This window comes from Microbacterium sp. NPDC091676, assembly GCF_044756645.1.
Taxonomy (GTDB): Bacteria; Actinomycetota; Actinomycetes; order Actinomycetales; family Microbacteriaceae; genus Microbacterium; species Microbacterium paraoxydans_D.
Window position 1 is genome coordinate 2645211 of record NZ_JBIVTI010000001.1, and the last position, 48689, is coordinate 2693899.

Sequence of the window (48689 nt, forward strand, 5' to 3'; positions counted from 1 at the left end):
AGTCCCGGGCGGCCGGCGTCGGGACCGTGCCGCACCCGCGGCTCTCGATCAACCAGGCCACCGTGAAGCACGCGGATCTCGCGACGGCCCTGCGCGTCACGGCGGCGGCGGGGGTCGAGGCCATCGGCCTGTGGCGGGAGCCCGTGCAGGCGGTGGGACTCGATGTCGCCGCCCGCATGCTGACCGACTCCGGCCTGCGCTTCACGACGCACTGCCGCGGGGGCTTCTTCACGCTTCCGGCCGGTCCGGAGCGCGAAGCCGCGCTCGACGACAACCGCCGGGCGATCGAGGAGGCGGCTACCCTCGCGGCGGCCGGTGCGGAGGGCTCGACCGCGGTGCTCGTCCTCGTCGCGGGCGGTCTGCCGGAGGGTTCCCGCGACCTCGTCGGCGCACGGGAGCGCGTCCGCGACGCCATCGGCACCCTGGCGGAGGACGCCCGGGCCGCCGGGGTGACCCTCGCGATCGAGCCGCTGCATCCGATGTACGCCTCGGACCGTGCCGTGGTCTCGACCCTCGGTCAAGCGCTCGACATCGCCGCGGACTTCGACCCTGCCGTGGTCGGTGCCGCCGTCGACACGTTCCACATCTGGTGGGACCCGGAGGTGCTCGACCAGATCGCCAGGGCCGGACGCGAGGGCCGCATCGCCACGTATCAGGTGTGCGACTGGAAGACCCCTCTCGCCGCGGACCCCCTCCTCTCCCGGCACTATCCCGGGGACGGGGTGATCGACTTCGGCACCCTGACCCGGGCCGTGCAGGACACCGGTTATGACCGTGACATCGAGGTGGAGATCTTCCATGCCGATGTCTGGGCCGACGACCCGGCCCGCGTGGTCCGCCGCACGGCCGAGGCCTTCGCGACGGCGGTCGCCCCCCACCTGTGAGTCCCGGCTCCCCGGTCCTCCGTGGTCCCGGCTCGGTTCCGGATGCTCGACGACGGGGGACGGAACGGGCCGGAAGGGGTCGGGGGAATCGGGAGGACTGAGAGGATGACGGGATGACGGGGATCCGTGCGGGGCTGTGCTCGGTGACGTTCCGGGCGCTGCCGCCGGAGAGGATCGTCGCGCTCGCGGCCGCCGCGGGTCTCGACGGGATCGAGTGGGGCGGCGACGTGCATGTGCCGCCGGGAGACGTCGGCCGCGCGGCGGAGGTCGCGCGGATGACGACGGATGCCGGGCTCGCCGTCGCGTCCTACGGGTCGTACTTCCGCGCCGGTCCGGAGGAGTCGCTGACCGCGGTCCTCGACAGCGCCGCGGCGCTCGGTGCCGACCGGGTACGGGTGTGGGCGGGTGGTCAGGGCTCCGCGGAGGCGTCGGACCAGGAGCGTGCCCGCGTCGCGACCCGGCTCCGCGCGGCGGCGGTCGAGGCGGCCGCCCGGGGCATCGGGCTCGCCCTGGAGTTCCACGGCGGCACGCTCGCCGATACCGCCCCGGCGACGCTCGAGCTGCTGCAGGAGGTCGACCACCCGATGCTGTCGACGTACTGGCAGCCCACGGTCGGCGCCACCGTCCCCGTGGCGCTCGAGGAGTTCCGTCGGCTCGGCCCGCAGGTCTCCGCCGCTCATGTCTTCTCCTGGTGGCCGCGCACCGAGCGTCACACCCTCCGCGCGAGGTCCGCGCTCTGGACCCGGTTCTTCGCCGAAGCCGCCGCCTCCGCGAACCCGCCGCGCGATGCGCTGCTGGAGTTCGTGCCCGGCGACGCCCCTGAGCTGCTCGCCGGCGAAGTCGCCGCCCTCCTCGGGTTTCTGGGGCGGCAGCCGTGAGCGGCCCTCGAAGCGGTTCCGGCGCCGTCGGTAGGCTCGGAGCATGACCCCGTCCGCCACTCCGGCAGAGCCGCCGGCCGCGCGCCGCCCCCGTCACGCGCGGGGACCGGCGCCCACGTTGCACGACGTCGCCCTCGAGGCCGGTGTATCGCTGGCGACCGCGTCCCGCGTGCTCAACGGTTCCGAACGCAAGGTCGCCGCTCCCTTCCGGGAACGGGTGGAGGCCGCCGCCGAGGCCCTCGGCTACACGGCCAACGTCTCCGCGCAGGCGACCGCCCGCGGACGCTCGCCGGTGATCGCGCTCCTCGTCGCCGACATCGCCGACCCCTACTTCGGCCTCATCGCCTCGGGCGTCGCCCGCGGAGCCGACGAGCAGGGCCTCGTCGTGACCGTGGCCATCACCGAGCGCGATCCGGCACGGGAGGCGCGGATCGTCCGCGCGCTGCGCGGACAGCGACCGCAGGGCCTCATCCTCGCCGCCTCGCGGACGCAGGAGGAGGGGCAGGCCGAGACCGCTCGCGAGCTCGCCGAGTTCACCCGCCTCGGGGGCCGTGTGGTCGCCTTCGGTGCGGACGGCGGCGGGGATCGCCGGGTGGAGATCGACAACCGGGCCGGGGCCGCCGCGCTCGGCCGTCGCATGGCGGCACTCGGCTATCGCTCCGCCGTGCTCGTCGGGGCGGCAGAGGGCGTGCGGACCTCGGACGACCGGCTGGCGGGCTTCCGCGCCGGCTTCGCCGAGGGCGGCGGGGAGGTCGCGCAGACCGTCCGCGGAGACTTCCGCCGCGAATCCGGGGCGGCGGCGATGGCCGAAGCCCTCGCCACCGGCGTTCCCGAGGGCACCGTCGTGTTCGGCATCAGCGACGTCGTGGCGATCGGCGCGATGGCGGCCATCCGCGCGGCCGGCCGGGAGGTCGGCGCGGACATCGCGGTCTGCGGCTTCGACGACGTGCCCTCGAGCCGCGATGTGACACCGGCCCTCACCACGGTCTGCGTGCCGCTGAGCGATGCCGGGTACCAGGCCTTCCGCGCGATCGTCGACGAGGACTGGCAGCAGCCGACGCTCCCCCTCGAGGTGGTCGTTCGCGCGAGCACCCCGGGGCTCCGGGCATGACCCGCGTCGTCATCGCTCCGGACAGCTTCAAGGGCACGATCACGGCGGCCGAGGCCGCCGCGGCACTCGCCGACGGCTGGCGGGAGGTCGAGCCGGCCGCGGACATCGTCCTCCGTCCGATGGCCGACGGCGGGGAGGGGACCGTCGCGGCGTTCGCGACGGCCGTACCGGATGCACAGCGCCTGCCGGTCACGGTGGACGGTCCGGCGGGCGCTCCCGTCGAGACGTCCTGGCTGCTCCTGCCGAGCACGACCGACGCCCCCGGTGGCACGGGCGTCGTCGACATCGCCTCGACGTCGGGCATCGAGCTCCTCGACGGTCTGCGCCCCTGGGAGGCCGACACGACCGGCTTCGGGCAGGCGATCGCCGCGGCCCTCGATCACGGGGTCTCCCGCCTGATCGTCGGCATCGGCTCCAGCGCTTCCACCGACGGCGGCACCGGCCTGCTCACTGCCCTCGGGGCACGCTTCCTCGACGCGGACGGCGAACCGGTGGCGCGAGGCGCGCGTGGTCTGGCGGACATCGTCACGGCAGAGCTCGGGGCGCTGCGCACGGCACCCGACGTCCGCGTGCTGACCGATGTCACGAATCCGCTCGTCGGCCCCCGCGGTGCGGCGGCGGTGTTCGGTCCGCAGAAGGGCCTCACGGCGCCGGAGGACATCGCCCGTGTCGACGACGCACTCGCGCACCTCGCCGCCCTCCTTCCCGTCGATCCGGCGCTTCCCGGCACGGGTGCCGCCGGAGGGACGGGGGCCGCGCTCGTGCGCTGGGGCGGGGCCCTCGCTCCGGGGGCGGCCGAGGTGGCGGCCCTCATCGATCTGGCCGGGGCCGTCCGGGGCGCCGAGGTCGTGATCACCGGCGAGGGCTCCTACGACGGACAGTCGGGCGACGGGAAGGTGCCGTCGTTCCTCGCCGCGCTCGCCGCCGAGGCAGGGGCGCGTCCTCTGCTCGCCGCGGGTCGGATCGCGGACGACGCGGACACGAGCCTCTTCGCGGAGGCGGTGTCGTTGACCGCGTTGGCGGGGTCGACGACCGCCGCCCTGACCGACCCCGCACGCTGGCTGCGGGTCGCGGGCGCGGCTCTCGCCCGGACGCGGTGACCGGCCAGGACGCCCCGCCCGCGGGGACGACGTCGGCGCGGACACGGCCATGCGTTGACACGGCAGAAGCGTCGGCATAGACTCGCAACACCGAACGGGAATGCGCTTTCCCGAATCCTTCACGAAGATGTCGAGGACCCCATGTCGTCTGCCCCCTCCGCGACCATGACCCTGGCGATCGCCGCCGATCGCCCCGAGCCTCCGGGCATCGTCCGCTGGTGGAGCCGCCACTGGCACCCGCTCGTCTTCGTGCTCGCGGTGCTCGCGCTCTGGTGGGTCTCCACGAGCCTCGGCTGGGTGCCGGCGTTCATCATCCCGTCGCCGGCCGACACCTGGGCAGCGTTCACCGACAACGCCGCCTACCTCGCGCAGAACACCTGGGTCACCACCTACGAGACCGTGATCGGATTCGTCATCGCGGTCGTCGTCGGCGTCCTCGTCGCCGTGCTCATGGTCTACTCGCGGGGTCTGGAGCAGACGCTCTATCCCGTCATCCTCTTCGCGCAGGTCATCCCGAAGATCGCCATCGCCCCGCTGTTCGTCGTGTGGCTCGGATTCGGGGCGGAGCCGAAGATCCTCGTGGCCGTGCTCATGGCGTTCTTCCCCGTCGTCATCTCGGGCCTCGCAGGTCTGCGCACCGTCGACCCGGAGATCCTCCAGCTCGCGTCGACCATGGGGGCGAGCCGCTTCAAGACCTTCCTCAAGGTGCGGCTGCCCGCGGCACTGCCCGAGCTCCTCTCCGGCCTCAAGGTCGCCGCGACGCTCGCGGTCACCGGTGCCGTCGTCGGCGAGTTCGTCGGCGCGAACGAGGGCCTCGGCTACGTGATCCTCCAGGCCAACGGCAACCTCGACACGGCCATGCTCTTCGCCGCGCTCATCATCATGTCGCTGCTCGGCGTCATCCTCTTCGGCATCATCCAGATCGCCGAGCGCTTCCTCATCCCGTGGCACGCCTCCAAGCGCGACGTCGCCGCGGCCACCGTCCGACTCTGACCCCCCTCGCCCCCACGAAAGAAGGCACTGATGAAGAAGTCAGGCACCATCCTCAGCTCGATCGCCCTCGCGTCCGCCGCGGTGCTCGCCCTCTCCGGCTGCGGAGGATCGACGGCCCCGGCGAGCTCCGGCGACGGTGACGGCGGCGAGCTCACGCCGGTCACCCTCATGCTCAACTGGTACCCGTACGGCGAGCACGCGGCCTTCTACTACGGCGTCGACCAGGGCATCTTCGAGGAGCACGGCATCGACCTCACGATCAAGGCCGGCCAGGGCTCGACGAAGACCGCGCAGGCCGTCGGGCAGGGGCAGGTCGACTTCGGCTGGGCGGACACCCCGGCCGTCCTCGCGAACATCGACAAGGGCGTCGGCATCAAGAGCGTCGGCGTCTTCCTGCAGACCACGCCGTCGGCCGTGCAGGTCTTCGCCGACTCCGGCATCTCCAGCCCCGAAGACCTCAAGGGCAAGACCATCGCGGTCTCCGCGGGTGACGCCCCGACCACCACCTTCCCGATGTACCTCGAGGCCGTGGGCCTGGAGGAGGGCGATGTGACGCAGCAGAACCTGGACGCCGCGGGGAAGATCGCCGCCATGCTCTCCGGCAAGGTCGACGGCCTCATCGGCTTCGCGCACGACCAGGGTCCGACGATCGCCGACAAGAGCGGCAAGGACGTCGAGTACCTGCGTTACTCCGACGCCGGCCTGAACTTCTTCAGCAACGGCCTCATCGCCCCGACCGACACCATCGAGAACGACCCGGAGCTCGTCGAGGCGCTGGTCGCCGCGACCTCCGAGGCCTTCGAGGCCGCGCAGGAGGACCCCGAGGCGGCGGTGGCTGCGATGGAGGGCAAGGACCCGCAGATGCCGTCGCAGGAAGTCCTGCTGCACCAGTGGGAGGAGACCATCGAGCTGCTCCACACCGACGCCACCGAGGGCCAGGCTCCCGGCGCGAACGCCACCGAGGACTGGGAGTCCACGTTGGAGGTGCTGTCCGAGGCCGGGCTCATCTCGGGCGACGGCGATGTGGAGACCTACTTCGACGACGCCTTCACCCCCGGGAAGTGAGACCGATCGTCATGGACACTCACGTTCAGCAGGAACGCGGACCCGCGGCCACGAGCACCGCTCCGGCGCTCGAGGTCTCGGATCTCGCGATCACCTTCGCCTCCAAGCGGCGCCAGGTCACGGCTCTCGAGGGCGTCGACCTGCGCGTCGAGGAGGGGGAGTTCCTCTCCATCGCCGGACCTTCGGGATGCGGCAAGTCGACGCTCCTGAAGGCCGTCGCCGGACTCACCGCTCCGAGCCGCGGCAGCATCCGCCTGCGCGGCGACGAGGTCCGCGGTCCGCGGCAGGATATCGGCTACGTGTTCCAGCGGGCGGCGCTCCTGGAATGGCGCAGCGTCCGCGGCAACATCCTCCTGCAGGCCGAGATGCGCGGGATGGACATGCGCAAGGCCCAGGCCCGTGCCGATGAGCTCATCGAGATGACCGGGCTCACCGGCTTCGAGAAGTCGCTGCCGCACGAGCTATCCGGAGGCATGCAGCAGCGGGTGTCGCTGTGCCGCGCGCTGCTGCACGAGCCGCGGGTGCTGCTCATGGACGAGCCGTTCGGTGCCCTCGACGCCCTCACGCGCGAGCGCATGAACGTCGAGCTCAACCGGATCTGGAGCGCCACCGGCACGACCGTGCTGCTCGTGACCCACTCGGTCGCGGAGGCGGTCTACCTCGCCAGTCGCGTCATCGTGATGGGGCCGCGCCCCGGACGGATCCTGGAGGAGCACCGCGTCGACCTCCCGGCTCGCCGCGGCTACGCCGATGTTCTGGAGACGGAGGAGTTCCACCGCGTCTCCAGCCGCGTCCGCGAGCTCCTCGGCTCCTCCACCGACGCCGACTGACCACGCCCCCACCCCCCGCCCGCGCGCGGGATCAAAACCGCCCCTCCCCAGCGTCCCTCGGGCCCGTTTTCGATCCCGCGCCAGGGGCGGTCGGCGGGACGGAATCGAAAAGGTCCCTCCGGGTTCACCGGTGAGCCCGTTTTCGATCCCGCGCGAGGACTGGCGGACGGATCGGGGCGGACGGTCCGATCCGGCCACGACGGGAGTGGCGTCATCGCCCGAACGTGCGCGGAACGAGACAGCCCGGCGCGTGGGATGAGGAATGCTCCCGCGAAACCCTGACGAGGGTCGTTCTTGATCCCGCACCCGTTGGTGCACCGGAGAACTGTCGGATTGTGATCAGGCCCCGCATCGAGGGCCCCCGGGCGGGATCGAAAACTCCCCCCGGCGGCGGCCGAGGGGAGCGGTTTCGATCCCGCAGCACGCCCGGGAGACGGCGCCGCGGGAGGGAGGGTCAGTCGCCGAGGGCGGCGGACACCACGGCGCGGGCCTCGGCCTGCACCTCGGCGAGATGCTCCGGGCCCCGCAGGCTCTCGGCGTAGAGCTTGTAGACGTCTTCGGTTCCGGACGGCCGCGCGGCGAACCAGGCGTGCGGAGTCTGCACCTTGAGGCCACCGATCGCCGCACCGTTGCCGGGGGCGTGCGACAGCTTCGCGATGATGTCCTCGCCGGCGAGGGTGGTCGCGGTCACCGACTCCGGGGCGAGCTTGCCGAGCGTCGCCTTCTGCTCGGGGGTCGCCGGGGCATCGACGCGCTGGTAGGCGGACGAGCCGAAGGCGTCCTCCAGTTCCGCGTAACGCTGCGACGGGGTCTTGCCGGTCACCGCGAGGATCTCGGCCGCGAGCAGGCAGAGGAGGATGCCGTCCTTGTCGGTGGACCACACGGAGCCGTCGTGTCGGAGGAACGAGGCCCCCGCCGACTCCTCGCCACCGAACGCCACGGAGCCGTCGAGCAGCCCGGGCACGAACCACTTGAAGCCGACCGGAACCTCGAGCAGACGCCGCCCGAGCGACTCGGCCACGCGGTCGATGATCATCGACGACACCAGCGTCTTGCCGACCGCGGCCTCACGCGGCCAGTGCTCCCGGTGCGAGAAGAGGTAGTCGATGGCGACGGCGAGGAAGTGGTTCGGGTTCATGAGCCCGGCGTCGGGGGTGACGATGCCGTGCCGGTCCGCGTCGGCGTCGTTCCCGGTGAGGATGTCGTAGTCGCCCTTCTTCGCCACGAGCGATGCCATGGCCGACGGGGACGACGGATCCATCCGGATCTTCTCGTCCCAGTCCAGGGTCATGAAGCGCCAGGTGGGGTCGACCTCGGGGTTGACGACCGTGAGATCGAGGTCGTGCATCTCGGCGATCAGCGACCAGTACTCCACCGAGGCGCCACCCAGCGGGTCCGCGCCGATACGCACGCCGGCGCGGCGGATCGCCTCGATGTCGATGATCGACGGGAGGTCGCGCACATAGGCGTCGCGGAAGTCGTACCCGGTGATCGCGTCCCAGTCCACGTCGGCGAAGCGCTCGCGCCGCACGGCGGTCAGGCCGTCGGCGATGAGCTGGTTGGCGCGGTCGGCGATCCAGCCGGTCGCATCGGTGTCGGCGGGACCGCCGTGGGGCGGGTTGTACTTGAAGCCGCCGTCGCGGGGCGGGTTGTGCGAGGGGGTCACGACGATGCCGTCCGCGCGGCCCGGGTCGTCGGCGGCGCGGTCGCGGTTGTACGTGAGGATCGCGTGGCTCAGCGCGGGGGTCGGCACCCAGGAGTCCCGGGCGTCGACGCGCACGTCCACCCCGTTCGCGAGCAGGACCTCGATGGCGCTGCGCTCCGCCGGGAGGGACAGCGCGTGGGTGTCGCGTCCCAGGAACAGCGGACCGGTGATGCCCTGTGCCGCGCGGTAGTCGACGATGGCCTGCGTCGTGGCGAGGATGTGGTTCTCGTTGAAGCTCTTCGTGAGCGACGAGCCGCGGTGTCCGCTGGTGCCGAACACGACCCGCTCGCTCGCGACATCCGGATTCGGCACGCGGTCGTAGTAGGCGGCGATCAGCTCGTCGACGTCGATCAGGTCACTTTCCTCCGCGGGGAGGCCGGCACGGCTGCTCATGCTCTCAGTCTGCCCCGTGCAGCCGATACGCGCATCCGCCTTGACACGCGGGAACCCCATGAGTCACCGAGGGATAGGCTGAACGCCGTGACCGCACGCCGCACCTACAGCTATCTCGGACCAGCCGGAACCTTCACGGAGGCGGCGCTCGACCAGGTGGCCGAGGCCAGGGGGCAGGACTGGCGACCGGTGCACAACGTGGGCGAGGCGCTCGCAGACGTGCTCGAAGGACGCAGCGACGCCGCCATGATCGCGATCGAGAACTCGATCGAGGGCGGGGTCTCCACCACCCAGGACGCGCTGGCGACGCTGCCGGGGCTCCGGATCATCGGCGAGTACCTCGTGCGCGTGAACTTCGTCCTCGTCGCCCCGCGCGGCACCACCCTGGACGAGGTCGAGGTCATCGCCGCGCACCCCGTCGCCTACGCGCAGTGCCACGGCTGGCTCGGCGAACACCTCCCGACGCACGCGCATGTGCCGGCGGCGAGCAATGTCGCGTCGGCCATCGGCGTCCTCGACGGCAGCTCGCCCGCCCAGGCCGCGATCGCCGCCCCCGGCATCGTGCAGCACTACGACGTGGAAGTGCTCGCCGAGGGCATCGGCGACAACGCGGCGGCCGTGACCCGGTTCGTCCTCGTCACCCGCACCACGCGTTCGCCTGCGCCGACCGGTGCCGACAAGACCTCGCTGATCGTCGAACTCCCGCACGACCACCCCGGTTCGCTCCTCGAGATGCTGGAGCAGTTCTCGACGCGCGGCATCAACCTCTCGCTCATCGAGTCCCGGCCCATCGGCGACGAACTCGGCCGGTACCGGTTCGTGATCGACGCGGACGGTCACATCGAGCACGAGCGGATGGCCGACGCCCTGCTCGGGATCCGCCGCTTCAGCCCCCGCGTGGTGTTCCTCGGGTCCTATCCCCGCGCCGACCGGCAGATCGTGCAGTATCCCGACCGCTACTCCGACGAGGTCTTCATCGAGGCCCGCGACTGGCTCCGCGGCATCCTCTCCGGCGAACCCGAGTCCTGACGCCGCCCGCACGCGCGTGCCTCCCGCGTTCGGGATCGATAACGCGCGCCCCGCCGCCGCGATCCCCGACCGCAGCAGGTCTCGCGGGATCAGAAGTGCACCTCGTACCGGCTCGGGAGGCCCTGTTTCGATCCCGCACGACGAGGAGCGGGTCAGTGCTCCTGGAATCGCGGCCAGGCGCTGCCCGGCAGCATACGGGCGTGCAGCGCGCCCTTCGCGGAGGCGAGGCTGGGATAGGTTCCGGCCGCCGCATCCGCCCCCGCCATGGTCACCACATAGCCGTTCTCATCGTGGCGGATGCTCCCCACCACACCGTTCGTCCCGTACGCGACCCAGAGTGCGAGTGTCTTGGTGCTCATCGTCGAACCCCTCTCTCTGCCGCCGAGGCTACGCCTCCGTGACATCCGGGGCCAGTCCCTCCCCGGGAGTGGGGGCGGGATCAACGCCCGTCCCCGAGCAGGACTCAACCCCGGATGCCCTGGCGAACCGTGAGCGCACGGCGCACACGGGCGGCGAGGGCAGCGCCGCCGTCGCGCAGATCGAGCTCGGTCACACGGATCACGAGCCATCCGTGGTCCTCGAGGTCGCGCTGACGCCGGATGTCGATCCGCCATTGATCACGGTCCGTCCGATGGCCATCGCCCTCGTACTCGATGGCGATGCGGCATTCGGGGTAGGCGAGGTCGACCCGGGCGAGGAAGCGTCCGTCCACGGAGACGACGTGCTGGATCGCGGGCTCCGGGACGCCGAAGCTGCGGAGGAGCGGACGCGTCTCGGTCTCTTTCGGCGACTCGACGCCCGGGCGCGCGAGAGGCAGCGCATCGCGTATGCGGCCGCAGCCGGGGAACCGCCCCCATCGCGTCAGTTGTCGATCGATGCTCTCGGTGGTGGCGACGGGCCGGCCCGTCCGCAGCCCCGGATAGACGTCGGACGAGGTGAGCAGGGCATCGAGCGCGACGACCATCGGCACGGATACGAACTCCCGCGCGCAGAGGAAGAGTGCGCTGACCGGATCGATCGTCGGCACGCCGTGGACCTGCCATGTGTCTGCCCTCCCCGGAGCTATGCGACGTCCGCGGACGCCGATCGTCCGGGGCGGCGAGGTCCCGGTATGCACGGCGACGTCGAGGGGCTCATCGGGCGACCATCGGACGGACGTGGGAAGCCCCCACAGTCGGAGAGCCGTGCGTCCGGCGAATGCCTGACCCTCGCGAAGACGCGGCAGGTAGGAGGCGACTCGATCATCGAAAGTGGAGGCTTCCGCTGTCGATCGCACTCCGGCGAACGGTCGCGCGAGGTCTCGGCTGGAGTATCTCTTCCGCCCGACCCCGATGGCGGCGGCATCACGGACGGCGAAGTGAGGGCCGAGGTCGGGCGGGAGGGGAACACGGTGTCGCATCCGTCCATGCTGTCCGTGCAGCATCAGCGTCCTGATGGTCGATCGCCCCTCCGACCGGCTCTTGTGGAGAACGCGGACCGACCTGCGATTGTGGCGGAGCTCCTGCTCTCGCGCGGGATCAGAAAGGTGCCGCGGGAAGCGCGCAGGGGAGCGTTATCGATCCCGCACCAAGTGACCCACCGGATGCGGGATCAGAAACGTGCCGCCCGGGCCGTGTGGGGGAGCGTTAGTGATCCCGCGACGGAACTCGGACGCCCGCGACGGAACTCACGCGCCCGCGACGAGCTCCAGCGTCTGCGCGCGCCCGGCGGCCGAGTCCTTCGGCTCCGCGTCGTAGGCCCCGGCGACGGGGGAGAGCATGACCTCGTCCACCCCATAGGTCGCCGCGAAGGAGCGCACCTCGGCGGCGACGGACTCCCCGGTGCCGACGAACCACCGCGACCGCGCGGCCTGGACCACCTGATCGGTCGCGGCGTCGTGCTCCGCGGCGAGGGCCTGCTCGACGGTCTCGAGCGCGACGAGCGGCTGGTTGAGCCGGAGCCGCGCCATCATCCGCAGCTGCGGGAGGGCGCGGGCCTCGGCCTCCTCCGCCGTCGGGGCGGCGACGGCGTTCACGGTGAGGAAGGTCCGCGGCTCCGGGTGCTCCTCGCTCGGACGGTAGTTCGTGCGGTAGAGGTCGAGGGCGCGTTCCAGGCCCTGTCCGGAGAAGTGGTTCGCGAACACGTACGGCAGGCCGAGGGAGGCGGCGAGCTGCGCGGAGTAGTCGCTCGACCCCAGCAGCCACACCTCGGGCACCCCGGTCGCGGCGGGGGTCGCCCGCACGGTGTACTCCCCGCCGGAGGTGAAGCGCACGGTGGCACCGTCGGCGGTGAAGAGCGCCGCGATGTCCTGCACGTGGCGGGGGAACTGCTCCACGTCGCTGGTCGTCCCGGAGCCGCGGAGGAGCTGGGTGATCACGGGGTCGCTGCCGGGGGCGCGGCCGAGGCCCAGGTCGATGCGGCCGGGCGCGATGGCTTCGAGGGCGGCGAACTGCTCGGCCACGATCAGCGGCGCGTGGTTGGGCAGCATCACGCCGCCGGAGCCGAGGCGGATCCGCGAGGTGTGCGGGGCGGCGGCCGCGATGAGGACCGGTGGCGTGGTCGAGGCGACCGCGGGCATGTTGTGGTGCTCGGCGAACCAGTACCGGCGATAGCCGAGCCGGTCGGCGGTCGCGGCGAGGGCGAGGGAGGCGGCGATGGCCTCGGCGCTGGTCTGGCCGGAGCGGACCGGCACGAGGTCGAGGACGGAAAGGGCGACGTCGTTCATCTCCGGATGCAACCTCGGCGGCCGCTCCGGCATTCCCTAGGCGGCGAGGCGGGAGGCGGGGGTGAGCGCGTCGGCGAGAGCGTTCCTGGCGAGGCGATAGCGGATGAGCCAGGCGGCACTGAAGCTCTGCTCCGGCAGGTCGCGGAGCGCGGCGCGGTCCTCCGCCGGCAGTCCGTCCCGGGCGGCTTCGCGCAGGAGGTCGTCGCGGGTCGCCGGGTATTCCATGTCGGCGAGGAAACGGTCGAGGGTCGAGGAGAGTGCCATGGGTCGTCCTTTCTGCGGGAAGAGAGGAGAGCGGCGGGGGCGGTGCCGCAGCACCGCCCCCGGGTGATCAGGCGTCGATCGCCTGGCGCTGTTCGCCGGACTCGACAGTGATCTTGCGCGGCTTCGCCCGCTCGCTGACGGGGATGACGACCGACAGGACACCGCTCTCGTACGAGGCGCTGATGTTGTCGAGGTCCACACCGTCGCCGAGCGAGAACTGGCGCAGGAACGATCCGGCCCCGCGCTCGCGGGCGAGCCAGCGCACACCCTCGCGGGTGTCGGGCGTGCGCTGTGCGCGGATCGTGAGCTGCCCGCCGTCGAGGTCGACGTCGATGGAGCCGGGGTCGGCACCGGGCAGATCGGCGTGCAGGATGTAGCGGTCCCCGTCGCGGTACAGGTCCACCGGCATCGACCGGGGCGCGCGCACGGAGTCCAGCACGCTCGCGGCGAAGCGATCGAGCTGGCTGAAGGGATCGAAGGTCAGTGCCATGAGGTTCTCCTTTCGTGCGGCCCTGCAAGGGCTGAGGTGGTGTGCAGATTATCTGCACCTCAGGTATAGATTTGTTATAGAACACACGTAGGAACTTCGCAACCCCGAACCGAGGACTCCCGGATGACCGCACCCGACTCGCGCACCCCGCTCTACGGCATCGCCGTGGCCGCCCAGCTCGTCGACCTGCCCGAGGCGACGATCCGGCTCTTCGAGAGCAAGGGGCTGCTCGCGCCGGCCCGCAGCGACGGCGGCACGCGCCGCTACAGTGACGACGACATCACCCGTCTGCGCCGCGCGGCCGCGCTCCGCGGCGACGGCATCAACATCGCCGGGATCGCCCGGGTCCTCGACCTGCAGGATGAGAACGCGGGCCTCCGCCAGGCTCTCGGCGCCGACGGACCGGAACGCGACTGACACCCCGACCAGCCTCCGGCGACGGGGAGGGCCGGACGACGCCGCTACGCTTTCCGCATGGAAGCCGGGATCTTCTACGTCCTCGTCGGAGCAGTCGCCGTGGCCGCCGTCGCGCGGTGGCGCGGATGGCCGGCCCCGCTGCTCGTGACCGTCGTCGCGCTCGCCGCGTCGTTCCTGCCGTTCATGCCGGAGCTGGAGATCGACGGGCACCTCCTGCTCGGTCTCGTGCTGCCGCCGCTGTTGTACTCGGCGGCCCTCGACGTGTCGTTCGTCGGGTTCAAACGCAGCCTGCCGCAGATCCGCCGCCTCGGGATCTGGCTCGTGCTGCTCACCGCGTTCGCCGTCGGACTCGTGGCCTGGTGGATCCTGCCGTCGCTCACGCTGCCCGGCGCGCTGCTGCTGGGTGCCATCGTCGCCCCGCCGGACGCGGTGTCGGCGGCGGCGATCGGTCGTCGTCTCGGTCTGCCCCGCCGCATCATGACCGTGCTGTCCGGGGAGAGCCTCATCAACGACGCGACCTCCCTCACGCTCTACCGGGTGTTCGCGGCCATCCTCGCCGGGGCGACGGTGTCGATCTGGGGTGGCATCGGGCAGTTCCTCCTGGCCGTCGGCGTGGGGGTGGGGATCGGGCTCGTCTTCGGGATCGTCCTGCATCAGCTCCGGATGCGCATCGGCGACCCGGTGGTGATCGGCACGTTCGGTCTGCTCGCCCCCTTCGGCGCGTACAACATCGCGGAGCACCTGCTCGGCTCCGGCGTCCTCGCCGTCGTGGCCATGGGGCTGTTCGTCGGCTTCAACGCCCCGCGCACCGACTACACGACCCGGCAGCAGGAGGCGCCGCTGTGGCTGTCGGCCGACCTGCTGCTGGAGAGCTTCGTGTTCGCCTACATCGGCCTCCAGTTCCCGCGGGTGCTCAACGACCTCGGCAGCGAGTCGGTGGGGCACATCCTCCTGCTCTCCGGCGCCGTGCTGCTCGTGGTGCTCGTCGTCCGCCCGCTGTACATCTACCCGATCAGCGCGTGGTCGAACTTCCAGGACCGTCGTCGGCTCGCACGCATGGACCGCGGTATCGCGTCCGGGGAGTTCGACGAGCGTCGCCGGCGATCCCGGCGGTGGCGTGACCAGAGCACGGATGAGCTGCGGACGCAGATCGTGCGCGAGCGCATGGCCGGGCTGCGGCTCACCTGGAAGGACAACGCCGTCATCTCCTGGGCGGGTATGCGCGGCGTGGTGACCCTGGCGATCGCGGTCGCCGCCGCGGACCTGGCCGGGCTCGACACCGAGGCCTCGCACGCCATCGTCGTCGTCGCCTTCATCGTCACCGTCGGCACGCTCCTGCTGCAGGGCCTCACGCTGCCGGTGCTCATCCGGCGGCTCGAGATCGCGGGGGATGAGGAGCACGAGGAGGACGTCGCGGCGCTGGAGACGGTCAAGGCCAAGAGCCGCGAGGCCGGCAAGGCGTACCTCGCCGAGAAGCGCCGGGAGTGGGAGCAGAAGCACGGCGAGGTCGACCTCGGCATGTTCGACGCGTTCACAAAGCGCATGACCCGGGTGGAGAAGGACACCGACGACGCGCAGCAGGTCGAGGACTCCGTGGCCCGCCCGTCCTACGACGACCTCGTCGCCCTGACCAAGGGATGGCTGCAGGTGCGTCGGGAGATCCTCGTCGCGGAGCGGGATGCCGGAGAGCTCGACGAAGAGGTCATGCGGGAGCTGCTGGCCGCGATGGACGCCGAGGAGCTCGCGCTCGACACCCGTGGCGCCACCCGCCCCCTGAGCCGCAACTGACTCCTCCTTCCCTCCTTCCCCTCGACCCACCCCCTTCTGGTCCACTCACCCCTCCGCGACCGTCCGCAACGGGCCGGGGCGCACGCAAAAGGGGTGGTCGGCGGGGGAGGGAGAGACGAAGAGCGCCCCACCTCCGGCAAGGAGGTGGGGCGCTCTCGAGGAGACCGGGTCAGCGTGCGCCGGCGGGCTCCGGGGTGGAGGCGGCGGGCGCCTCGGGGGCGTCGTCGCCGGAGTCGTCGGCGAAGGGCAGGCCCTCGCGCGGCGCGTTGTAGAGCTCCTCGTCGAGGATGCCCTCGCGCTTCGCGACGATCGCGGGGACGAGGGCCTGACCCGCGACGTTCACGGCCGTGCGGCCCATGTCGAGGATCGGGTCGATCGCGAGCAGCAGGCCGACGCCCTCGAGCGGCAGCCCCAGGGTGGACAGCGTCAGCGTGAGCATGACGACCGCGCCCGTGGTGCCCGCGGTGGCGGCGGAACCCACGACCGAGACGATCACGATCAGCAGGTACTGCACGAAGTTCAGCTCGATGCCGAAGAACTGCGCGACGAAGATCGCGGCGATGGCCGGGTAGATCGCGGCGCAGCCGTCCATCTTCGTCGTCGCACCCAGCGGCACGGCGAACGAGGCGTAGGAGCGGGGCACGCCGAGGTTGCGCTCGGTCACGCGCTCCGTGAGGGGAAGCGTGCCGATGGAGGAGCGGCTCACGAAGGCGAGCTGCACCGCCGGCCACACACCGGAGAAGTACTGCTTGATGGAGAGGCCGTGCGTGCGGACCAGGATCGGGTACACGACGAACAGCACGAGCGCGAGGCCGATGTAGACGGCGGCGGCGAACCAGCCGAGCGATGCCAGCTTCTCCCAGCCGTACTTGATGACGGCGGAGCCGATGAGGCCGAACGTGCCGAGCGGGGCGATGCGGATGATCCACCACAGCACGCGCTGGATGACCTTGAGCAGCGACTCGGTGAAGACGAGGAACGGCTCCGCCTTCTTGCCGGCCTTGAGTGCCGCGATGCCGACGACGGCCGCGACCACGATGACCTGCAGGATGTTGAAGCCGACGCTCGAGGTGAACGCACCCTCGGTCGCTCCGGGGGAGGTGCTGACGGTCAGGCCGAGGAAGTTCTGCGGGATGAGGCCGAGGAGGAAGTTCCACCAGGTGCCGACCGTGTACGGCTCGCCCGGCTCCAGGCCCTCGCCGGCGCGGCTGCCCGGCTGGATCACGAGGCCGAGGACGATGCCGATGATGACCGCGATGAAGGCGGTGATCGCGAACCACAGGATCGTCTGGCCGGCGAGGCGGGCGGCGTTCTGCACGCGACGGAGGTTCGAGATGCTGGCGACGATCGCGGTGAAGATCAGCGGGACGACGGCCGCGCGCAGCAGCGTGACGTAGGAGCTGCCGATCGTGTCGAGGGTGGCCGACAGGGCGGTCGGGTTCTCAGCCGTGGCGCCGAGCTGGCGGCCGATCAGACCGGCGGCGATGCCGAGGACGAGGGCGGCGATGATCTGGAAGCCGAACGAGGTCAGCAGCTTCCGGACCGGCCCGCGGGTGTCTGGCGCCTTCTGGGCGCGTGCGGTGGTGCTCATTGAGGTGGGGACTCCAGAATCGCGGCGCGCCGAGTGCGCGCCATGAGGCTCAACGCTAGGAGAGCCTGAGAATTCCCTGGGTGGATATGACGAAGGATGACGGCCGCCCTCCCAGGCCGTCACCCTTCGCTGCGTGCCGCCCTCAGGGCGTGACGCAGTCCTGGAGGTTGTCCTGGATGATCTGGGTCGTGAGGGCCTTGTCGGCCTCGTCCCGCTGCTTGTCCTCCCCGTCGGCGATGTAGCCGAGCGTCTCGTCGCTGAGATCGGAGTCGACCAGGGCTTCCGCCAGGCAGGTGGCGGCGTCGTCGGTCATGGCCTCCTCCTGCGGCGTGCCCTCGAACACCTTCTGGATGCCGTCGGCGACCTCGTCGACCGAGGGGCGGCTCTCTCCGGCGCAGGCCGCGAGGGAGAGGGCGAGGGCAGCGGCCGGGGCGATCGCCAGGAGGCGGAGGCCGCGACGCGAGGGGATGCGGGTGCTGATCATGAGGCGACGGTACCCACTCACAGCCGACTCATAGAAGGGGCTTGCATTCCCGTGCGTGACCGTGCTCGCCCTCCCGCTGACCCACCCCTCTTCGTGCGTCCCGGCCCCCTGCGTGCGTCCGTATGAGGCCGGGGCGCGCGGAAGGGGGTGGGTCGAGAGGGGTCAGCGATCGGCGAGGACGAGGAGGTCGCCGACCTCGCAGTCGAGCGCCTCGCAGATGGCCCGCAGCGTGGAGTAGCGGATCGCGCGGGCGCGGTCGTTCTTCAGCACGGACAGGTTCACGATGCTGACGCCGACGGCGGCGCTCAGCTCCGTCAGCGTCATCCCGCGGGCGACCAGCAGCTCGTCCAGACGGCAGTGGATGCCGGTGAACTCGTCGTCGCTCTCCGCCGGGCTCACACCAGGCCCTCCGTCTCGCGCTCCAGGGCGGCCCGCTCCTGCTCCACGCGCATGCCCTGACGGAACACCGCGGCGAGGGCGAGGAGGCCGAGCGCCGCGGCGAACGGCAGCGGTGTGACGGTGAGCCAGCAGGTGTGCGGGTACCAGGTGCTGTCCGCCGGCAGGGCCTCGCGCAGTCCGGTGGTGGCGGCGATGCCGTTGAGGAGATCCGAGAAGACGCCCAGCACCCCGAACGCGATCGCACCCCCGACGAGGGCGCGGGTCACGGTGCGGGAGAACGCGCGGCCGCGGAGGGTGTGGAAGCAGATGAGCGCGAGGACCACGGCGGGGATCGTGGTCAGGGCGAGGGTGCTGAGCTGTGCGGCCGCGGCGAGGAGGCGCAGCCCGAGCGACGCGTGGCCCACCGTGAAGTCCGACAGCTCCGTACCGCCGCAGGTGAGCATCGTCGTCGTGCTGTCGCCGTACTCCGAGCACGGGAGGCTCGCGGGCCAGTCGAGGAACACGGTCGTCGCGCCGTGCAGCTCCGCCCAGTCCACGGTGAAGGCCTTGACGACGATGACCACCGCGCCCAGCACGGAGAGCGTGATCCACCATCCGGACAGCGTGAGCGCCGCGTCGAGGGCGACCGTGGGGCTGCCACGGCGACGGCTGTTCCAGACCACGAGGGCGACGACGGCCGCACAGACCGCGAGCGCGATCCCGATGTTGAGCAGAGACAGCCAGACGGCCTCCGAGCCGAACGAGATCATCAGACCAGCCCCTCCGTGTCGCGCTGCAGGCGGCGGCCGATGGTGAAGACACCTGCCACGAGAGCCAGCGCGAACGCCCACCCCACGGGCGCGAGATCGAACTCCATGAGCAGCGTCCACAGCACGTCCTCAACCGCGGGGTCCGTCGCGGCCAGATCCTTCACGATCTCGGCGCGGCCGATGCCGCCGGCGAGCTGCCCGAACAGGGTGCCCGCCATCAGCAGACAGGCGGCGACGGCGAACATCCACCCGAGGGAGGCGCGGAACGGCCGAGAGCGGATGAGGGAGACGCCCAGCCACCAGACCACGGCGCACAGGGCCACGGTGGCGAGCGCGGGCAGCGCCGTCTCCAGCAGCAACAGCCAGCGGGCGCCCGTGGGCGGCGCGGTGAGGGTGACGAGGGCGGAGTCGACGGTGGCGCCCTCGACCCCGGCCACGCCGTCGAGGGCGGCGAGGCCGACGTCGTGCACCGGCATCGCGACCGTCGGCGACGGGGAGAACAAGGCGCCGGCGGCCTGGGCGACGGCGACGATGGCCCCGATCCCGACGCTGACGGCGCCGGTGGCGATGAGCCCGAGCGCGATGCCGTCGGCGAGCGAGGGGCGTCTTTCTATGGCGAGCATGAGCTCCTCCTGAGAGTCGGTGTTTATCGACTTTCGTTAACATAACGACTGTCGATAAACCCGTCAAGGCCTCGCTATGCCCACGGCGAACACGGGCATACCCGCCATTTCTGGTCGTTACTCTCGATGTACAAGCGCTTCATGCGTCTTCGCCCCGTGCGAATAAGGAGTCAACATGTTCGAGAGATTCACGGACCGAGCCCGTCGAGTGGTCGTCCTCGCCCAAGAAGAGGCGAAGATGCTCAACCACAACTACATCGGCACCGAGCACATCCTGCTCGGCCTCATCCACGAGGGCGAGGGCGTCGCAGCCAAGGCGCTGGAGTCGCTCGGCATCTCCCTCGACGCCGTGCGCGAGCAGGTGCAGGACATCATCGGCCAGGGTCAGCAGCAGCCGACCGGCCACATCCCGTTCACGCCGCGCGCCAAGAAGGTGCTCGAGCTGAGCCTCCGCGAGGCCCTGCAGCTCGGTCACAACTACATCGGCACCGAGCACATCCTCCTCGGCCTCATCCGCGAGGGTGAGGGCGTGGCCGCTCAGGTGCTCGTCAAGCTGGGCGCCGACCTCAACAAGGTGCGGCAGCAGGTCATCCAGCTGCTCTCCGGCGCTCCGGGCCGCGAGCCCGCGTCCGTCGGCGCGCAGTCCAACGACACCCCCTCGGGTGCGCAGGGCGGCTCGCAGGTGCTCGACCAGTTCGGTCGCAACCTCACGCAGGCCGCGCGCGACAACAAGCTCGACCCGGTCATCGGGCGCGAGAAGGAGGCGGAGCGGGTCATGCAGATCCTCTCCCGTCGCTCCAAGAACAACCCCGTCCTGATCGGCGAGCCCGGCGTCGGCAAGACCGCCGTCGTCGAGGGTCTCGCCCAGGCGATCGTCAAGGGCGATGTGCCCGAGACGCTGAAGGACAAGCAGCTCTACTCGCTCGACCTCGGCTCGCTCATCGCCGGTTCCCGCTACCGCGGTGACTTCGAGGAGCGCCTGAAGAAGGTCACCAAGGAGATCCGCACGCGCGGCGACATCATCGTCTTCATCGACGAGATCCACACCCTCGTGGGTGCGGGTGCCGCCGAGGGTGCGATCGACGCGGCCAGCATCCTCAAGCCGCTGCTCGCCCGCGGTGAGCTCCAGACGATCGGTGCCACCACGCTCGACGAGTACCGCAAGCACTTCGAGAAGGACGCCGCGCTCGAGCGCCGCTTCCAGCCGGTGCAGGTGAACGAGCCGACGCTGCCGCACGCGATCAACATCCTCAAGGGGCTGCGCGACCGGTACGAGGCGCACCACAAGGTGCAGATCACCGACGGCGCGATCGTGGCCGCGGCGAACCTCGCCGACCGCTACGTCTCCGACCGCTTCCTCCCGGACAAGGCCATCGACCTGATCGACGAGGCGGGCGCACGTCTGCGTCTGTCGATCCTGTCCAGCCCGCCCGAGCTGCGCGAGTTCGACGAGAAGATCGCCGCCGTGCGCGAGCAGAAGGAGATCGCCTCCGAGGAGCAGGACTTCGAGAAGGCCGCCTCGCTGCGCGATGAGGAGAAGAGCCTCCTCGCCGAGCGTCTGCGTCTCGAGAAGCAGTGGCGTGCGGGCGACGTCGCGACCCAGGCGGTCGTCGACGAGGGCCTGATCGCCGAGGTGCTCGCCCAGGCGACCGGCATCCCCGTGTTCAAGCTGACGGAGGAGGAGTCCAGCCGACTCGTCTTCATGGAGAAGGCGCTGCACCAGCGCGTCATCGGTCAGGAGGAGGCCATCGCGGCGCTCTCCAAGACCATCCGTCGTCAGCGTGCCGGCCTCAAGGACCCGAAGCGTCCCTCGGGCTCGTTCATCTTCGCCGGCCCCACGGGTGTCGGAAAGACGGAGCTGGCCAAGGCGCTCGCGGAGTTCCTCTTCGACGACGAGGCCGCGCTCATCTCGCTCGACATGAGCGAGTTCGGCGAGAAGCACACCGTCTCGCGGCTGTTCGGTGCCCCTCCCGGGTTCGTCGGCTTCGAAGAGGGTGGCCAGCTCACCGAGAAGGTGCGGCGCAAGCCGTTCAGCGTGGTCCTCTTCGACGAGATCGAGAAGGCGCATCCGGACATCTTCAACTCGCTGCTGCAGATCCTGGAAGAGGGTCGCCTCACCGACGGTCAGGGGCGGATCGTGGACTTCAAGAACACGGTCATCATCATGACCACGAACCTCGGTGCGCGCGACATCGCCGGCGGCCCCGTCGGCTTCCAGATCGAGGGCAACAACGCCACGAGCTACGAGCGGATGAAGGGCAAGGTCAACGAGGAGCTCAAGCGGCACTTCAAGCCCGAGTTCCTCAACCGCGTCGACGACATCATCGTCTTCCCGCAGCTGAGCAAGAGCGAGCTGGTGCAGATCGTGGACCTGTTCACGAAGCGCCTCGGCGAGCGTCTGCTCGACCGCGACATGACGATCGAGCTGTCGCAGTCCGCCAAGGAGCGTCTGATCGAGATCGGCTTCGACCCGGCCCTGGGCGCTCGCCCGCTGCGTCGCGCGATGCAGCACGAGATCGAGGACCGTCTGTCGGAGAAGATCCTGCACGGCGAGCTCGACTCGGGCGACCACGTGAAGGTCGACGCGAAGGACGGGGAGTTCCTGTTCGAGCACGGCCCGCGCGGCGAGAAGGTCGCGGTCGGCGTCAACACCGGCGGCGGCGCGATCTCCGGCACGCCCGACCTGGCGATCACCGGCAACGACTGATCCTCGACACGATCACCCGAAGGGGCGGATGCGACAGCATCCGCCCCTTCGTCGTCTCCACTCCGCCGCGTCTGGGAGTCGTCGGGAGGAGCGGGTCCTAGGCTGGTCGGGTGAGCGCGTACATCGTCCGGCCGGCCCGCAGCGCCGACATCGTCAGCATCCGGAACCTGCTCCAGCCGATGGTGGAGCAGCGCATCCTGCTCGGCAAGGATCTCGCCGTGCTCTACGGGGCCGTGCAGGAGTTCGTCGTCGCCGAGGCGGACGGGGAGCTGATCGGCTGCGGGGCTCTGCACGTGATCTGGGAGGACCTCGGCGAGGTGCGCACCCTGCTCGTCCGCGAGGACTGGCTCCACCACGGCGTCGGACGGGCGATCGTCGAGCAGCTGGAGGAGAACGCGCGGTCCCTCGGACTCACGCGCCTGTTCTGCCTCACCTTCGAGGTCGACTTCTTCGGGCGTCGCGGATTCACCCCCATCGGGGAACAGGTCGTCGACCCCGACGTGTACTCGCAGCTCCTGCGCAGTGGAGACGCCGGCGTCGAGGAGTTCCTCGACCTCGCGCACGTGAAGCCGAACACGCTCGGCAACACGCGCATGCTCAAGGTGCTCTGAGCCCCGGCCGACCGCCTCGCGCCTCCCAGGCTCGCGGAGGCGGATCGCTTAACCTGGAGGCATGCCCCGACACTCTGCAGCCGTCTACCGCCGTCGGCGGCTGGCCGTGCTGCTCGGGCTGATCCTCGTCCTCGCGATCGTCGGGGCCTCCGTCTGGCTCCTCATCGCCCGGCCGTGGGCGGCCACCGGCGCGCAGGAGCCGGCACCCGCGCCGACCTCCTCCGCCTCTCCCGGACCCACGCCGTCCGGATCGGCCTCGCCCGCCCCCTCGCCGTCGGCGGATGCCACCCCGGCCGTCGTCGCCTGCGAGGCGAAGGACATCGAGGTCAAGGCGGTCACCGACGCCGAGTCCTACCCCGACGGCGCCTCCCCGAAGCTCTCGATCTCCCTGACCAACAAGGGCACGAAGGACTGCACGATCGACGTGGGTTCCACGACCCAGGTGTTCACGATCTCCAGCGGCTCGGACGAGTGGTGGCGCTCGACCGACTGCCAGGAGAACCCCAGCAGCATGATCGCCACCCTCACCGCCGGGTCCACCGTGGTGAGCAAGGAGCCGGTGGTCTGGGATCGCACGCGCTCCAGTGTCGAGACCTGCGCACAGGAGAACCGCCAGCGGGCTCCCGGCGGCGGCGCCTCGTATCACGTGGGCGTCTCGATCGGCGGGTTCCCGAGCGCCACCACCACCCAGATCCTCCTGTTCTGAGCGCATGATGGGCACCTGTGCTGACAGGGCCCGGTCTTTGGGATACCATAGAGGTGACTCTCCCGCTATGCGGCAACATGCCATCCCCAGTGGCGTCGAACTACAGCGTCCCCAGCGCTTCGACACCGCCGCTCGAGAGTCCGAGGGCCCTCTCGAGTACCCCAGTCCCCAATGGAGGACTCGAGAGGGCCCCAATCTTTCTCCGGGATCCGCCGCACTGGCCTCGATGCCTAAGCTGGATGCATGGCACCGAAGAAGGCGAAGTCCGCGAAGAAGAAGCCCGCCCCCGAGGACTTCCGGTCGGAGGCTCTGGCGCTCGCCCTCGAGAAGCAGGACGTCGCGGCCGTCGCCCTCGCGCTGCGCCACGGCACCACCGTCGTCCCGCTCATCAAGCCCGGAGCCCGCGACAACCCGCTCGACAGCGGCGAGGTGTGGACCTATCGGGACCCGAACTCGGGCGACCTCGCACTGCTGCTCTTCAGCGACGCGAAGAACAAGCCCGCGAACCTGCCGCCCGGCGTCGGCATCTACGACGCCGCCTGGCTGCGCGCCTTCCTCTCCGCGCACCCGATCACGACCGTGTTCCTCGACATCGCGGGACCGCACCCGATGCAGGCCGACCCGGTGGAGCTGCTCAAGGCGCTCGACGCCTGACCCGGGCGGTCCTCCGGCTCAGAACGGCGGGATGTCGCGGTCGGGACGACGGGTGTTGTTGCGTGACCTGATGTCGCCCAGCGCCGCGCGCAGTGTCTTCGAGCGGTCGTCGACCACCTGCTCGTAGCCGAGCCGGGCGGCCTCGGACCGCCGCTGCGCGGCCTGCGTCACCGGCCGCACCTCGCCCGCGAGGCTGAGCTCGCCGACGGCGGCGACCGTGCGCGGAACCGAGATCATCTGGATGGACCCGGCGACGGCGATCGCGATGGCGAGATCGGCGGCGGGCTCCGTGAAGCGCACCCCGCCGACCGTGGACACGTAGACGTCAAGGCTGCCGGTGGGCACGCCGGCCCGGCGCTCGAGGATCGCCAGCACCATGGCCACCCGCGAGGAGTCGAGGCCGTGCACGATGCGCCGGGGGTTCGGGGCGTTGCTCGGCACGGTGAGCGCCTGCACCTCGACGGGGAGGGCCCGACGACCCTCGAGGGAGATGGCCACGCAGGTCCCCGGCTCGGAGGCGCCCTGCGACAGGAAGAGGCCGGAGGGGTCGGGGACCTCGGCGATGCCGTCTCCGGTCATCTCGAAGCAGCCGACCTCGTCTGTGGGACCGAAGCGGTTCTTGAGGGCACGGATGAAGCGCAGCGAGGTCTGCCGGTCGCCTTCGAAGTGGCACACGACGTCGACGAGGTGCTCCAGCACCCGAGGCCCCGCCACCTGGCCGTCCTTGGTCACGTGGCCGACGATGATGATCGGCAGATCGCGCTCCTTCGCCACCCGGATCAGGGTCGCGGCCACCTCCCGCACCTGGCTGGGCTGGCCGGCCGCGCCGTCGGTGAGCGACGACGACACGGTCTGCACGGAGTCGACGATGACGAGCTGCGGCCGCACCTCGTCGATGTGACCGAGGATGGTGGCGAGATCGGTCTCGCTCGCGAGGTAGAGCTCGTCGTGCAGAGCACCCGTGCGCTCCGCCCGCAGCCGCACCTGGGCCGGCGACTCCTCGGCGCTCGCGTAGAGCACCCGTCGCCCGCTCTGTGCCGCCTGCGCGGCCACCTCGAGCAGCAGGGTCGACTTGCCCACGCCGGGCTCTCCGCTGAGGAGGATCGCGGCTCCCGGAACGATGCCGCCGCCGAGCACCCGGTCGAACTCGCCGACGCCGCTCGTGCGCCGCGGGGCGTCCTGCGTGGTGATCTGCGTGATCGGGCGCGCCGCGCGGTCGGCGGTCGGCGCGAGCGCGTTCACGCGGCGGAGGATGCCGGTCTGCGCGGCCTGCTCCTGGACCGTGCCCCACTGCTGGCACTCCCCGCAGCGACCGACCCACTTGGCCGTCGTCCACCCGCACTCGGTGCAGACGTACGCGGGGGGAGCGGGTTTCCGGGTGGCCATGCCCCCAGGCTATCGGCGGGATCAGACATCCCTATCGACCAGGCGATTATTCACGGCCCGGTTCCCCCGGCGGCCGTCGGCCCCGGCCGATAATTGAGACATGTCCAACGGCGGGTCCGTCTGCGGGCCGATCTCCAGCTACTCCCGGGTGCGCATCCTGCACCTCCTCTTCGAGGCCGGGCACTCCGGTGCCTCCGGAGAACTCGCGATCGGCGACCTGTGCGAGGCCACCGGCCTGCACCCGAACACGGTGCGCGAGCACCTGCAGCGGCTCATCGAGGGCGGCTACGTCATCCCGACCGTGGAGCACCGCACCACCCGGGGTCGCCCGCGCACGCTGTACCGCGCCGCCACCGGGGCCCCTGACGCCTCCAGCCCGGTCGCGCGGAACAAGGCCAAGGCCGCCGCCCGTCGCGGCGACCTGCTCCGCAGCGTCCTCCCCGGCACCGGGACCGCCCTCGGCAAGGACGCCACCTACCAGCTCGACGCCCTCGTCGAGCACCTGGAGGAGAGCGGCTTCGAGCCGGTCGTGGACGACCGCGGTCTGACCGTCGACCTGAGCCCGTGCCCGCACGCGGCCGGCCGGCCGGAGGACCGCCCGATGCTATGCCAGGTGCATCTCGGGCTGATGCAGGGCATCCTTGCAGAAGCGGGGGGTCCGCTCGAAGCCGAGTGCGTGCGCGAGGCCGCGCTGCCCTCCGAATGCACCGTGCAGCTGCGCGACACCGCCGCGCAGGCGTCGAACAGAACGGGAGTCGCTCATGGAATGGCTTGATCCGCTCGCCCTGGCCCGATGGCAGTTCGGCCTGACGACCGTCTACCACTACCTCTTCGTCCCGCTGACGATCGGCATGGCGCTGGTCGCCGCCATCTTCCAGACCGCGTGGGTGCGTACCGGCAAGGTGCAGTACCTGCACCTCACCCGCTTCTTCGGCAAGATCTTCCTCATCAACTTCGCGATGGGCGTCGTCACCGGCATCGTGCAGGAGTTCCAGTTCGGCATGAACTGGTCGGACTACTCCCGCTTCGTCGGCGACGTCTTCGGCGCCCCGCTCGCCTTCGAGGGCCTGCTGGCGTTCTTCTTCGAGGCGACCTTCATCGGCCTCTGGATCTTCGGCTGGGACAAGCTCCCGCAGAAGATCCACCTGGCCACCATCTGGTGCGTCTCGATCGGCAGCATCCTGTCGGCGTACTTCATCATCGCCGCCAACGCGTTCATGCAGAACCCGGTCGGCTACACGTACAACGAGGTGACCAACCGCGCCGAGCTCACCGACTTCTGGGCGCTGCTGACCAACCCGGTCGCCCTCGCCGCGTTCCCGCACACCATCTTCGGCGCGCTCATGTTCGCCGCCGGTGTCGTCATCTCGGTGTCCGCCTGGCACCTGGCGCGCGGGCAGCACTTCGACACGATGCGCATCTCGCTGAAGTTCGGCCTCTGGGCGATGATCTTCTCCACCGCGGGCGTCGTGCTCACCGGCGACCAGCTGGGTCTGGCGATGTACGCCGCGCAGCCGATGAAGATGGCCGCCGCCGAGGCGACGTTCAACACCGTCTGCGGCGCCGACGCCTCCTTCAGCATCTTCACGCTGGGCACGCCGGACGGCAGCTCGGAGCTGTTCTCGATCCGGGTGCCGTATCTGCTGTCGCTGCTGTCGACCCACACGCTCGATGCCTGTGTGCACGGCATCAACGACCTGAACGCCGAATACGCCCAGACGTACGCGAGCACCGGCCTCACCGACTTCGCCCCCGTCCTGTGGATCACGTACTGGTCGTTCCGCTGGATGATCGGCCTCGGCATGGCTGCCGCCCTCGTCGCCGTCGCGGGCCTCTGGGTCACCCGCAAGAAGGCCACGAGGCCGGTCGCGCCGTGGATGTGGAAGGTCGCGATCTGGTCGTTCCCGCTCGCGCTCGCCGCCAACATCATGGGCTGGGTGTTCACCGAGATGGGTCGACAGCCCTGGATCGTGTTCGGCCTGATGTCCACCCGCGACGGCGTCTCGCCCGGCGTGAGCGGGCTCGAGGTCCTGATCTCGCTGATCGCCTTCACCGCGATCTACGCCGCGCTGGCCGTGGTCGAGGTCCGGCTGATCGTCAAGGCCGCCCAGAAGGGGCCGGACACCGACGAACAGCCCCATGAGGAGACGGCTCAGCTGCCGTCGGTCGTGTACTGAGAGGAACGAGCATCATGGATCTCGCAACGATCTGGTTCTGGGTGGTCGCCTTCCTGTTCGTCGGCTACTTCGTCCTCGACGGGTTCGACTTCGGTGTGGGCATGTCGCTGCCGTTCCTCGGCAAGAACGACGTGTCCCGCCGACAGGTCATCAACACGATCGGTCCCGTGTGGGACCTCAACGAGACGTGGGTCATCGTGGCAGGCGCCTCGCTCTTCGCCTCGTTCCCCGAGTGGTACGCCACGCTGTTCAGCGGGTTCTACCTGCCACTGCTGCTCATCCTGCTCGCGCTCATCCTCCGCGGCGTCTCGTTCGAGTACCGCCATCAGCGGGAGAGCCGGAAGTGGAAGCAGGGCTTCGACCGGATGATCGTCATCGGCTCGGTCGTCCCGGCACTGCTCTGGGGTGTCGCCTTCGGCAACATCGTGCAGGGGGTGGCGATCGATGAGAACCACATCTACGTCGGCGGCTTCTTCTCTCTGCTCAACCCGTACGCGCTGCTGGTCGGCGTGACGACCCTGCTGCTCTTCTTCCTGCACGGCGTGCTGTTCGTCGCGCTGAAGACGGACGGCCAGGTGCACGAGGACGCGCAGAAGCTCGCGAAGAAGGCCGCCATCCCGACGATCCTCGTCGCGGCCGCGACGGTGATCTGGACGGTCGCGATAGCGATGGGCCGCGAGGCTCCGCTGCTCTGGCTGGTCATCGGAGCCGGTGCGCTCGCGGCGGTCAGCCTGATCGCGGCGGTCGGCTTCTCGCTGGTCCGCCGCGAGGGGTGGGCGTTCTTCTCCGGCATGCTCACGGTCATGTTCGCCGTCGTCATGCTGTTCTCCGCCCTGTTCCCGTTCGTGATGCCGTCGACCATCGACCCGGCGTACAGCCTCACGATCGCCAACGCGTCCAGCACCCCGTATACGCTGCAGATCATGAGCTGGACCGCGCTGATCGCCCTTCCGCTGGTCATCGCGTACCAGACCTGGACCTACTGGGTGTTCCGCAAACGCGTCACCCGCCGGTCGATCGAGGGGGCTCCGGCGCACGCGTGAAACCCGTCGATCCGAGGCTGCTCCGATACGCGGCCGCCGCCCGGGGGTTCCTCCTGGCGTCGGCCGCGATCGGCATCCTCCAGACCGCGGTGACGATCGCCTTCGCGTGGCTGCTCACCGAGGCGGTCGTGGGGGCCATCGCGGGGCGCGACGTCACCGCGACCCTGCTCTGGCTGCTCGGGACCGCCCTCCTGCGGGGTCTGCTCATCGCCGCCTCCGACGCCGCGGGCACGCAGGCCGCCGCCCGGACCGGGATGCAGCTGCGCGCGGCGCTCGTCGCGGCCGTCGGACGCCTCGGCCCGGGGTGGCTCGCACAGCGCAACCAGACGCAGATCGCCGTCACCGCCGGTCACGGCTTGGAAGCCCTGGATGCGTACTTCGCGCGGTACATCCCGCAGCTCGTGCTCACCGTCATCGCGACGCCGGTGCTCGTCGCGGTCATGTGGTGGCAGGACTGGCCGAGCGGGCTCACCGCCGTCATCACCCTGCCGCTCATCCCGCTGTTCCTCATCCTCATCGGCATCGCGACCCGCACGGTGCAGAAGAAGCAGTGGCAGACGCTGCAGCACCTCGCCGCCCGCTTCGCCGACACGGTGCAGGGGCTGTCGACGCTGCGGCTGTTCGGCCGGGACCGTCGGGCGGCCGACCGCATCGAGGTGACCGCCGACGAGTACCGCCGCGAGACCATGAAGGTGCTGCGGTTCTCGTTCCTCTCCGGATTCGCGATGGAGCTGCTGTCGTCGCTCGCGGTCGCGCTCATCGCGGTCGCGGTCGGGTTCCGGCTGCTGTCGGGCGACCTGAGTCTGGAGGTCGGTCTCTTCGTGCTGCTGCTCGCCCCGGAGGCCTTCCTCCCCATCCGTCAGGTGGGCGTGCAGTTCCACGCGGCGGCCGAGGGCGTCGCGGCCACGGAAGACGTCTTCGATGTGCTCGATGCGGCGCGTGACCGGGACCGCGGTGGGGTGCGCCCGCACGACCTCGGCACGGATGCACGACCGACCCCCGTGGACTCGACCGGCAGCCGTGTCGACGTCGTGCCGGGGGGACGCGGACTCGTGGTCGAGGGGCTGCGGGTGCGGGACCTGCCGCCGGTGTCGTTCGTCGCGGAGCCGGGGACGGTGACCCTGATCGAGGGGCCGAGCGGCTCGGGCAAGTCGAGTCTGCTCGCCGCCCTCCGCGGAGCGGTGGACCACACGGGCTCGGCGACCTGGGACGGACGGGACGTCGTCGACCTCGCACCCTCCGACTGGCTCGCCTGGGCCGGGCAGGCACCGGGACTGCTGCGGGGCACGGTCGCGGAGAACGTCGCCCTCGGGGATGCCGATCCCGACCTCGCCCGTGTGCGCAGCGCTCTGGATACCGCCTGCGCCGAAGGGATCGAGGCCGACCGCGTGCTGGGCGTGCAGGGCGCAGGGCTGTCCGGAGGACAGGCGCAGCGCGTCGCGGTGGCCAGGGCGCTGTACCGCCACGCCGGGATGCCCGAGCGACTTCTCGCTCTGGATGAGCCCTCCAGCGCCCTCGACGCCGACACCGAGGAGCGGCTGTGGCGGTCGCTGCGCGCACGGGCGGATGCCGGCGCCACCGTCCTGCTCGTCTCGCACCGCCGCTCGGCCCGGGACATCGCCGACCGGATCGTGGCGCTGGGGGTGAGCGCATGAGCGAGACGACCCGCAACGACCGGGTCCGGGCGGTGCTCCGGCTCGCGCAGCCGCCGTTCCGACGCTTCCTCCCCGGGCTGATCTGGGGTGTGCTGTCGGCGGCCGCCGCGGTGAGCCTGCTCGCGGTGAGCGGCTGGCTGATCGTGAGCGCGTCGATCGTCGACTCCCTCGTGCCGCTGTCCATCGCGGTCGTCGGGGTGCGGTTCTTCGCCGTGACCAGGGCCGTCACGCGGTACCTCGAGCGGCTGAGCGGTCACGACGCCGCGCTCCGGCAGCTCGCCACGACCCGGTCCGACATGGTGCGCCGCCTCATCCCGCTCTCGCCGGCGGGGCTCGGCGCGACGGACCGCGGCCAGGTGCTCGCGGCCCTCGTCGACGACGTGGAGAACCTGCAGAACCTCCCGCTCCGGGTCGTGCAGCCGCTCGCCGTCTCGGGCGTCGTCGCCGTGGGGGCCGTCGGCTTCCTCGCCTTCGTGTCGCCGCCCGCCGCGCTCACCCTCGCCGTCTGCCTCCTCGTCGCCGCGCTCGCCGCCGTCGGGCTGGGCTGGATCTTCGGCTCCCGTGCAGAGGCCGCGGTGTCGGCGCGTCGGGCCGAGGTGTCCGCGGCCCTCGTCGACTACTTCGGCAGCCTCGACGTGCTGCTCGCGTTCGGCGCGGAGGCGCAGGCCCGAGAGCGGATCCGCGTCGCGGATGCCGCCCTGCGTCGGGTCGTCGGTCGGGCGTCGCTGGCGCAGGCCGTCGCCGCCGGCGTCGTCTCGCTGATGGCCGGCGCCGCCTCGGTGTGGGCGCTGGCGGTGGCAGCCCCTGGCCTTGCCACCGGGGCCATCGACGCCCCGTGGCTCGCGGTCGCCGTGCTCGTGCCGATGGTCGTGTTCGAGGTGTTCGGCGCCGTGCCGATCGCGGCGGCCTCGTGGCGGAGCGTCCGCGCAAGCGCGGAGCGCATCGTGGACGTGCTGCCCGAACGGATGCCGCCGGAGCTGCGGACCGACGCGGGGGAGGACGTCGAGGTCGACGGCGTCCCCGCGCTCACGCTGCGGGGAGCCACGGCGCACTGGCCCGGAGGAGCGGCGGCGCTGACCGGCATCGACCTCGACCTCGCGCCCGGCGAGCGGGTGCTCGTCTCCGGGGCGAGCGGGGCGGGCAAGAGCTCGCTGGCGGCCGCGCTCGTGGGCTTCCTCCGCGTGGACGGCGAGTACCGGATCGGCGATCTCGACGCGGCGGCGCTGTCCGGGCCGTCGCTGCGCCGCGTCGTCGGCCTGTGCGAGCAGCAGCCGCAGCTCTTCGACGAGGACGTGCGGCAGAACCTCCTCTTCGCCAGGGACACGGCCACCGACGAGGAGCTCCTCGCCGTGCTCGACCGCGTGGGACTCGCGGCGTGGGTGCGCGAGTGCGGAGGCCTCGATGCGCGAGTGGGCGACCGCGGCGCGCTGGTGTCCGGAGGTCAGGCGCAGCGGATCGCCCTGGCTCGCGCGCTGCTCCGCGGCTTCCCGGTGCTCGTGCTGGACGAGCCGACGGCGGGCGTCGACCCCGAGGCCTCGGATGCTCTGCTGCGCGACCTGCTGCGGGCGACGGGGGAGCAGTCGGTGCTGCTCATCTCGCACGTGGCGCCGCCCGCGGGGACGGTCGACCGGGTCGTGCGGATCGAGGGCGGCCGGACGGTCTGAGCCTCAGCCGACGAGGTTCATGTCGGCGGGCGGCTCCATCACGATGCCCTGCGCCTCGAACGCGCGACGGCGCTCCTCGATCCGTCGGTGCATCTCCACCTGGGCCTCGTCGACCACACGCGGGTCGAGGTCGACCGTCGGGGGATGCGGGTCGCCGTGGTGCGCGGCGATGTACGCGTCGAGCTCGGGACCGCTGGTCCAGGAGGTGATGAGCGCGTACCGGGGACCTGTCCCGCGATGCCACACGGCGTGCCAGAAGCGCTGCGTGTCGACGATGATCCGGGAGCCGGCGCGCAGCGGCAGCCGCACCTCGGTGGCCGGGTCGAACCGGTCGGAGCGGAGGATGAGCATCGAGTCGGTGTCGTCGGTGAGGTTGTCATACCCGCGGACCACCCAGCCCGTGCCCGGCTCGTTGAGGCGGTTGTTGTCGTCCTGGTGCAGGTTGTAGATCGCGTCGGCGTAATCGTTCGGCTGAAGCTCGATGACTCGGCAGCGGCCGACGCCGGCGCCCGGGGCGAGGGCGCGGCGCTGCAGGGTCGGGGCGATCGCGACCTGTGAGGGAATCCAGACGCCGTCCTTGTCGGTGCGCGGCGGCGTGTGGTTCCAGAAGCCGTTGCAGTCGATCTCGCCCGCATAGCTCGACAGCGGCGCGAAGCGGGTGATGCCGGAGGAGCGCCAGCCGACGTACTCGAGGTCGAGCCACTCGGACGGGTCCACCGGGGTGGTCTCGTCGTCGAGGACCACGTATCCGGTCTCGGCGAGTGCCGCAGACGTGATGAATCCCATGCTGCTTGCATCCTTCCCGTCGTTCTGCCCCCGGAGGCGGCGGGTTCTTAGGCAATCCTAATCCCGACCTCCCCTCGCCGACCCACCCCCTTGCGTGTGTCCCACCCCCTTCCGGCCGCACGCAGAGGGGTGGCTCGGCCGGAAGGGGGTGGGTCGGCGAGGGATATTCTGAGGGCATGACGCAGCCCCAGGGTGCCCTTCTCGTGGGCAGTGTGAACTTCGACGACGCCGAGACCACGATGCGCACCGCGGCGGAGCTGCTCGGCGACCGGTTGCGTCGCATCCCGGACGGCGAGGTCGGCAAGCGGTTCCACTGGATCATGTTCCAGCCCGACGTCATCGGCCAGGCGGACGGCATCGAGCGGATCGGCGACGAGCCCATCCCGTTCCCCGCCGGCATCGACGCCCGGGGCCTCCGGATCGCCGAGGGCGTGGACCCGGCGACGATCGCGCTCCCTGCGCTCGGCTACGCCTCCGCGGCGATCGAGTCGTACGGGCTCTTCGCGCGGCTGCGTGAGGAGGGAGTGGTCGCGGCGGGCACCCGGTTCCAGGTGTCGCTGCCGACACCGCTCGCCGTCATCTCCTCGTTCTTCCACGGCGACGACCGGGCCGCGATCGAGCCCGTGTACACCGCCGCGATGCTCGGTGAGCTCGACGGGATCCTCGCCGCGATCCCCCACGAGGACCTCGCGGTGCAGTGGGACGTCGCGAGCGAGATGGGCATCCTCGAGGGGGCCTCCGGCTACGGCGCCGTCATGGAGGCGTGGTGGCCCGGTGACCCGTTCGACGGACTCGTCTCGCGTCTGGCCGCCCTCGTCGACGCCGTCCCGGACGACGTCGAGGTGGGCGTGCACCTCTGCTACGGCGACGCGGGGGAGAAGCACTTCTTCGAGCCGACCGACGCCGGCTCCCTCGTCCGCTACGCCAACGCCGTCATCGCCGCGGCCCACCGTCCGCTCACCTGGCTGCACCTTCCCGTGCCGATCGGCCACGATGACGAGGCGTACTTCGCTCCGCTTGCCGCGCTCACCCCGGTCGAGGAGCTCTACCTCGGCCTCGTGCACCGGGAGGACGGCGCGGAGGGTGCGCGTCGCCGGATCGCTGCCGCCGTCCGGTTCGCGCCGGAGTTCGGCGTCGCCACGGAGTGCGGCATCGGGCGTGCCCCCGCCGGATCCACGGAGGGCATCCTCCGCGCCCACGCCGAGGTCGCCACCGCCTGGTGACCCGCCGATTCGCGCGCTCGGCCCCGGTGTCGTAAACTGATCCGCGGTGACGTGTCCGAGCGGCCGAAGGTGCAACTCTCGAAAAGTTGTGTAGGGTAACCCCCTACCGTGGGTTCAAATCCCACCGTCACCGCCACCACGAAGGCCCCGACTCCCCTGAAACACGGAGATGCGGGGCCTTCGTCATGTCCGGGATCGCGAGCGTGATAACGTAGATGTCGTTCACGGGCCTATGGCGCAGTTGGTAGCGCGCCTCGTTCGCATCGAGGAGGTCAGGGGTTCGAATCCCCTTAGGTCCACCGAGAAGACGGCCGATCAGTTACGAGAAATCATGACTGATCGGCCGTTTTCGCATCCGTATGTGCCTCTGTCTGCCCCGAACTTTGCTCATCGAACTGAGTTCGCCATGTGCCTCGGGGCACCCTTTTTCCCTTCTGAACTGGTTAGTTTCCCATCGAGAGTGTTTTGAATCCCGTTTGGTGTCTACCGGTACGTGTCATGCGTATCGGTACCCAGCTCAAAAGGTCCAGACGGGTGTTGGGTCCGGGTCCTCGCTCATTGAAGTCCTGAGTCGCCAGTTGCTCGCTTCTTCGAGAGTTGCTCTCGGGCCATTGCGATGATGATCCGTGCCATCTGATCCGGGTCCACACTCGGGTTGGTCTCGGAGAAAACACCGAGGCGTCGCGTCGACTTCTGCGGCCGGCGTGAGGCGGCGCGGGTCGGGGTTCGAACCGTTGGGCTCTTACGAGGTTCGGGGTCCGCTCTTCGCTCTGCCTTGAGGCTTGCGAAGGCTCGATATGCAAGGCCAGACTGCCGGACGAGGTTCGGATCGCGTTTGATCGCTTCGTTTCTAGCGCTAGCGAAGTCAGAACTGCGGAGCGGCGAGTCGAAGAGGTAGAACGCGCGCAGTGTATCCCGCTGCTCGATGGTGAGGCGGGCAAGCAAGACGCCGCCCCTCTCCCAGTCTGCGCGCAGGGCGGCCCGGCGGTTGCGATAGTCTGTGCTGTTGATTCTGGGCATGAGCCACTGTCGACCCGCCTTCCACAGCGTTCTTCCGCGGTGATGCATCGTAGTTCCGGTGCCGCGGCGGGACGCAGCCTCTGAACTCAGTCGTGCTCACTCATGTCCTGGCCGGGATGCCACCTCGATCGGGCAGCCCCCCGTTGTGGCCTCGCGACAGCGTCGGGGTGCCGTCCTCGTCGAGCATTCGTACGACGCGTCCCGCTTCGATGTCACGTCTCGCCAGAGAACTCGGTGTCTCCAAAGAGAAGCCTTTGCCAGGCGCAACCTGATCCCAACCGCGGGAGTCCCTTGTTACTGTGATCGCCGTGCTGGTCAGAGTCGGCAGCAGTGCGAGCAGGTCCTCGAGACGGCTAACTACCGCTGAACCATGGCGTCCGGGGGCCTTGGCGCGTGTAACTAGAGAGACCGCATCTTTGTCCGCAACGACAACGTCGCAGTACGGAATCGCGATACTCAGCGCATCAATGTCACGCAGGATGTTCCAGCTCCATGTTCGGTTCTTGTCGCGAAAGATCTCGAGCTTCGTTTCCGCGGCGATCCGTAACGTCGGGACGCGCTCTACGAAGGACACGACTCGTTTGCGCGACGTGACTCCGTCCGCGGTTGGACTGATCGCCCAAAGTGACAGGCGGTACTCGTTGAACAGACCGTTCAGCAGGTCGAGGTACTCGTGGCTGAGCTCGCGAGCAAGCAACCACACACGAAGTTCCGCACGTGAGACTCCGGGATACTCGAGCAACTGCTCATCGAGAAGCTGCTCCCAAGCGAGACGGCTATTCTCAGCGCTCTCGAGCTCGCGTGGTTCGCGATACCCGTCTTCTCGCAGGGCCGGCAGATCCTCATCCGCGGGTCCTGCCAATAGCCTCGCTTCTGCATATTGGTTGACGCTGCGTAGCCAAACAGGATCAACGGATGTGACAACGCGACCGTCAGGATCCAAGACACGCATGAATGCGTGGACTCCACGGAAGGCCCAGTTGGCTCCGATCCCCAGGGGATCGATTTCCTTCGGGCGGAACGTCGGGCGTCCCACTGTTTCATGCAGAGCCACAAGGAATTGGTGGCGCATGAGATCGGTCTGGCGGCGAAGAGTCCGCATCTGGCTCACGACGGCCATCACACTCGCCAAGTCGGATCGTTGGCGAGGGTCAGTGATTCTCAAAGTCTCCTCGTAGTGAGTCGCGGATAGAGGGAAGGCCACTCCAGCTGCACTTGCTTCAAGGATGGCGTGCAAGGCTTCGACGTCGACCGCGGCACGCGGGCGACCAGCTGCCGCAAGAGCCAGTCGAATCCACACCCACTGGTCGAGGTAGACGACTGGGCGTCGCGGTGAGTTCGCTTTTGGTAACGACACCTCTTCATTCTCGCGATGGTCACGGACATCGCCCTGGACCTTACCGATCCCCGGAGAACCTGAATAGCCTCCAATCTTGGTTTTGTCCCGAAGAAGCCGGGAATCTCCCTCTCGGGAAGTTTGCATCGAGGAGCTCTTGGACCCCCCTGGTGACACCCGGGCCCCTTGCTTCGAAGCAGGCACGGGCCGCGAGATAGGCATCCCAGTTGCCGGCGCCGAGCGAGCGCGCATGGTGAAACGCGGTAGCGAAGATGAGAGCAACATGGTCGTTGACCGGCGCTGACGTGGAGATGACAGTTCGGCACCCTTTCTCGAGCAGAGCGACGTCCAATGGCACCGCTCGCGCGCTGCGGCCGACATCGAACCTGCCCGTGCCGGTGCTGCACGCCGACAAGAACGCGATCGCAGTGCCCTCAGCGTTTACGTCGCGCAAAATAGCCGGCGCAGATAGGAAATCTTCGTTGGCGAGAAGGATGCCGGTTTCGTGCTCGCGTCCGCCGGCGATGCCGTGACCGGCGATATGAACGACCTCCGGCCACGCTGTGCGCCATCCCGTGCTGACTCGAGGGCTGCCTGTTAGAGACGCAACGATATTCAGCTCCGCATCGGCTGCGGCAATGTACTGGCTGCCCTCTCCCGGGTGACCGAGTATTAGCGCGGCACCGGTGACCATTGGTTGCCGGTTCTCGTGCAGCAGGCGCAAGGCGTGCGCGTAGGTCGCCGTTCGGAAGCCCAGTCGGAGCGCCGCATCATGGAGTGGGAGGGAATACGCACCCAACCCGGCGGAGATCACCAACTCCGTCACCCCCTTGCTGAGTAGCTCGCGTAACGGATCCAGGAGCTGGGTCAGTGAATCGGACCAGGAGCCGTCCGTCTCAGGATGATCCTGATCGTCGAGCGTGTCCAGCGGCGTAACGGCCCCGTCGAGTACACCGTCGGGTGTACGAAATACGACAGAGGAGGAGAACCAGGCGGTGTCCTCCTTGACGGAGACATGAAGGAGCGCCTCGCCCGCACGGATCCGCTTGTCATGAGCTGGGGGGAGGGAGCGCTCTGCTGTAGCCTCGGCTGCGCGCAACGCTGAGGCCGCCTCTGCGAGTAGGCGCTCATCAACGATCCCGCCTCGTGCGTGCGTGCGTGCAGCGTCGTCGAGGACTTGAAGCTGCCACTTCCACGCGTCAACGACCTGCGGTGCGGAGCTTCGGACGTCAAAGGACGGCAGGCTGGACTCAAAAACCGAGCGCTGACGCTGATCGATCATCTGCAGCAATTCGGTCGGGGACGGGGTGATGTCCATGGGACCCCGGGTGGATCCGGCCCACGCTGCCCTGTGCTCACGGATCTCACCAAGCGACGGAAAGGGAATGCCGAAGTTCCAAAGGTGTCGAAGCCGTCCATCTGGGTCCAGCCGGTAGAACTCGACTCGCACGAGCCCGACAATCAGCATCACGTCGAGCTGCTGCAGCGCGGTGTGGGCCCGGTAGTCAAACGAGAAGGGCAGATACGCGGGATCATCGTCGGGGTCCAAGACAATGAACAATTCGACCGAGGCTTCGTCTGGGAATCTCGCCGCGAGTGTCGGAGCATAGGACCAACGCAAAATACTGCGCTCGTCGCGATCCGTTTCTACAACGACCGATAGCGTGGCTACGTAGCCTGAGGAAGACCGCCAAAGCCTGGCTCCGTCTACGGTCACCACATCGCGGAACCACGCCGGGGTCTCTCCGTGGGCTCTTTTCGGCCATGCGCCCGGCATGAGCATCCACATATACATGTCTGACCGGGCGCCCTCTAGAACCGCGCGGGCGCTGTCTCGCTCCGGGTCCACTCCCAGCAGGCGGGCTTCGAGCGGCGTGAACCAGAACAGCACCGGCTTGTCGCGATGGGTCACATGTAGCCAGGTATAGAGCCTGTTTAGAGACAGACCCCCCGGGGCCAACGTGGAAGCGGAGGTCAGCCGATCTACGTAGTCCGGAGGTGCGTCCCACGCAGCAGACAACGACCCAACCCGCGCACTGAAGTGCGGGGACTCTATCCAGCGACCGACGGGAGAGTCGTCTAGCTGTTCGTACCGCCTCGCGGCCCACCGAGCCGATTGCAGGGAAGGAATCAACCACGCGGCGAAGTCCGGCCCGACGGCGCCACTGCGCCAACCGCGGATGATGAGATCTTCGACTTCGGTCTCGGTGAGGACCCCATCGATGGCAAGGTCCTGATCGTCCAATCCCAGCAGGTGGCCGACCCCACGGTGAGCACCACCAACAGCCGCGAAATCGGAGGCAACATAGCCAGCTCAGGGAACCGCTTCGCATCTCGTTCGGTGAATGCATCTTCAGCGACCGAGCGAAACCAATCTTGGCGTAGCTGGTCCAAATCCTCGGGCTTCATCTGGGCAGTATCGCAGGAATCCCTATAAGCGACACGCCATGACAAGCTCCAGGTCGCACTCTTGTACGCGATGTCGGCGCCATCCTCGCGCGACTGATATTCGTTGAACGCAGCAAGAATGCCGTGCATGAGTTGGCCGACGGGAGAGGCATCGATCTGCTCCGTAGCGGAGATCAGGGTGACGCCTCGCTTCTGAAGCTCTGCCATGACGAGAGCGTCGTCGATCTTTCGGCTGGTACTTCGGCAGATCGACGAGGCGCGCCACCTCTGATGAGATGCCGCTTGCGCTTGACGGCAGGAACTTTTCGTTCACAATGAGGCGCATATGAGCAGTTCTCGACGCGTCGCACGCCCTTGTGTTGGGGTACCCACCATTCTTGGGGGTGACGTGATTCGCGCCGAACTGGGGAGTTACCAATGACGGGAACGCCGGAACCGATACTGCCGCTGTCCTTGCTGGCTTCGAACCGGGAGCAATTCAACGCGGTCTTCTACGAGCCCGTGAGTGTTGCACTCCAGACCAAGACAAATCTGCATCTGCATGTACTGCGGGTGCAGAACGGCGACTTCGACCTTCCGGCCCTGTACCGCGTGCTTAAGAACAACAGCGTTGCGTATGTGCTGTCGCGCCTGAACTATCAGAAGGCGCTAGAGGATCCTGGGCGGATGATGGAAGTCGCGACAAAGGTGCAGTCACAGTTCCGTACGCCCGACGACAAGGCGGGTGAAGGTGGAGAGGTGATCCTGTACTCGCTATTGGAGGGGCACCTGGGCGCGCCCAAGATTCTCTCGAAGATGGAAATCAAGACGAGTAGTGAACACTACGTCCACGGGTCGGACGGCGTACATCTGCTTCGCACGGGGGATAACAGCTACCAGCTGATCTTCGGAGAATCAAAAATGTACGGGGATGCCGGTACGGTCGGGTCGAGCGCGAAGCGCGGGATAAAAGCCGCCTTCACTTCTGTTGGCAAGGTGCACGAGGACGGGTTCGACTTCGACACCTGGCTGGTGCAGTCCGAGCTGCTGAAGGAGGAGCTTGACGCGGAGAAGCTGGCGTTGCTGTCGGCGATCCTGCTGCCGTCGTCGGGCGGTGGTGACGACGAAATCAAGAAGCACAACGCCTTCGGCATCTTCGTGGGCTACGAGGTCGACGTGAGCGACCTGAAAGTGGAGGACATGGAGCTGGACGCCATCGAGGACGAACTCAGGAAGCGGGCGACCGACGCGATCGTCGCCCAGCACGACCTCATCAAGCACGAGATCACCGACCGTGGCCTCGGCGTGTACCCGATCCATATGTATGCCGTCCCATTCGCAAAACGAGGCGAGGGAGACAAGATGCACGGCATCGAGAGAATCCGCTTCGATCTGGCCGCGCAGCTTGGAAATCACGAGGCCAAGAAGTAGATGCCTGGTCAAATCGCCGCCGACGCGCTGTCGGACATGATTGTCGCGCGGTCGGACTACCAACAGGACCTTGCCGCCATCGAAGCCGCAGTTTCAGAAGTGTTCCTCACTGGGACTGCGTCTTCCGAGCTCACCGATGAGCAGGTCACTCGCCTGCTCCGATTCGCTGACATCATGTCGCACTCGACGCAGCCCGCCCACCGTGAAACGGCCTACACCATCATTGCGTTGCTGCGAGAGTACGAGGAGCTCGTCGGGCTGTCGGATCACGTGAGCACGCGCGCCGCAGCCGTCGCCACAGCCGTACTCATCGAACTGGGCAACTTCCCTGGCCTTCGGACGCTGTCCAACGCAACGGAATCGACCTACGCGCTGCCGGTTTCGCGGGGCATCCTGCGTGCAGCCAAGGAGGTCATGCAGGCGACCAAGCACGGGACAGCGACGCTCACGGACACCCAGTTCCAGATCGCTGAGAAGATGCGCGGGGAGGACTTCTTCAGCTTCTCGGGCCCGACGTCGCTAGGGAAGTCGTTCATCCTGAAGGATGCGATCTATGACATCGTGCGCCGCTCCGATCTGGATCAGCACTGCATCGTCGTGCTTGTCCCAACTAAGGCGCTCATTGGCCAAACCGCCGCCGACCTTCGAGAGCTGCTGAAGGATGTGCCGGAGGTGAATGTCGCGACCTTCCCGACGCTCCCGCTGTTCCTGCGCCGCACCTTTCCGCGCACCGTCTTCGTGCTCACTCCCGAACGCTTGCTGCGCTACCTCTCGAACTCGGTGCGCGACATCGACTACCTGATCGTCGACGAGGCCCAGAAGGTCATCTCCAAGAAGGACGCACGCTCCTCGATCTACTACCACGCGATCGTGGAGACCACCCGCCGGTTCGCGACCAAGCTGATCTTCGCGTCCCCGAGCATCGAGAACCCGGAGCTGTTTCTCGAGCTGTTCGGGAAGGCGACCAACGGTGCGCTCGCGGTGCGCGAACGCACGGTGGCTCAGCAGCGCTACTTCGTGGACCTAGTCGACCGTGCCCAGTATTTCCTGTCCGCAGCGAGCGGTGGAGAAGGGAAGCTGCAGGCAGTACCCGACGCCCGCACGCCGATTCAGCTGGTGACATCGCTGAGCGCCGAACGAAAGTCAATCGTCTACATCAACAGCTCGGCGAAGTCTGCCGAGTTCGCGCTTGAGCTCGCAAAGACGCTGCCGAAGGCCACAGACCCCACCATCGCCGAACTGATCAAGTTCGTGAAGGAGCACATCCACAAGGACTACTTCCTCGTGAAGACGCTCGAGCACGGCGTCGCGTTCCACCACGGGAAGATGCCACAAGAGGTGCGCGAGAAGGTCGAGGCCTCCTTCTCCGATCCGACGTCGAAGCTTCAGTACGTCGTCTGCACTTCCACTCTCCTCGAGGGTGTCAATCTCCCGGCGAAGAACATCTTCGTCCTCAATGACACGCATGGGCCGGCGGGCTTCGGGAAGATCGACTTCGAGAACCTTGCCGGACGTGCCGGGCGCCTCACATACGACTTCTCCGGCAACGTCATCTGCGTGCGCCATGAGTCGAATGGGTGGAGCGAGACTCGACGGGAGCTGATTCCGCGCGGCGAGCCGATCATCGCGGAGAGCTTCCTTGTCAATCCGGGCAACAAGCGCAAAGACTTCACTGACATTGGGTACGTGCTTCGGGGGGAGCCGATCCCGAGCAACCCCTCCAACGACGCCAAGCGCACCGTCGAGCAATACACGTCGATTCTCATGCTGCATGTCCTCGGCAAACAGCAGACACCGCTTCGTGCCCTCTTCCTGGAGAAGGTGAAGGATGGCGCGAAGCTGCTCGATCGTGCCGTCACGTCCTTTACTGGCTCGGAGGAGGTGCTTCGCCGCGCACCCGGCATCCAGCCGAAGTATCAGAACGCGGTGTGGGACGACCTCACCGAAGGGCGGGCAGGCGCGCTGGTGCCTGCGGACACGGTCGATCTGGACTACTCCCTGTTCGAGCAGGTATTGATTCGTCTCGGGGCCTCGTACAACTGGATCGTTGAGGAGTCTGGCGGCAACGATGACCGGCTCGTGCCTGCCACAGAACCTGGCTACAGCGCACGTCTCCGGTACTGGGCGATGCTGATGTCGTACTGGGTGAAGGGTGACCCACTCGTTCTCGTGCTGAGTCGCACAATCGCCTACCACGCTGAGCAAGGCACGATCACCTACCGGGACTGGACGCGGGACCCATCCCTGGTAGTCGAACGCTTTAACGCCCGCGACCCGAAACACATCAACCTCATCATCGAAAAGACCTTGCGGGACCTTGAGACCGGACTCCGGTTCAAGATCATCAGCTACCTCGAGAACTACTACGACCTCGCCGTTCAAGCAATGGGTGCGGACGGCGCAGGGATCAACGTGGCCAAGCTCGTGGAGTATGGCTCGAGTGACCCACGGGTGATCAACTTGCAGGAAGTTGGCTTCTCTCGTGCTGTCGCACTCGACCTGACCAGCAAGTACGCCAGCCATCTCACCTTCACGTCGGGCGGAGAGCTCGAGGCGGTCGACGTCGATGCGCTCCTTGCCCTGGCTGACGTTGCGGATGAGACGCGTGAGGAGCTCGAGAACATCCTGCGCAAGGCACCCGTTGCTTCCGGCGAAACCGTGTAGGTGGGACCGTGAATAGACAAAGCCCGTGTTACTCAGGGCCCCGAGCGCGGAGCGTCCGAGTTCCCGGTGACAGACTGCTCGGTACGGTTGATGCCGTGACCCGTTCTATCGGCATGCCCCGGCGTGTCAATGAGTGATGCCCCGGGCAGCGCCCATGGCCTGTCAAGGGAGGATCGGGAGGCGTTCTCGGCTGCGCTTCTCCGTTTCTTTGATGAGCTCGAACCTCTGCTCCTGGGCGGATTCGGCGAGGAGCTTCCGGGCTCGCGGGCCGAGCGTTTAGCGCAGGGGACGTTTCCGTCCAACTCCCAGGGGCCGTATCCGGGACGAAACGCGCTCGAGACGGTGCTCTTCGCGACCCTGGCGGGGCTGGATCATGCGCGGCTGCTTGCGAGGGCCCTGCTGCACGACGACGCCGCATTCTCTATCGCGACGCTCGCGCGCGGGGCCGTGGAGGCGTATGCGCGGGCCTGGTGGATCAGAGAGCCGGACGAGGATTCGGCGATACTGGTTCGCTGGCTCTCAGGCTTGGCATCGGAACTGAGCACGTTTGATCGCCTCCGGCCCGACGCGGTCCTCCATGAGATGCGTGGCCGCAACACGGACGCGGCTGCTGTGCTCGCCGGCGTGATCGACGATATTGAACAGCTGACAGGCAGTCGAACCCCGCTGAAGGTTAGTTACACCGCCCTGGCTGCCTCCCTGGCAGACCAATGGAAGGCGGACGGCCGAGTGGTGTACTCGGATTTATCCGGCGTGGCGCATGGAGAGTCTCTCGGGATACACGGCTTCGTGACCGTTGATGAGGATTTGAGCATCTACCGTGTGGAGCTCAGCGCGCGGTGGGGTCTTATGGCCACACAATGGACGCTCTCGGCGACAGCCCTCGTGAGTCGTGAGGTGCTCAGAATACTCGGCAGGGATATCCCGCAGGCACATCCTTGCGCGGTCGCTCATGACGCTGCGGCGAACCTGCTTGCCTCAGCTCGCGGGCGCATCCTCCATCCTGACTCGGCTTCCGAACGTTAGCTCTCATCATGTTCAAGCTTGACGCGTCGGGCGGTGCTGTATGACCGAAGAGATCGCCCCGATCAGCAAAATGCGGACACTCTTCCTCGTGTTCATGGCGCACTCTTGACAGCCTGACACAGGCGCTCTTCAGCCAACAGCCCGCGCTGACGTTCAACGAGAAGAGTCCGACCTTGATGGTCGAGATCACTCGCCACGTAACAGTGCGGGCTCTTTTCGTGCTTGCCGTTGTTGCGCACTGTGAGGCGCATGGCAGCATGGTGCGGCTTCGAGTGGCCGCACTCGACTCGCGACCCTGCCGCGTGATTCAAGCAGCGATGCAGCCTGGAGAAGCCCGTGTCCCCGTAGACCGGGCGGTGACTTACCGAGCCTGCGTGACGGCCTTGATGATCGTGTTCGTCGAGATGCCAAGCTGCCGCCCGGTTGCGGCGGCCGATGCGCCTGCGGCGTGCTTTGAGCGGGCCTCATCGACTTCAGCCGCGGTCATGCGTCGCAACGTTGAGACACCAGCGCCCGCCAGATGCTTGCCCGCGGTCTGCCGGGTGACGCCCAACGCCTTTGCGGCCGCGACGACGCTACCGTGGTGCTGGTAGTGCGCGAGAAGCTGCTCGATCTCATCTGGCCGAAGTTGACGTGCCGTTCTTGGCGCGCTCGTTCTAGCGCCGTTCCGCTTGGATTTCTGGGCCTTCTCGACGAGATCCCTCACGCCGTGCGGCGCACCCATATGTTTCGAGTACGCATGCAGCAGGTCCACAGGAACAGAACGCAAGAACCTCGCACCGCATCCTCGCGGGGCGAGGTTCTTTCGTTGGGGCACGCGACCGATCCGATCGCAGCGACGAGGCCGCTCAGCAGCGGCCGGGGGTTCGATTCGGTGCCCCTAGGCTGAGGGCATGGACGCGACGCCCAGCGAATCCGGCTCGACCCTGCACACGCATGCCGTCGACAGCCAGCGCCGTGCGGCGGCCCTCGGCGACGGGAATCGGGTGCTGTCGCGCACGCAGAAGGTGTACGTGGCGCTGCGGGACGACATCGTCCGCACCCGGCTCGCCCCAGGCGAGGTCGTCATCGAACCCGAGCTGGCCGCGCGCTTCGGGGTGTCGAAGACGCCGGTGCGTGAAGCCCTGCAGATCCTCGTCGTCGAGGGGCTCGTCGTCGCCCTTCCTCGACGCGGATACGTCGTCCGCCCGCTGGGCATCAACGAGGTGCGCGAGGTGCTCGACCTGCGGTTGATCATCGAACCGCCGATGGCGGCAGGGGCGACGCGCTACGGCAACGAGGCCTTCGTCGAGGAGCTCAGCTCGATCCTGGACGCGCAGCGCACCGGCTCGGGCACAGCGGCGCTGACCGATGCGGCGCGCGCGTTCCACGAGTGCATCCTCGGCGCGGCGCGGAACGCACGCGCGAAGTCGCTCATGAGCGGCCTGTTCGACGAGACGACACGGAGCCACCACCTGATCCCGGCCATCGATGCGCGCATCCACTCGGACGTGGAGAACAACGGACACCAGCAGGTCCTGGAGGCGATCCGCACCGGAGATCCGCAGGCCGCCGAGGAGGCCATGCGCCGCCATCTCGTCGAGCTGCGCGAGTTCGTCCTCCGCGCCTTCCTCGAAGCCTGAGCCGCGCCCGCCACCCTGACCGGGATCGTGCGGATTGCTAGAGATATATCTCGGGAATATGACTATTGTGCCCAAGATATTTGGGAGCTATGGTGGTGCCGACACCGCGGTCGGCTCTTCGGCCTCGATGGGAGCTGCCGAGAGGATCCAGGTTTGTTGCGACGTCGCATCCGCACCTTCACCGAGCTGTTGAGCTTCGCTCCGCCCGCGCTTCCCACCGAGGCGACGCGCGTCGCCGGGGCGCGCTGTCTCGACGATCTGCGACGGCTCGCGAAGCGACGGGTGCCCGGATTCGTCTTCGACTACGTCGAGGGCGCCGCGGTGACCGAGCAGGCTGCGCGCGACAACGAGTCGTCCTTCGCCCGTCGCCGGTTCGTGCCCTCCGTCACGGAGAGCGCCGCGGGCGCGTCGCTCAAGACCCGCCTGCTGGGACGCGAGCACGCGATGCCGATCGGCATCGCGCCGATCGGTCTCACCGCCCTCATGCGTGCGGCCGGCGAGACCGACGGTGTCCGCGCGGCCGCGAACCGCGACGTGCCGTTCGTGCTCTCCACGATGGGCACCCGCAGCATCGAGCACGTCGCCGAGGCGGCCCCCGCCGCACGGCGATGGTTCCAGCTCTACCTGCGTCGCGATCGCGCGGCGTCCCTCGCGCTCGTCGAGCGGGCCGCCGCTGCGGGCTTCGATGCCCTCGTGCTGACCGTCGATACGCGCGTGCCGGGGCAGCGGTACCGCGACGATCGCAACCGGCTCTCGATGCCGCCGCGTCTGACCCTGCGCACCGCCACGCAGTCGGCGCTGCACCCGTCCTGGTCCCTGGATCTGCTGGCGCACGACGCGCCGGCCATGGCGAACTTCGGCCCGCGCTCCGGACGCGTCACCGACGTGGTGGGCAGCATGTTCGATCCCGCGCTGTCGCTGGACGACGTGCGCTGGCTGCGGATGCACTGGAGCGGGCCGATCGTCGTGAAGGGCGTTCTCTCCGCCGTCGACGCCGAGCGCTTCCTCGATGCGGGCGCGGATGCCATCTGGGTCTCCAACCACGGCGGTCGCCAACTGGACCGTGCGATCGCGCCCGTCGAGGTCGTCGGTGCGGTGCGCGCCGCCGTCGGCGACGACGTCCCGATCCTGCTCGACTCCGGGATCCGCAGCGGGCTCGACGTCGTGGCCGCGATCGCGTGCGGAGCCGACTTCGTCTTCCTCGGCCGGGGATACATGTACGGCCTCATGGCGGGCGGCCGGATCGGGGTGGAGCGCGCGCTCGACCTCGTGGCGGACGAGACCCTGTCGACGATGCAGCTTCTGGGCGTGCGTACGACCGCCGAGCTGCGCGGCCGCGGGAGCGCCGTCCTCGCGCCCCTCGGATAGCAACGACCACGCCAGCACTTTTCAATGACGAAAGGACACCCCATGGCCAACGAACAGCAACGCACCATGACCCCGCAGGCGAGGCGGGCGATCGCCGCCGCCTACTTCGGCACCCTCATCGAGTGGTACGACTACGCGCTGTACGGCGCCGCCGCGGGTCTCGTGATCGGCCCGCTCTTCTTCCCCGACGTGATCCCGGCCTCGGCCTCGATGCTCGCCTTCGCGACCTTCGCCGTCGGCTTCGTGGTGCGACCGCTCGGCGGGCTCGTCATCTCCCACCTCGGCGACCGGGTCGGCCGGAAGCCCGCGATGATCCTCACCATCGTGCTCATGGGTATCGCGACGGTGGGCATCGGGCTCCTCCCGACCGCCGAGGCGATCGGGGTGGCGGCACCGATCCTGCTGATCCTGTTCCGCTTCGTCCAGGGCTTCGGCGCCGGGGCGGAGCTCGCCGGCGCACTCACGCTCGTGGCCGAGTACGCCCCCGAGCGGCGGCGCGGCCGGGTCATCGGACTGGTCACCTCGGGTGCCCCCGGTGGAGCCTTCCTCGCGACGCTGGCCTTCACCTTCGCCTCGATGCTGCCGGGCGACGTGCTGCTCGGCGGGGCCTGGCGCATCCCGTTCCTGGTCTCCGCTGTCCTGTTCGTCCTGGCGCTCTGGATCCGTCGCCGCCTGGAGGAGACGCCCGAGTACCGGGATGCGGTGGCGAACGCGGAGCAGTCCGCGACGAAGGTGCCCTTGGCGGAGCTGTTCCGCCGCAGCCCCCGGGAACTCGTCATCGGCTTCTTCAGCGTCTGCGGGCACAACGTGACGAACTACGTACTGAGCGCCTTCGCGCTGAGCTACCTCACGCTGACGGTCGGGATGCCCCGGGTCGAGGCGCTGATCGCGGTGCTGGTGTCGTCGCTGCTCACCGCCTTCGCTCCCGTCCTCGGCGGGGTGGCGGTCGATCGCTTCGGGGCCAAACGCGTGGTGATGTTCGGCTCGGTCGCCGGGATCGTGCTCACGTACCCGGTCTTCCTCTCGCTGCAGTCCGGAGACCCGGTGCTCGCCGCGCTCGGCATGACGGCGCTCGGAGTCGTCGCCGTGGGCGCGACCGCGGCCTCCACCGGGACCTTCCTCACGAACCTCTTCCCGACCCGATACCGCTTCACCGGCGTCGCGACGGCCCGGGAGCTCAACGGCGCTCTGGTCGCCGGCCCGACTCCCCTCATCGCCACCGCCCTCGTCGCGGCCGCCGGGGGAGGGCTCTGGTTCGTGGTGCTGTTCGTCATCGGGGCCTGCCTGGTGTCGCTGCTGGCCGTCGTCGCGACGCCGAAGCGCATCGGGGACATGCAGCCCGAGGACCTCTCCGACTCCGCGCGGTTCGCGCCGACCGGAAGGGCGTCGGACTGAGCGGAACGGGCGACACGCCCGGGAATCGACGGTGATTTGCCCGATGCCCGGAACCCACGTAAGTTATTACCTGTTCGCCCCAAACGGTTGAGCGGAGGTCCTCGGACCGGCTCCCGTCAAGCAGCTAACACCTCCCGAATCCCACACACTCACTGAGTGAACAGGATGAAGGATGCTGATCCGTTCCCACGGTCAGGCCGAAGAAACTCGGACTTGACAACGGAAACGAGATCGGTAAGATAGAGAAGTTGCCCTGCGGGCCTGGTCGTGATGGCTGGGTCGTGGGAGCATCCGATCCTTGAGAACTCAACAGCGTGCACTTGTCAAATG

General features: G+C 68.8%; 43 protein-coding genes and 2 tRNA genes (1 of these 45 only partly in view). 28 read left to right on the forward strand and 17 right to left on the reverse strand.

The genetic code is table 11. The features are described 5' to 3' along the window. The 7 genes from ACIQID_RS12845 to ACIQID_RS12875 all read left to right on the forward strand — a co-directional run. On the forward strand, nucleotides 1-884 hold the 3' portion of the coding sequence (locus tag ACIQID_RS12845; protein WP_400285501.1) for a sugar phosphate isomerase/epimerase family protein. It extends 34 nt beyond the left edge of the window; 884 of the gene's 918 nt are visible here — the last part of the coding sequence; the start codon falls outside the window, past its left edge; its stop codon occupies nucleotides 882-884. Between the two features lie 113 nt (nucleotides 885-997). Then, nucleotides 998-1762 (forward strand): sugar phosphate isomerase/epimerase, encoded by a 765-nt coding sequence (locus tag ACIQID_RS12850; RefSeq protein ID WP_331201253.1) that lies wholly within the window; start codon nucleotides 998-1000, stop codon nucleotides 1760-1762. 43 nt (nucleotides 1763-1805) lie between these two features. Continuing rightward, nucleotides 1806-2873, forward strand: coding sequence for a LacI family DNA-binding transcriptional regulator (locus ACIQID_RS12855; RefSeq protein ID WP_400285505.1), 1068 nt, complete (start codon nucleotides 1806-1808; stop codon nucleotides 2871-2873). Further along, complete coding sequence (locus ACIQID_RS12860; RefSeq protein ID WP_400285508.1) at nucleotides 2870-3973, forward strand: glycerate kinase; 1104 nt, start codon at nucleotides 2870-2872, stop codon at nucleotides 3971-3973. The genes ACIQID_RS12855 and ACIQID_RS12860 overlap by 4 nt, the downstream gene beginning before the upstream one ends. 141 nt (nucleotides 3974-4114) lie before the next feature. After that, nucleotides 4115-4966, forward strand: a complete 852-nt coding sequence (locus ACIQID_RS12865; RefSeq protein ID WP_085605959.1) for an ABC transporter permease — start codon at nucleotides 4115-4117, stop codon at nucleotides 4964-4966. A gap of 30 nt (nucleotides 4967-4996) precedes the next feature. Further along, nucleotides 4997-6031, forward strand: coding sequence for an ABC transporter substrate-binding protein (locus ACIQID_RS12870; RefSeq protein WP_025105462.1), 1035 nt, complete (start codon nucleotides 4997-4999; stop codon nucleotides 6029-6031). 11 nt (nucleotides 6032-6042) lie between these two features. Next, entirely contained in the window at nucleotides 6043-6861 is an 819-nt protein-coding gene (locus tag ACIQID_RS12875) for an ABC transporter ATP-binding protein (RefSeq protein WP_060922883.1), read from the forward strand. A gap of 454 nt (nucleotides 6862-7315) precedes the next feature. Here the strand turns inward: ACIQID_RS12875 and pgm are convergent, their stop codons facing one another. Continuing rightward, nucleotides 7316-8959 carry a phosphoglucomutase (alpha-D-glucose-1,6-bisphosphate-dependent) gene (pgm, locus tag ACIQID_RS12880; protein ID WP_292791373.1) on the reverse strand — a complete coding sequence of 548 codons (1644 nt, stop codon included), beginning with the start codon at nucleotides 8957-8959 and terminating at the stop codon, nucleotides 7316-7318. A 78-nt stretch (nucleotides 8960-9037) separates the two neighbouring features. Here pgm and pheA point away from each other — a divergent pair, with 78 nt between their 5' ends. Beyond that, entirely contained in the window at nucleotides 9038-9988 is a 951-nt protein-coding gene (gene pheA, locus ACIQID_RS12885; protein ID WP_400285761.1) for a prephenate dehydratase, read from the forward strand. A gap of 152 nt (nucleotides 9989-10140) precedes the next feature. Here pheA and ACIQID_RS12890 read toward each other — a convergent pair whose 3' ends face one another. The 5 genes from ACIQID_RS12890 to ACIQID_RS12910 form a co-directional block, all read right to left on the reverse strand. Beyond that, nucleotides 10141-10347, reverse strand: a complete 207-nt coding sequence (locus tag ACIQID_RS12890) for a hypothetical protein (RefSeq protein WP_025105466.1) — start codon at nucleotides 10345-10347, stop codon at nucleotides 10141-10143. Nucleotides 10348-10451: 104 nt separating this feature from the next. Continuing rightward, nucleotides 10452-11015 carry a hypothetical protein gene (locus tag ACIQID_RS12895; RefSeq protein ID WP_400285515.1) on the reverse strand — a complete coding sequence of 188 codons (564 nt, stop codon included), beginning with the start codon at nucleotides 11013-11015 and terminating at the stop codon, nucleotides 10452-10454. Nucleotides 11016-11654: 639 nt separating this feature from the next. Further along, the gene (locus tag ACIQID_RS12900; RefSeq protein ID WP_400285518.1) at nucleotides 11655-12692 is read right to left on the reverse strand and encodes an LLM class flavin-dependent oxidoreductase; all 1038 of its coding nucleotides are present in this window, start codon (nucleotides 12690-12692) and stop codon (nucleotides 11655-11657) included. A gap of 36 nt (nucleotides 12693-12728) precedes the next feature. Further along, on the reverse strand, nucleotides 12729-12956 hold the full coding sequence (locus ACIQID_RS12905; protein WP_136051443.1) for a DUF2795 domain-containing protein: 228 nt from the start codon (nucleotides 12954-12956) through the stop codon (nucleotides 12729-12731). A gap of 67 nt (nucleotides 12957-13023) precedes the next feature. Next, nucleotides 13024-13446: an Hsp20/alpha crystallin family protein gene (locus tag ACIQID_RS12910; RefSeq protein WP_400285521.1), complete on the reverse strand. Its 423-nt coding sequence runs from the start codon at nucleotides 13444-13446 to the stop codon at nucleotides 13024-13026. A gap of 123 nt (nucleotides 13447-13569) precedes the next feature. Between ACIQID_RS12910 and ACIQID_RS12915 the strand changes: the two genes are divergently transcribed. Both ACIQID_RS12915 and ACIQID_RS12920 read left to right on the forward strand, forming a co-directional pair. Next, nucleotides 13570-13863 carry a MerR family transcriptional regulator gene (locus ACIQID_RS12915; protein WP_400285524.1) on the forward strand — a complete coding sequence of 98 codons (294 nt, stop codon included), beginning with the start codon at nucleotides 13570-13572 and terminating at the stop codon, nucleotides 13861-13863. Nucleotides 13864-13920: 57 nt separating this feature from the next. Then, nucleotides 13921-15651 carry a cation:proton antiporter gene (locus ACIQID_RS12920; protein WP_400285527.1) on the forward strand — a complete coding sequence of 577 codons (1731 nt, stop codon included), beginning with the start codon at nucleotides 13921-13923 and terminating at the stop codon, nucleotides 15649-15651. A gap of 169 nt (nucleotides 15652-15820) precedes the next feature. Here ACIQID_RS12920 and ACIQID_RS12925 read toward each other — a convergent pair whose 3' ends face one another. The 5 genes from ACIQID_RS12925 to ACIQID_RS12945 form a co-directional block, all read right to left on the reverse strand. Next, entirely contained in the window at nucleotides 15821-17242 is a 1422-nt protein-coding gene (locus tag ACIQID_RS12925; protein WP_312674968.1) for a dicarboxylate/amino acid:cation symporter, read from the reverse strand. Nucleotides 17243-17384: 142 nt separating this feature from the next. Further along, complete coding sequence (locus ACIQID_RS12930) at nucleotides 17385-17726, reverse strand: hypothetical protein (RefSeq protein ID WP_331201244.1); 342 nt, start codon at nucleotides 17724-17726, stop codon at nucleotides 17385-17387. Between the two features lie 162 nt (nucleotides 17727-17888). Then, on the reverse strand, nucleotides 17889-18125 hold the full coding sequence (locus tag ACIQID_RS12935) for a helix-turn-helix transcriptional regulator (RefSeq protein WP_071329944.1): 237 nt from the start codon (nucleotides 18123-18125) through the stop codon (nucleotides 17889-17891). Further along, nucleotides 18122-18874 carry a hypothetical protein gene (locus ACIQID_RS12940; protein WP_400285532.1) on the reverse strand — a complete coding sequence of 251 codons (753 nt, stop codon included), beginning with the start codon at nucleotides 18872-18874 and terminating at the stop codon, nucleotides 18122-18124. The genes ACIQID_RS12935 and ACIQID_RS12940 overlap by 4 nt, the downstream gene beginning before the upstream one ends. Next, a complete protein-coding gene (locus tag ACIQID_RS12945; RefSeq protein WP_400285535.1) occupies nucleotides 18874-19497 on the reverse strand; it encodes a hypothetical protein in 624 nt (207 codons plus the stop codon). Before ACIQID_RS12945 ends, ACIQID_RS12940 begins: the two co-directional genes overlap by 1 nt. Nucleotides 19498-19672: 175 nt before the next feature. Here ACIQID_RS12945 and ACIQID_RS12950 point away from each other — a divergent pair, with 175 nt between their 5' ends. The 4 genes from ACIQID_RS12950 (at nucleotide 19673) to ACIQID_RS12965 (ending at nucleotide 24175) form a co-directional block, all read left to right on the forward strand. Then, nucleotides 19673-22204 (forward strand): ATP-dependent Clp protease ATP-binding subunit, encoded by a 2532-nt coding sequence (locus tag ACIQID_RS12950; RefSeq protein ID WP_071329948.1) that lies wholly within the window; start codon nucleotides 19673-19675, stop codon nucleotides 22202-22204. Between the two features lie 110 nt (nucleotides 22205-22314). Then, nucleotides 22315-22815, forward strand: a complete 501-nt coding sequence (locus ACIQID_RS12955; RefSeq protein WP_312674978.1) for an amino-acid N-acetyltransferase — start codon at nucleotides 22315-22317, stop codon at nucleotides 22813-22815. Between the two features lie 61 nt (nucleotides 22816-22876). Continuing rightward, nucleotides 22877-23521, forward strand: a complete 645-nt coding sequence (locus tag ACIQID_RS12960) for a hypothetical protein (RefSeq protein WP_312674980.1) — start codon at nucleotides 22877-22879, stop codon at nucleotides 23519-23521. Nucleotides 23522-23764: 243 nt separating this feature from the next. Continuing rightward, nucleotides 23765-24175 carry a dehydrogenase gene (locus tag ACIQID_RS12965; RefSeq protein WP_400285542.1) on the forward strand — a complete coding sequence of 137 codons (411 nt, stop codon included), beginning with the start codon at nucleotides 23765-23767 and terminating at the stop codon, nucleotides 24173-24175. An 18-nt stretch (nucleotides 24176-24193) separates the two neighbouring features. Here the strand turns inward: ACIQID_RS12965 and radA are convergent, their stop codons facing one another. Further along, nucleotides 24194-25561, reverse strand: a complete 1368-nt coding sequence (gene radA, locus ACIQID_RS12970) for a DNA repair protein RadA (protein ID WP_400285545.1) — start codon at nucleotides 25559-25561, stop codon at nucleotides 24194-24196. A 100-nt stretch (nucleotides 25562-25661) separates the two neighbouring features. On the opposite strand from radA, the gene ACIQID_RS12975 reads away from it, so the two are divergent. Genes ACIQID_RS12975 through cydC form a run of 5 tightly spaced genes read left to right on the forward strand, consistent with a single transcriptional unit; the run spans nucleotide 25662 to nucleotide 32100 of the window. Beyond that, nucleotides 25662-26336 carry a metalloregulator ArsR/SmtB family transcription factor gene (locus ACIQID_RS12975; RefSeq protein WP_025105484.1) on the forward strand — a complete coding sequence of 225 codons (675 nt, stop codon included), beginning with the start codon at nucleotides 25662-25664 and terminating at the stop codon, nucleotides 26334-26336. Beyond that, nucleotides 26323-27738 carry a cytochrome ubiquinol oxidase subunit I gene (locus ACIQID_RS12980; protein WP_312674988.1) on the forward strand — a complete coding sequence of 472 codons (1416 nt, stop codon included), beginning with the start codon at nucleotides 26323-26325 and terminating at the stop codon, nucleotides 27736-27738. Before ACIQID_RS12975 ends, ACIQID_RS12980 begins: the two co-directional genes overlap by 14 nt. A gap of 14 nt (nucleotides 27739-27752) precedes the next feature. Continuing rightward, nucleotides 27753-28781: a cytochrome d ubiquinol oxidase subunit II gene (gene cydB / locus ACIQID_RS12985; RefSeq protein WP_060922499.1), complete on the forward strand. Its 1029-nt coding sequence runs from the start codon at nucleotides 27753-27755 to the stop codon at nucleotides 28779-28781. Beyond that, complete coding sequence (gene cydD, locus ACIQID_RS12990; RefSeq protein WP_400285551.1) at nucleotides 28778-30436, forward strand: thiol reductant ABC exporter subunit CydD; 1659 nt, start codon at nucleotides 28778-28780, stop codon at nucleotides 30434-30436. The genes cydB and cydD overlap by 4 nt, the downstream gene beginning before the upstream one ends. Then, entirely contained in the window at nucleotides 30433-32100 is a 1668-nt protein-coding gene (gene cydC, locus ACIQID_RS12995; RefSeq protein WP_400285554.1) for a thiol reductant ABC exporter subunit CydC, read from the forward strand. Before cydD ends, cydC begins: the two co-directional genes overlap by 4 nt. A gap of 3 nt (nucleotides 32101-32103) precedes the next feature. Here cydC and ACIQID_RS13000 read toward each other — a convergent pair whose 3' ends face one another. Further along, a complete protein-coding gene (locus tag ACIQID_RS13000; RefSeq protein ID WP_400285557.1) occupies nucleotides 32104-32886 on the reverse strand; it encodes a hypothetical protein in 783 nt (260 codons plus the stop codon). 176 nt (nucleotides 32887-33062) lie between these two features. Between ACIQID_RS13000 and ACIQID_RS13005 the strand changes: the two genes are divergently transcribed. From ACIQID_RS13005 to ACIQID_RS13015, 3 genes are all read left to right on the forward strand, one after another. Then, complete coding sequence (locus tag ACIQID_RS13005; protein ID WP_400285560.1) at nucleotides 33063-34109, forward strand: hypothetical protein; 1047 nt, start codon at nucleotides 33063-33065, stop codon at nucleotides 34107-34109. A gap of 45 nt (nucleotides 34110-34154) precedes the next feature. Further along, nucleotides 34155-34245 (forward strand) — tRNA-Ser (locus ACIQID_RS13010). Nucleotides 34246-34335: 90 nt separating this feature from the next. Beyond that, a tRNA-Ala gene (locus ACIQID_RS13015) sits at nucleotides 34336-34408 on the forward strand. A gap of 821 nt (nucleotides 34409-35229) precedes the next feature. Here the strand turns inward: ACIQID_RS13015 and ACIQID_RS13020 are convergent. From ACIQID_RS13020 to ACIQID_RS13030, 3 genes are all read right to left on the reverse strand, one after another. Then, nucleotides 35230-36201, reverse strand: coding sequence for a hypothetical protein (locus ACIQID_RS13020; RefSeq protein ID WP_400285563.1), 972 nt, complete (start codon nucleotides 36199-36201; stop codon nucleotides 35230-35232). Between the two features lie 325 nt (nucleotides 36202-36526). Beyond that, on the reverse strand, nucleotides 36527-38377 hold the full coding sequence (locus tag ACIQID_RS13025; RefSeq protein WP_400285566.1) for a CHAT domain-containing protein: 1851 nt from the start codon (nucleotides 38375-38377) through the stop codon (nucleotides 36527-36529). A 218-nt stretch (nucleotides 38378-38595) separates the two neighbouring features. Next, the gene (locus tag ACIQID_RS13030; protein ID WP_400285764.1) at nucleotides 38596-39123 is read right to left on the reverse strand and encodes a recombinase family protein; all 528 of its coding nucleotides are present in this window, start codon (nucleotides 39121-39123) and stop codon (nucleotides 38596-38598) included. Nucleotides 39124-39291: 168 nt separating this feature from the next. Here ACIQID_RS13030 and ACIQID_RS13035 point away from each other — a divergent pair, with 168 nt between their 5' ends. From ACIQID_RS13035 to ACIQID_RS13045, 3 genes are all read left to right on the forward strand, one after another. Beyond that, nucleotides 39292-40284 carry a DUF1837 domain-containing protein gene (locus tag ACIQID_RS13035; protein WP_400285569.1) on the forward strand — a complete coding sequence of 331 codons (993 nt, stop codon included), beginning with the start codon at nucleotides 39292-39294 and terminating at the stop codon, nucleotides 40282-40284. Next, nucleotides 40285-42948: a DEAD/DEAH box helicase gene (locus tag ACIQID_RS13040; protein ID WP_400285572.1), complete on the forward strand. Its 2664-nt coding sequence runs from the start codon at nucleotides 40285-40287 to the stop codon at nucleotides 42946-42948. Between the two features lie 129 nt (nucleotides 42949-43077). Then, on the forward strand, nucleotides 43078-43974 hold the full coding sequence (locus ACIQID_RS13045) for a hypothetical protein (RefSeq protein WP_400285575.1): 897 nt from the start codon (nucleotides 43078-43080) through the stop codon (nucleotides 43972-43974). A gap of 361 nt (nucleotides 43975-44335) precedes the next feature. Here ACIQID_RS13045 and ACIQID_RS13050 read toward each other — a convergent pair whose 3' ends face one another. Beyond that, nucleotides 44336-44728 (reverse strand): hypothetical protein, encoded by a 393-nt coding sequence (locus ACIQID_RS13050; protein WP_400285578.1) that lies wholly within the window; start codon nucleotides 44726-44728, stop codon nucleotides 44336-44338. Between the two features lie 139 nt (nucleotides 44729-44867). Between ACIQID_RS13050 and ACIQID_RS13055 the strand changes: the two genes are divergently transcribed. From ACIQID_RS13055 to ACIQID_RS13065, 3 genes are all read left to right on the forward strand, one after another. After that, on the forward strand, nucleotides 44868-45596 hold the full coding sequence (locus tag ACIQID_RS13055) for a GntR family transcriptional regulator (RefSeq protein ID WP_312674993.1): 729 nt from the start codon (nucleotides 44868-44870) through the stop codon (nucleotides 45594-45596). A 153-nt stretch (nucleotides 45597-45749) separates the two neighbouring features. Continuing rightward, nucleotides 45750-46964, forward strand: coding sequence for an alpha-hydroxy-acid oxidizing protein (locus ACIQID_RS13060; RefSeq protein ID WP_400285581.1), 1215 nt, complete (start codon nucleotides 45750-45752; stop codon nucleotides 46962-46964). 42 nt (nucleotides 46965-47006) lie between these two features. Beyond that, nucleotides 47007-48359: an MFS transporter gene (locus ACIQID_RS13065; protein ID WP_400285584.1), complete on the forward strand. Its 1353-nt coding sequence runs from the start codon at nucleotides 47007-47009 to the stop codon at nucleotides 48357-48359. The last annotated feature ends 330 nt before the right edge of the window (nucleotides 48360-48689 follow it).

Coding starts and splice junctions, on each gene's coding strand:
- ACIQID_RS12850 (WP_331201253.1), top strand. CDS start 998: ATGACGGGGATCCGTGCGGGGCTGTGCTCGGTGACGTTCCGGGCGCTG.
- ACIQID_RS12855 (WP_400285505.1), top strand. CDS start 1,806: ATGACCCCGTCCGCCACTCCGGCAGAGCCGCCGGCCGCGCGCCGCCCC.
- ACIQID_RS12860 (WP_400285508.1), top strand. CDS start 2,870: ATGACCCGCGTCGTCATCGCTCCGGACAGCTTCAAGGGCACGATCACG.
- ACIQID_RS12865 (WP_085605959.1), top strand. CDS start 4,115: ATGTCGTCTGCCCCCTCCGCGACCATGACCCTGGCGATCGCCGCCGAT.
- ACIQID_RS12870 (WP_025105462.1), top strand. CDS start 4,997: ATGAAGAAGTCAGGCACCATCCTCAGCTCGATCGCCCTCGCGTCCGCC.
- ACIQID_RS12875 (WP_060922883.1), top strand. CDS start 6,043: ATGGACACTCACGTTCAGCAGGAACGCGGACCCGCGGCCACGAGCACC.
- pgm (WP_292791373.1), bottom strand. CDS start 8,959: ATGAGCAGCCGTGCCGGCCTCCCCGCGGAGGAAAGTGACCTGATCGAC.
- ACIQID_RS12890 (WP_025105466.1), bottom strand. CDS start 10,347: ATGAGCACCAAGACACTCGCACTCTGGGTCGCGTACGGGACGAACGGT.
- ACIQID_RS12900 (WP_400285518.1), bottom strand. CDS start 12,692: ATGAACGACGTCGCCCTTTCCGTCCTCGACCTCGTGCCGGTCCGCTCC.
- ACIQID_RS12905 (WP_136051443.1), bottom strand. CDS start 12,956: ATGGCACTCTCCTCGACCCTCGACCGTTTCCTCGCCGACATGGAATAC.
- ACIQID_RS12910 (WP_400285521.1), bottom strand. CDS start 13,446: ATGGCACTGACCTTCGATCCCTTCAGCCAGCTCGATCGCTTCGCCGCG.
- ACIQID_RS12915 (WP_400285524.1), top strand. CDS start 13,570: ATGACCGCACCCGACTCGCGCACCCCGCTCTACGGCATCGCCGTGGCC.
- ACIQID_RS12920 (WP_400285527.1), top strand. CDS start 13,921: ATGGAAGCCGGGATCTTCTACGTCCTCGTCGGAGCAGTCGCCGTGGCC.
- ACIQID_RS12925 (WP_312674968.1), bottom strand. CDS start 17,242: ATGAGCACCACCGCACGCGCCCAGAAGGCGCCAGACACCCGCGGGCCG.
- ACIQID_RS12930 (WP_331201244.1), bottom strand. CDS start 17,726: ATGATCAGCACCCGCATCCCCTCGCGTCGCGGCCTCCGCCTCCTGGCG.
- ACIQID_RS12940 (WP_400285532.1), bottom strand. CDS start 18,874: ATGATCTCGTTCGGCTCGGAGGCCGTCTGGCTGTCTCTGCTCAACATC.
- ACIQID_RS12945 (WP_400285535.1), bottom strand. CDS start 19,497: ATGCTCGCCATAGAAAGACGCCCCTCGCTCGCCGACGGCATCGCGCTC.
- ACIQID_RS12950 (WP_071329948.1), top strand. CDS start 19,673: ATGTTCGAGAGATTCACGGACCGAGCCCGTCGAGTGGTCGTCCTCGCC.
- ACIQID_RS12960 (WP_312674980.1), top strand. CDS start 22,877: ATGCCCCGACACTCTGCAGCCGTCTACCGCCGTCGGCGGCTGGCCGTG.
- ACIQID_RS12965 (WP_400285542.1), top strand. CDS start 23,765: ATGGCACCGAAGAAGGCGAAGTCCGCGAAGAAGAAGCCCGCCCCCGAG.
- radA (WP_400285545.1), bottom strand. CDS start 25,561: ATGGCCACCCGGAAACCCGCTCCCCCCGCGTACGTCTGCACCGAGTGC.
- ACIQID_RS12975 (WP_025105484.1), top strand. CDS start 25,662: ATGTCCAACGGCGGGTCCGTCTGCGGGCCGATCTCCAGCTACTCCCGG.
- ACIQID_RS12980 (WP_312674988.1), top strand. CDS start 26,323: ATGGAATGGCTTGATCCGCTCGCCCTGGCCCGATGGCAGTTCGGCCTG.
- cydB (WP_060922499.1), top strand. CDS start 27,753: ATGGATCTCGCAACGATCTGGTTCTGGGTGGTCGCCTTCCTGTTCGTC.
- cydC (WP_400285554.1), top strand. CDS start 30,433: ATGAGCGAGACGACCCGCAACGACCGGGTCCGGGCGGTGCTCCGGCTC.
- ACIQID_RS13000 (WP_400285557.1), bottom strand. CDS start 32,886: ATGGGATTCATCACGTCTGCGGCACTCGCCGAGACCGGATACGTGGTC.
- ACIQID_RS13005 (WP_400285560.1), top strand. CDS start 33,063: ATGACGCAGCCCCAGGGTGCCCTTCTCGTGGGCAGTGTGAACTTCGAC.
- ACIQID_RS13020 (WP_400285563.1), bottom strand. CDS start 36,201: ATGCGCCACCAATTCCTTGTGGCTCTGCATGAAACAGTGGGACGCCCG.
- ACIQID_RS13035 (WP_400285569.1), top strand. CDS start 39,292: ATGACGGGAACGCCGGAACCGATACTGCCGCTGTCCTTGCTGGCTTCG.
- ACIQID_RS13040 (WP_400285572.1), top strand. CDS start 40,285: ATGCCTGGTCAAATCGCCGCCGACGCGCTGTCGGACATGATTGTCGCG.
- ACIQID_RS13045 (WP_400285575.1), top strand. CDS start 43,078: ATGAGTGATGCCCCGGGCAGCGCCCATGGCCTGTCAAGGGAGGATCGG.
- ACIQID_RS13055 (WP_312674993.1), top strand. CDS start 44,868: ATGGACGCGACGCCCAGCGAATCCGGCTCGACCCTGCACACGCATGCC.
- ACIQID_RS13065 (WP_400285584.1), top strand. CDS start 47,007: ATGGCCAACGAACAGCAACGCACCATGACCCCGCAGGCGAGGCGGGCG.